Consider the following 54885-nt stretch of genomic DNA (forward strand, 5'->3'; position numbering starts at 1 on the left):
CCCTTCCAGCCGCTGATGCGACCCAGCACCGCGACGACCACCGCGTCCTGCGGCACGCCGAGCGCCGCGCGCGCCGCGGCCCGCTCGGCGCGCTGCGGGTCGATCGCCAGCCCGTCCGGCAGCATCGAGGCTTCCGGGGCGCCCTCGAACTGCACCCAGGTCGCGCGGGACACGCACGGCAGGGCGTCGGCGGTGAGCAGCAGCCGCCGGTAGCCCGGCCACCAGCGCTCGAACCCCGTGTAGATCTCGCGCACGTGCCAGACGTGGGGGACGCCCGCGACGCGCGCCGCGGCCGCCCCGCCGAGGGTGACCGACGTGTTCGTGTGCACGAGCGCCACGTCGCGCGCGCGGGCGAGCCGGCCCAGGCCGCCCGCGTCCGCCGCCCACGCCGCGGCGACCCGTCCGACGCCGGCGGGGGACATGATCGAGCGGCGCAGGACCGCGAGCGGCCGCACGAGCACCTCGACCCCGTCGGCGCGCAGGTCCTCGGCGAGCTCGCCCTCCTCGGGCAGGACCACGAGCGCGCGCCAGCGGTCGGGGTCCAGGCCGGTCGCGATCGCGTGCAGCTGGCGGTCGGCGCCGTAGCGGCCCGCCGAGGAGTGCAGGTAGAGCGCGGTCCGCGTCACGCGGGCGCGCCGTCGAGCACCGGCAGCGCGACCCCCGGTGCCTCGCGTACGCACGTCGGGTGCAGCACGTGGGCGAGCAGCTCCAGCCCGTCGACGAGCCGCGGGCCCGGGCGCGAGAAGTACGCGGCCGCGTCGACGGCGACGATCGTGTCGGCCCCGGTGGCGGCGAGCTGCTCGCGGAACGGCTGCGCCTGCTCGAGCGACTGGTAGGCGTCGTAGCCGCAGGGCATGCAGATGATCACGTCCGGCTGCGCCGCCGTGACCTGCTCCCACGTGACGACCTCGCTGTGCTCCCCGGCGAAGCCGAGCAGGTCGACGCCCCCGGCGAGCTCGATCAGCTGCGGCGTCCAGTGCCCGGCGATGTACACCGGGTCGAACCACTCGATCGCCACGACGGTGCGCCGCGGCGCGTCCTTCACCGCGATCTTCACGGCGTCGACGCGGCGTCGCTGGCGCTCGACGAGGTCCAGGGCGGCCCGCTTGCTGTCGGTCGCCTGCGCGACGGTCCGGATGTCGCCCATCGTCTCGCCGAACGTCTTGGGGTCGAGCGCGAGGACCTTCGGGCAGCTGGGCAGCTCCTTGGCGATGCCCTCGACCTCGTCGAAGCTCACCGCGCAGACGGGGCAGAGCTCCTGCGTGACGATCAGGTCGGGCTCGAGCTCGCGCAGCAGCTCCTCGTCGAGCGTGTAGATCGCCTCGCCCTCCTGGGTGCTCGCGCGGACCGCCGCGTCGATCTCCCCGGGGAGAGCCCGGCGGGCAGGCGGTCGCGCGTGACGGTGGGCAACTCCCGCGCCTGCGGCGGGTGGTCGCACTCGTGGGTCACGGCGACCACCTGGTCGCCGAGCCCGAGCGCGAAGAGCAGCTCGGTCGCGTGGGGCACGAGGCTGACGATCCGCATACCCTCCACACGATATGGCACTGCTGCACGACGACGAGATCGACCGGGCCCTCGCGGACCGTCCCCACTGGCGCCGGGCGGGCGCCGAGCTCGTGCTCGAGCGCACCGTGGCGGACTTCGCCGCCGCGATCGCGTACGTGAACCGCGTCGCCGAGGTCGCCGAGGCGCGCGACCACCATCCCGATCTCGAGGTCCACGGCTGGAACACCGTGCGGCTGCGGGTCTCCACCCACTCCGAGGGCGGGATCACCGCCGCCGATCTCGCGCTCGTCGCCGCGATCGACGAGCTCGGGTGAGCGTGCGCGTCGTCCTCGCCGCGGTCGCCGCGGCCGTCCTCTGCGCCCTCGCGGCGGGTCCGGCGGACGCCAAGCGCGTGCGGGTCTTCGCGGTCGGCCCGAAGATCGACCCGTCGTGGCTGCAGGACCGCGCGACGTTCCGCGCGAAGCTCCTGGGCCTGGCCGACGCGCGCGAGCGGCCGGCGGCCGCGGCCGCCGGGGTCCCGATCCAGGACGGGGCCGACGACGTCGCCTCGCACCTCCTCGGCCCCGCGGACCCGGCGCGCGCGGTCGCGACGGCGCGCGACCTCGTCACGCTGCCGGAGGACCTCGGGCTGCTCGCCGCCTTCACCGGCGTGCGCGGCGTGACCGCCCGTTCGGCGACCGACATCGCCACCTCGATCGTCGGGCTGCTCGCCACCTACGCGCCGCAGGCCGCCTACTACCAGTCGCGGTTCCCGGCGCTGGCGGGTCGGCCGTTCCCGCCGACGCGCCTGCTCGCGACCGCGCTCACCGACACGTTCGCGCACGTCGCGGTCGAGACGTTCGCCGAACTCGCCGACCGCAGCGACGCCTATCTTGTCGCGGGCGTGAACATGGCCCGCGACTGGCGGATCGTCTGCGTCGACCGCGCCACGTACGTGCCGCCGCCCGGCGGCGAGCCGTGCGCGCAGGAGGACCCGGCAGCGGTCGCGCTGCTGCGCGCCCCCGAGGACCTCACGCGCACCTACGCGTACGAGGCGACGACGCCCGAGCCCGTGAACATGGCGCTCGTCTTCGACCCGGACGGCCGGCTGATCTCCCGGCAGGTGAAGGCGTACCTGACGCCGGTCGAGCTGCCCGGCTCCCTCGACCTCGCGCCCGGTCCGGTGAGCGGCCTGCGGGCCGTCGCCACGCCGGTCGGCCGCCTCGGCGTCGTGACGTCGAAGGACGCGTGGATGCCCGACGTCACCGCGAAGCTCGACCAGGACCGCGTCGAGGTCCTCGTCCAGCCCGAGTTCTTCGTCGGCGACACGGTGCGGCGCGACGGTCCCTGGGCGCCCGACACGATCCGTGCCTCCGGCTACAGCGACGTGCTGCGCCACCCGTCGATCGAGACGCTCGTGCTGCCCGAGCTCACCGGCAACCTGTTCGACTTCTCCGCCGACAACCAGCAGGCGATCATGCGCAAGCCCCGGTCGCGGACCGAGCCCGGCGGCGCGCTGCTCGGCCAGGACCGGATGCCCGGACTCGTCGCCGTGTCGCCGTGGGTCGTGCCGGACCCGGCGCGGCCCGGCGAGCCGCTCGTGGAGCGGCGCGCGCGCCTCGGACAGGCAGGCGAGGCGCTGCTGCCCGGCAGCGGCGTGCGCTGCGCCTCCCGGACCGTCCCGGCCCCGTGCGAGAACGGGCACGTCGAGGGCGTCCTGTTCGCGGACGTCCAGGTCGGTGACCCGCCGCGGCTGCGTCCTGTGCCGCGCCGCCCGCGCGCCCGCGGGCGCGTCTTCACCGCGGACCGTCCGCTGGCGCGTGCCGCCACGGCGCAGCGCAACGTCGCGCTGGCCGCCCGCGGCCGTGCCGCCTGGGCAGTCTTCGAGGAGCAGGGCGCCGGACGCGACCAGATCGCGCTGGTGCGCTCCACCACCGAGGGGGCGAGCTGGTCGGCGCGCGTGCGGCCGACCGGTCGGCCGGCCGGGGCGGTGCGCGAGTGGTGGCCCGCCGTCGCCACCGGTCCGGACGGCACGGTCTGGGTGGCCTGGCAGGACGACAGCAGCGGCACCTGGCGGGTCTACGTCAGCCGCTCGGACGACGGCGGACGGCGCTTCGGGCCCCCGTCGCGGTCGGGGCCGACGCGCCCGCGGGGGCGGCGCAGTGGCGTCCGGCGATCGCGGCGACCGGCCCCGGACGGGCGGTCGTCGCCTGGATCGACGAGCGTGGCCGCTTCGCGACCGAGGACCGCGCGCAGGCGCAGCTGTGGACCGCGCGGCTGGAGGGCGGCGCGGTGCTCGACGCCCGCCGGCTCGACGACGCGCCCGCGCCGGTCCCGCTCGCCGCGTCGCTGGACCACGCCTGGGCCCCGACGGTCGCGGCCGCGGGCGACCGCGTGACGGTCGCCTGGCTGGACTTCCGCACCTACGACTGGCGCACCGTGGCGCGCGAGTCCGCCGACGGCGGCGCGACGTTCGGGCCGCTGCGCCCGGTCTCCCGGACGGCGGCCGAGGTGGAGGCGCTCGACGACACGCCCCGGGCCGCGTACCCGGCGGGCGGCGGCCCCGTCGTGATCGCCCACACCCGCTGGGAGAAGGAGCTGCGCGGCGCGACGGTCGCCTCGCGCCAGCACGACGTCGTCGCCGCGGCCGGCGACCGTCTCCCGGTGCAGGTCGACGGGCGCGGGCGCACCCCCGCGAGCGCGTTCGCGCCCGCGATCGCGGCCGTCCCGGGCGGGGACGTGCTCGTCGCCTTCCAGGACCACGCCGACGGGCCGGGTGACGTGCGGATCACGCGGCTCACGCCCGGACGGACCGCGCGGCGGCCCGTGCGCGTCGACGACACCGGCCGCGCGGGGACGAACCAGTGGCGCCCCGCGGTCGCGGTCACCCGCCGCCGGGTGATCGTCGCCTGGGAGGACGAGCGGGACGGCCCGTCGCAGATCTACCTGACCCGGGCGGCCCCGTCGCGCGTGCGCTGAGGCCACCCGGGCTTTGCGGTACCGTTGCCGCGTCGCTCCATGAACGACGATCGCCCTCGAAGTCCGGGCCGACCCCCGGACCGCCTGATCCGCAGGCCCGCGCCAGCGCCCGATGACCGCGCTGCTGCTCGTCGCGGTCCTCCTGCTCGTCCTCGTGAACGGGTTCTTCGTCGCGGCCGAGTTCGCGCTCGTCCGCGTGCGGCCGAACCGGCTCGAGGAGATGGCGCAGGACGGCCGCCGCGGCGCCGCGCTGGCGCTCAAGGTCCACGAGGACCTCAACGAGTACCTGTCGGCCTGCCAGTTCGGGATCACGCTCGCGTCGCTGGGCATCGGGTTCCTCGGCGAGCCCGCGATCGCCGAGCTCGTCGAGCCGCTGTTCGGCGACGCGCTCTCCCACGGCGTCGCGGTCGGCCTGTCGATCGCGATCGCGTACATCATCGTCACCTCCGCGCACATCACCGTCGGCGAGCAGGTGCCCAAGATCTACGCGATCGTCCGTCCGGAGGACATCGCGGTGCGGATCGCGCGGCCGCTGCGCTGGTTCAACATCGGCATGCGCCCGTTCATCGCGGCGCTGAACTCGGCCTCCAACGGGATGCTGCGCGCGGTGAAGATCAACCCGGACGCCGAGCTCGAGGACGGTCCGAGCCCGGAGGAGCTGCGGGTCCTGATCGACAAGTGGGGCGACGTCGGCCGCCTGGACCCGGGGGAGGCGGTGATGCTTTCGGGCGTCTTCCACCTCCACGAGCAGGAGGCCCGTCAGGTCATGACGCCGATCCCCGCGGTCGTCACCGTGGACACGAGCGAGGACGTCGAGACCGCGCTGCGGCGCTGCATCAGCTCCGGCCACACGCGGCTGCTCGTCACCGAGGACGACAACCAGGACCGGGTCAAGGGCATCGTGCACTCCAACTCGCTGGCCCGCCAGCTGATGGCGGAGGGGCCGCAGGCGTCGATCGAGGGGCTCGTCAAGGACGCGCCGATCGTGCCGGAGACCAAGCCCCTGGACGACCTGCAGCGCAGCCGCTCGTCGCTGGCGGTCGTCGTCGACGAGTACGGCCGCGTCGCCGGCATCGTCAGCGTCGAGGACATCGTCGAGGAGGTCGTCGGGGAGATCGACGACGAGACCGACCCGGCGGGCGGCGAGATCCGCCAGCTCGCCAACGGCGACTGGTTCGTGCGCGGGCACGTCGCGGTCACCGATCTCACCGACCACGGGCTCGAGCTCCCGGTCGACACCGACGCCTACAACTCGGTCGGCGGGTTCGTCTTCGCGGAGCTGGGACGGCTGCCCAAGCGCGGCGACACGATCACCGCCAACGGCTTCTCGATCCGGGTCGAGTCGGTGCGCGAGAACCGCATCGAGGCGGTCCGGATCCGTCAGCGGCGCGCACCGGCGGCCCCGGGCCGCGACGACGACTGACGCCGCCCGCGGTGCGCGCCGACCGGCCGCCGCTGCTGCTCCTGCACGGGTTCGCCGACGCCCCGTGCACCTGGGACCTGCTCGCGCCGCGCCTGGCCGCGCACCACACCCTGCTCGCGCCCGCTCTCGCCGGGCACCTCGGCGGGCCGCCGCTGCCGGATCCGCCGTCCGCCGACGCGCTCGTCGACGCCGTCGAGGCGCAGCTCGACGCGGCCGGGCACGGGACGGTCGACGTCGTCGGGTCCTCGCTCGGGGGCTACCTGGCCCTGTGCCTGGCGCAGCGCGGGCGGGCGCGCAGCGTCGTCGCGCTGGCGCCGGCCGGCGGGTGGGGCGCAGGGGAGGGGCCGGGCCCCGCGGCGACCCTCGACCGTCAGGCGCGCCTGCTGGCGCTGGCGCGCGCGGGCGCGGCGCACGCCGACGTGATCGCCGCCACGCCCGAGGGGCGGCGCCGCGCGACGGCCCTGGTCTGCGAGCGCGGGGAGGACCTGCCGGCGCGGCTCGTCGCGGCGCTCGTGCGGGCCCCGGCGGGGTGCACGGGCGGTCCGGCGCTGATCGCCGCCGCGCGCGAGCACGGCTGGCCGCTGCAGGCCGCCGCGGTGCGGTGCCCCGTGCGGGTGGTGTGGGGACGGGAGGACCGGCTGCTGCCGTGGCCGTCGGCGGCACGGCGCTGGCAGCGCGAGCTCGTCGGGGCCGACTGAGTCGAGCTCGACGGGGTCGGTCACTGCCCGCAGCTCGATGTCCCGGTGGAGACCGCGGCGCTCGTGCTCGAGTGGACCCAGCCCGACCTGACGAGCGTCAGTACGCCAGGTTGACGCCGTGTCCGGTCGCCGCCGCAAGTTTCGCGGCCCGGGTCTCGTTGCTGCTGGTGCACCGTGTCCGTGGGACGACGCGAGGCACCCTGCAGGACACTCCCCGCCTCCCGTGGGACGGTGGTCGGGGAGATGAGAGCAGCGGTGGGCCGGGGTGGGTCCACCAAGCATCAGCAGAACGCAGACGGCCCGCCGAAAGGCGGGCCGTCAGTGCTTCTGGGAGGAGGTGCACATCTGCGAGGGATTCGTTCGCAGGAGCAGTATCGGCCCGCATCCTTACCGCGGGCTAAAACCTCCGTGACGGCCGCTCAGGACGGGCGCAGCTCCTTCGCGGCCTGCCGCTCCGGGCTGATCCGCACGACGTCGCGTGCCAGGCCGACCTTCTCCATCCCGGCGATCACCCAGCCGGTGATGTCGATCTCGCGCCGGCCCATGCCGTGCACCGCGGCGCGCGGGAACGCGTGGTGGTTGTGGTGCCACGCCTCGCCCAGCGAGGGCACGGCGAGCCACGCGACGTTCGTGGAGTGGTCGTCGATGTCGAAGCGCCGCTTGCCGTGGAAGTGGCAGATCGAGTTGATCGACCACGTGATGTGGTGCAGCAGGAAGATCCGCACGAAGCCGCCCCACAGCAGGCCGCGCAGGAACCCCTCGAGCGTGAACCCGTGGAGCAGGAAGCCCAGGACGGCGGGGATCAGGAGGCTCGCCAGCGCGATGAGCTCGAAGTTCTTGGAGATGCGGCGCATGCCCCGGTCCTCGACGAGGTCCTTCGCGTACTTGGAGCGCTGGGCGGAGCCCTGGTCGGTCATGATCCAGCCGACGTGCGCGTGGATCAGGCCCTTGAGGCCGGACCCGTGCCCGACGTGCGGGGAGTGCGGGTCGCCCTCGGCGTCGGTGAACGCGTGGTGCTTGCGGTGGTCGGCGACCCAGCTCGTCACCGGGCCCTGGATGCTCATCGACCCGGCGATCGCCAGCGAGTACTCGACCCACTTCGGGGCGGTGAACCCGCGGTGCGTGAGCAGGCGGTGGAAGCCGATCGTCACGCCGAAGCCCGTGATGACGTACATGAACGCGAAGATTGCGAGGTCGATCCCGTCGACCCAGGCGTTCCAGCCGGCGTAGATCGCCACGAGGAACGCGACGAAGGGCAGCACGACGGCCATGAGGTTGGCGATCTGCTGGGAGCGCGGCATCTCGTAGTCGCGGTCGTGGTCGGGCCGGCGGGCGGCCCGGGCGGCGGCGCCCTGGGCGGGCGTCGGGTCCGCGGAGGTGGTCGGAGTCGACATGGTTCCACCGTAAGTCACAGAGCACGACGGGCGCTTGTGGGTATTGGTCGCCGACGGCGCGCAGAACTTGTAGGTTTGTGCCAATGCAGGTCGAGTCCAACCCGCGGGCCGCCGCGGTCCTGCGGCCGGTGCTCCCCGCGATCTCCGCGGAGATCATGGCGGCGCTGCGCGAGGAGGTCCCCGAGTACGACCGGCCGCTGCGCGGGCCCTTCGGCGACGCGGTGCGCCTCGGCGTCGCGCAGGCGCTCGAGCGGTTCGCCGACATCGTCGAGGACCCGGCGCGCTCGCAGCGCATCGGGCGCGAGATCTACGTCGGCCTCGGCCGCGGCGAGCGGGCCTCCGGCCGCTCGCTCGACGCCCTGCTCTCCGCCTACCGCACCGGCGCGCGCATCGCCTGGCGCCGGGCGGTCGAGGCGGGCGTCGCGGGCGGGCTCGACCCGCAGGACCTCTACGCGCTCGGCGAGGCGATCTTCGCCTACATCGACGAGCTCAGCGCCGAGAGCGCCGACGGCTACGCGCAGGAGCAGTCGCGTGAGGCGGGCGAGCGGTCGCGGCGCACCCGCGCCTGCGTCCGCGCGCTCCTGGCCCGCCCTCCGTCCGAGGCGGAGGTCGCCGCGACCGCCGCGGAGCTCGACTGGACGCCGCCCGCGCGCCTGGCGGTCGTCGTCGGTCCCGCGGACGCCGCCGGCGCGCTCGTCGCCCGGCTCCAGCCCGAGGACCTGCTCGCCGTGCTCGACGACGAGGTCGTGGCGGTCGTCGCCGACCCGGGCGCCCCCGGCCTGGAGGAGCGGCTCGCCGCCGCCGTGCGTCCCGGGGACGTCCTCGGGCTCGGCTCCGCGCTCCCGCCCGCCGAGGCGGCCGCGAGCGCCGGGCGCGCCCGTGCCGCACGACGGCTCGGCGAGACCGGCCACACCGACAGCCCCGTCGTCGCCGCGGATGCGCACCTGCCCGCGCTGCTGCTGCGCCGCGACCCGGCGCTCGCCGCCGACCTCGCTGCCCGCGCACTCGCCCCGCTGCAGGAGGAGACCCCGGCCAGCGCGCAGCGGCTGACCGCGACGCTGCGGGCCTGGCTGGACCACCAGGGCCGGGTCGAGACCGTGGCCCGGACGCTCGAGGTGCACCCGCAGACCGTCCGCTACCGCCTCGCGCGGCTACGGGAGCTGCTCGGGGACGCGCTCGACGACCCGGACGGCCGCTTCGCGCTCCAGCTGGCGCTGCGGGCGACCGCCTGACCGGGCCGCTCAGGCCCGCGGCAGCCGGTCCATCCGCCGGATCCAGGCGGCGAGCGCGGGGAACCCGTCGTGCAGCGCCAGCCGCTCGATCAGCACGCGGTGGAACGGCTCGTCGTCGGCCGGGTCGTGCAGCAGCGCGTAGCGCAGGAACGGGAACGCGACGACGTCGGCGATCCCGACCCGGTCGCCGAGCAGGTGGTCGTGGTCCTGCAGGAGGTCCTCGAACCACGGCAGCGAGCCGCGCGGCTCCGCGGTGAGGGCCGTCACCCGCTCGGCGTCGGGTGCGGCGCGGGCGAGCTCGGCCTCCAGCGCGTTGGGCGCGAGCTTCCAGACGCGGTTGAACCACGCCACGAAGATCTCGGCCCGGGCGCGCTCCGCGGGATCGGCCGGCCACAGCGGGGGCTCCGGGGCGAGCATCTCGATCTCGCGCAGGATCTCGGGCGAGTCGGTCACGACGGTGCCGTCGGGCAGCTCCGCCACCGGGACGAGCTCCTGCCCGGAGAGCGCCCGCAACGCTGCGCGGTCGGTGGCGTCGTGGTCGACCCAGGTGACCGCGAGCCCCTTGATCCCCGCGGCGAGCGCGATGCGCTCGACGTTCGTGCTGAACGGGATGCGGTGCACGCGCAGGTCCATGCCGGCAGGGTCCCACGCGGACCGGCCGGGTGACCGCGACGGAGCCGCGGCCCGTGCGGCCCGCGGCTCCGTGACGTGCGGTGGTGTAGTGCGCGGGCTAGCGCGCGTAGTCGTAGAAGCCCTTGCCGGACTTCTTGCCGAGGTGCCCCTCGGCGGCGAGCGCGCGGACGTTCGCCGGGATGTCGGCGCCGATCGTCTCGCCGATCGCGATCGACACGTCGAGGCCGACGAAGTCCAGGAGGGCGAGCGGGCCCATCGGGTGCCCGGCCCCGAGCTTCATGCAGGTGTCCACGTCCTTGGGCTCCATGCCCGACTCCTCGAGGAACGCGGCGGCGCTGAAGAGGTACGGGAACAGCAGGCGGTTCACGACGAAGCCGGGCGTGTCCGGCACGTCGACCGGCGTCTTGCCGAGCGCCTCGCACAGCGCGAACGCGCGGCCGCGGGTCTCGGAGGTCGCCGCGTCCGCGTACGCGAGCTCGACGAGCTTCATCATCGTGACCGGGTTGAAGACGTGCAGCCCGACGAAGCGGTCGGCGACGCCCGCGGCCTGCGCGAGCGTGGCGACCGACAGCGACGAGGTGGTGGACCCGAGCACCGCGTCGGGCGCGATGATCCCGGCCAGCTTGGCGAGGAGCTCCTTCTTGGCGTCGAGCTCCTCCGCGATGGCCTCGACCACGAAGGTGCGGTCGGCCAGCAGCGCGCTGTCGGTGGTGACCGTGACGCGCGAGGCGTCCGCGCCCTCGACGCGGCCGCACAGCTTCTCGATGGTCGCGCGGGCCCGATCGGCCGACGCGTCGCTGCGCGCGACCAGCACGACGTCGCCGAGCACCGAGGCGGTGGCGGCCAGGCCGGTTGCGATGGCGCCGCTGCCGGCGATTCCCAGACGTTCACTCACGAGATTCAGATCCCTTGATCGACGAGTCAGTCAACTGCGGTGCGGAACTGTACGGGACCGCCCGCCGGACCGGCGCGCCGCCCGACCGGGCGCCGCGCGCCTGCCGGTCCTCAGCCGTCCCAGCGGAAGCCCACGGCGGACGGCGCCGGGGGGATCGGGCTCGTGGGGAGGCCCGCCGGGGGCGGGTCCTCGTCGTAGGCGCCGGGCGCCACGTCGTTGGGCGTGTCGGGGTGGAACAGCGACGCCAGGTACTGGATCTGGCCGCGGCCCGGACCGAGCTCGAACTGACCGCCGCCGTACATGCCGATCCCGCGTTCGTCGCAGGTGTCGTAGCAGTGCAGCAGCGGCCGCAGGCCCCCAGGCGCGACGGCTTGACGTTCACCATCCGCGGCGGGAACGGCAGCGCGTCGATGTCCGCGACCGAGTGGATCGGGGCGTCCCAGGTGATCCGGTCGCGGTACGGGGCGAGGACCGGATCGGTCTCGGGCGTGAGCTTCGGGTCCTCGATCCACGCGTCGGGGAACGCCTCGGCGACGCGCCGGTACAGGTCGGGGTCGGCCGCGTTGTCCACGACCGACCCCTCGTAGAGGCCCTTCAGGTCGACCGAGTCGACCGCGCCGGTCGCCACGAGCTCCGCGATCAGGGCGTCGTCCCAGTCGGCGGTCGGATCGAGCTTGAACCGCAGCGTCGGGTACGGGTCGAGGCGGGCGCGCAGCGGCGCGATCGTCGACGGCTGCCCGAGCCGCAGCGACATCACGAACGTCAGCGGGCGCGGCTCGCGGCCCACGACCTCGTGCAGCGCGCGGCCGGCCTGGCGCAGCGCGAGGTCCAGCGCGGCCGACTCGTAGGCCCAGACGCGGTACAGGCGCGAGGCCTCGTGCCGCGGCGGCTCGGGCCACAGGTCGAGCGTCGCGAGGTGGTCGCAGAAGGACTCGAGCGTCCACGTCCCGGCGAGCGGGAGCACCGGCCCGGCGGCCTGCAGCGCGTCCTGGTCCTCCGCCTCGTAGCTGACGTCCTCGCCGACGCCGTCGTGCCCGCCGCCCTGCAGGCGGATCACGGTCGTGACCCGCAGGAACCCGGTCGAGACGTCGCGCTGCAGGCGCTCCAGCGCGTACTCCTCGATCGTGAGCGGCAGGTCCTTGATGCGGTCCCAGGTGGCCATGGGGCGAGCCTACGGGGTCGCGGCGCCCGGCTGGGAGGGCCCCCGCTCCAGCCGCGCGACGAGCTCGTCCAGCCGCAGCTCCTGCAGGCTCTCGCCGACCGCCTCGAGCTCCGCGGCGCAGCGCTCGACGAGCAGCTTGCCCTCGCGGCACAGGTCGAGCGTCTCGCGCAGGCCCGCCTCGCCGCCGTCGAGGCGCCGGATGATCGCCTCCAGGCGCGCCGCGGCGTCCTCGTAGCTCGTCGTCGGGTCCGGCTCGGTCATGCGGTGGGCTCCTCCTCGGAGGACGGGGACGGGGGCTCCTCGACGCGCGTGTCCACCGCGGCGTCGGCGAAGCGCAGCTGCAGGCGCCCGGCGGCGCGGGCGGCGGCCGCGGTGGTGACGATCGCGCCGTCGGCGTCGCGGACGATCGCGTAGCCGCGGCCGACGACCCGCTCGGGATCGTGCGCGGCGAGGGCGAGCGCCAGCGAGTCCAGGCGGGCGCGCCGCGCCGCCTGCTGCGCGCCGGCGGCGCTGGTGCCGCGACCCTCCAGCCGGTCGGCCGACGCGCGCAGCTCGCGGGCGGCGCCGTCGAGCTGCCGGCGCCCGCTGGCCCGCAGCTCGCGCAGCAGCTGGTGCAGGCGCACGCGGTGGCGCAGCACGTGCTCCGCGGGCGCGCGCGCCAGGCGCTGCAGGATCCGGGCACGGCCGAGCACCGCGTGGCGGCCGTGGTGCTCCAGGCGCCGGGCGGCGGCGAGCGCCCGGCCGCGCTCGGCCGCGGCGTCCAGCGGCACCGCCGCCTCCGCCGCGTGGGTCGGGGTCGAGCACGAGACCGCGGCGACGTCGTCCAGCAGGGTGCGGTCGCCGTGGTGCCCGACCGCCGCCACGACCGGCGTGCGCAGCAGCGCGACCGTGCGGCACAGCGTCTCGTCGCTGAACGCCAGCAGGTCGGTGACCGAGCCGCCGCCGCGCGCGACGACGATGACGTCGACCGCCCCCGTCGCCGCCAGGTCCTGGAGCGCGCGGGCGATCCGTGGCGCGGCGTGACGGTCCTGCACGGGCGCGAACGCCCACACCACCTGGCCGGTGTACCCGCGTCGCCGCAGCCCGGCGAGGACGTCGTGGCGCGCCTCGCCGGTCTCCGCCGTGACGACGCCGACCGTGCGCGGCAGCGCCGGGCGCGGCAGCGTCTTCTGGGGCTCGAGCAGGCCCTCGGCGCGCAGCTGCTCGCGCAGCAGCGCGATCTGGGCGAGCAGGTCGCCGTCGCCCGCCACGCGCAGGGTCTGCACGCGGAAGCTGAACGCGCCCGACGAGGTCCGTGAGCCCGGGTAGTAGTCCACGCCGCCGGCGACGACGACGTGCGCGCCGTCGACCAGCGCCCCGGGCGGCAGGCCGAGCCGGTCGTGGTCGTCGCGCCACATCGCGCACGGCAGGGCGCCGTCACCGTCGCGCAGTTCGAAGTACACGGTCCGCGCGCGCACGCGCAGGCCGGTGACCTCCCCGGTCAGCTGGACGCGGGCGAACTCCCGCAGCCGCTCGCGCAGCCGCAGCGCGTAGCGGCCCACGGGGTAGGGGCCGGGGAGCGCGGAGCCCGGGACGCCGGAGGTCGGTGCGGGGTGGGCGTCCACCCGGTCAGCGTAGAGCGCCGGTCAGCGGACGCCGATGACCGCGCTGCGGGAGCGCACCACGGCCTTCGTCGCCGGATCGGTCCACGCCAGCCGCACGCGTGTCGTGCGCGTCAGCCGCACGGCCGCCTCGAGGTAGCCGCGGCGCGGCTCCGTGCGCACGGTCCGCAGGGTCCGGTAGCGCTTCGCGCCGCGGGCCAGGCCCTCGATGCGGACGGTCTCGCGCGTGTTCGGCCGCCCGACGCGCAGCAGTCCCCAGACCTTGGCGTCGCGCCCGGAGCGCACGACGTGCAGCGGGAACCGGTAGGCGGCGTAGGCGGGCTTGCGCCGACCCTGGAGCGTCTGCAGCCCGCTCTGGAAGGTCGCGCCGAACCGCGCCGCCGCCGTCTTCCCGGCGACCGGCCGGTCGTCGATCAGCAGGAACTGCGACAGCGTCTTGACGGCCCGGTTGCGGGCGGTGAGGTACTCGGCCTGGTTGAGGTAGGCGGCCTGCTGGGCGAGCGTCACGCCGAGCGGGTCCGGCGGCGAGGTCTGGTACCCGTACTCGGTCAGGTAGAGCGGGAAGCTCCCCGGGAGCTTCCCCGGGACCGGGGCGCCGTAGCGGGCGAAGATCCGGCCCATCAGCGAGCCGAGCGCCCGCAGGTTCGCGGTCGTGAAGAACTCCGGGTCCAATGGTGGCGCGTCGGGACGCTGCGAGACCTCGTAGGGGTGGTGGGCCAGGCCCGTGACCTTGAACAGCCCTGGGTGCGCGTCGCGGAACGCCTCGACCGGGCCGTCGGTGGGGCACCCGTTGCGGGTCGCGTCGGCGCCGCGCAGCGGCACCGCGTTGTCGTCCAGGCAGTAGACGCGCAGGATGAACCGTCGCGGCTTCATCGCCCGGCTGATGCCGCGGGCGGTGACCTGGCCCTTCGGGGCCATCTCGCCGACGAGGATCGTGTCGCCGCCGTGCCCGCTGACCTGCAGGCCGGACCACATCGCGTCGGCGAGCGCCCGGTAGATCCGTGGCGCGGCCTCGGCGAAGCCACCGGGCGCGGAGCGGTCGGGCACCCACTGCGGGGTCAGCCAGCCGGGCTGGTTCGGCTCGTTCCAGATCGACCAGTAGTCCGCCCGCGGGAGCGCCGGCCCGCCCGCGACCGGGCGGTAGGTGCCGCTGTAGCGGGTGCCGACCGCGGTGACGAAGCGGGCGAACTCCACCGGGTCGGGCTCATAGGTGCCGACGAGGTCCTCGCGCTCGGGGTTGCCCGCCGCCCAGCGCGGCACCGGCGAGGTGATGTTCATGTTCACCGCGATGCCGCGGTTCGCCGCGTTGACGAGCAGCTTGTCGTAGCGCGTCCACGCCTCCGGGTCGTACTGGCCGGGATCGGCGGCGTTGAAGGCGGGCTTCGTCCGCGACGCGTTGGCCGGCGCCACGAGCGCCCAGAACACCGACACGCGGATGCGGTCGACGCCGAGCCGCTTCAGCTTGTCGAGCGTGCGCTTCTGGACGGTCTCCTGCGCGGCGCTGAAGCTCTGGCCCGTCGGGAGCGCCCCGGTCGTCTCGGTGCCGTAGACGAGCAGCGGATCGTCCTGGAACATCGACTCCTGCGTCGTCGACGCGCCCGCGGGGGCGGCCGCGGCGAGCGCGAGGAGGAGCAGGACGGGCAGGAGGAGGAGACGAGGCGTGGGCATGGGGGAGGTCAGCGCGACAGCTCGCGCACGGTGGTCCGATACGTCAACAGCGCAGGCTTGCGGACGATGCGGTCCCCGGACAGGCGGCTGAGGCCCGCGTAGGAGGACCAGCTCGCCCGGCGGGCCTGCGGCGAGAGCCAGGTGTACCAGGACACCCCGCCGATCCCGAGCGCGCGGCGCTGGCGGGCGAGCAGCCGGAACGTGCTGCGCAGGCGGTCCGCCTGGCCGCGCTCGGTGGTGTCCCAGGTGGCGAACCGTCGCGCGTCGGGGGAGTCCCCGGCCGAGGAGGAGAACGCGACCTCCGTGAGCACGATCGGGATCGTGCGCTGCCCGCGCGCCGCGGTGACGCGCCGGGTCGCGCGCACGGTCGCGAGCACGCCGGCGGCGCTACGGGTGTACGGGTGGATCGCGACGACGTCGAAGCTGCCGCGCCCGCCGGCCTCGTAGATCCGGCGCAGCGCCGTCCAGGCGGGCACCGAGCCGTTCGTCAGCCCGCCGGTCGCGATCAGCGCGCGCGGGTCGACCGCCCGCACCGCGGCGCGGGTCGCCTGCAGCAGCGGCACGTAGCCCTTCTGGAAGTCGGGCTCGTTCCAGAACACGTTGAGGTTCATCTCGTTCCAGACCTGCCAGGTCCGGATCGGCCGGCGTCGCTGCGGCGGCACGGTGCTCCACAGCGATCCGGTCGGCCCGTAGCGGCGCGCCAGCGCCGCCACGAACCGCGCGTAGGGCTCCGGGCCGCTCGGCGGGGACGCGTAGCGCCGTGGGTCGGTGAGCAGCGACCCCGGGAACTTCGCCGCCCAGTCCGGGGCGTGCAGGATCACCGGGAGCGGGCGCAGGCCCTGCGCGGCGAGCAGCCGCACGATCCGGTCGCTGCGGGAGAGGTCGGTCGGGACGCCGTCGACGTCGGTGAACCGTGCCCGCTCGGCCTCCGGGACGTCGGCGGCGGTCGCGTACGGCTGCGCCGACGCCCAGTCGATCGCGAACCGGACGGTCTGCGCGCCCGCGGCGCGGATCCGCGGCGCCTCGCGCTCGAGGATCCCCGGCGTCTCGGTGGCGGGGCCGTCGACCATCACGCCGAAGAAGCCCTGGGGCACCTTCGCGGCGGCGCTGGAGGGGAGGACGGCCGCGACCGTCAGGGCGCAGGCCGCGACGAGACGGAGGACCCGGGGCACTCCTGCGAGCATAGCCCCGGCCGGGCCCGCGGCGCGCCGCCCGACCCGGCGGGTGGCGTAGGTTGCGGACGTGGACCGCCGGACCCGCACCGCGCTGCTCGGCCTGCTGCTGCTGGCCGCGGCGCTGCGGTTCCCGACGCTCGGCGCGCAGTCCTACTGGGCCGACGAGGCGGCGACGGTCGACGTGCTGCGTCACCCGCTCGGCGAGCTGCTGGGCGCGGTGCGCGACCAGGAGTCCACGCCGCCGCTCTACTACGTGCTCGCCTGGGTCTGGACGCAGCCGCTGGGGGGACTCGGAGGCCGCGCTGCGCGCGCTCTCGGCCGTCTTCGGGCTGGCGACGGTCCCGGTCGCCGCGGCGATCGGCGCGCGGCTCGGCGGGACACGTGCGGCGCTGGCCGCCGCGGCGCTCGTCGCGACCAGCCCGCTGCTGGTCTGGTTCTCGCAGGAGGCGCGCGCCTACGCCCTGCTCGTGCTGCTGGCGGGGGCCTCGGTGCTGCTGCTGCTGCGCGTGCTGGAGGTCCCGTCGCGCGGGCGGCTGCTCGCGTGGGGCGCCTGCGCGGGCGCGGCGCTCGCCACGCACTTCTTCGCGCTGTTCCTCGTCGCCGGGGAGGTCGTGTGGCTGGCGGTCGCGCTGCGCGCCGACCGCCGGCTGCTGGCGACGGCGCTCGCCCCGCCCGCGGTGCTCGGGCTGGCCCTGCTGCCGTTGGCGCTCGACCAGCGCTCCGCCGGCCGGGCGTCGTTCATCGGCGAGGAGGCGCTGGGCACCCGGCTGGCGCAGGTGCCCAAGCAGCTCCTCGTCGGCTACGACGCGCCGGGGGAGGTGGTCGCCGCGGTCCTCGCGGGCCTGCTCGCGCTCGCGGCGCTCGCGGGCCTGCGCCGGGCCCGGGGACCGGTCCGCGCCCTCGCGGCGGTCGCGGCCGCCTCGGTGCTGGTCCCGCTGCTCCTCGTCGTGGCCGGGGACGACTACCTCGTGACCCGCAACCTGCTCGCCGTCGCGGTGCCACTGCTCGTCCTGCTGGCGGTCGGGACCGCGGGCCTGCCGCCGCGGGCGGGGACGGTGGTGGGGGTGGCGCTCGCGACGGTCGGGGCGGCGACCGCGATCGCCGTCCAGGTCGACGACGGGTCGCAGCGGGAGAACTGGCGCGACGCGACCGCGGCGTTTGGTAACGAGGCGACGGGGCGCGGTCGCGCGATCGTCGTGCTGCCGGGCAGCGGGCGCGTCGCGGTCGAGCACTACCTCCCCGGTTCCCGGCTGCTGCGCCGCCCGGAGGTCGTCGACGGCCTCGTCGTGCTCGGCGTGGCCGGCACCTCGGCGGGGGGCCGGACCGACGCGCCCGCCCCGCCCGGGCAGGTCCCCGGCTTCGCCCCGCCGACGGTGCGCCGCGGGAGCACGTGGTCGGCGGCCGCCTACGCGCCCGCCGACCCGGCGGGTGCGGCGGTGGACCCGGGCGCCCTCGGAGCCCTCGGCCCGGGGGCCGTCGTGCTGCTGCAGCGCCCCTGACTTGACACGTTGTCGAGTGTCGTACGCTGGGAGGCATGAGCGAGTTCGATGTGGTGGTCGTCGGCGGTGGATCCGCCGGCTGCGTGGTCGCGGCGAGGCTGAGCGAGGACCCGGGCACCCGGGTGCTGCTGCTCGAGGCGGGACCGCCCAAGCCGAGCAAGGAGGTCCGGATCCCGGCCGCCTTCCCGAAGCTCTTCAAGACCGACCGCGACTGGAACTACGAGACCGAGCCGCAGCCCGGCCTCGACGGCCGCCGCGTGTTCACGCCGCGCGGGAAGATGCTCGGCGGCTGCTCGGCGATGAACGCGATGATGCAGATCCCCGGCCACCACCAGGACCAGGAGGACTGGGTCCAGGAGGGCGCCGAGGGCTGGGGTCCGCGAGAGCTCGCGCCCTACCGCGAGCGCCACAACCGCGCCCAGCAGCCGCGCGCGCCGCGCTCGCTGAACCCGCTCTCCGCGGCGTTCCTGGAGGCCGCGCAGCAGGACGGCCTGCCGCTGTCCAAGCCGCTCACCGGGGACGAGCCCGACGGCGTCGCGGTGACGCCGCTGGCGCAGAGCCGCGGCATGCGCCGCACCGCCGCGGACGCGTACCTCACGCCGGCCAAGGGGCGCCCCAACCTCGAGATCCGCGCCGACGTGCTCGTCGACCGGGTCCTCTTCGACGGCGACCGCCGGGCGACCGGCGTGACCTACCTCGACGCGACCGGCGCGCCGCAGACCGTCCACGCGGCCCGCGAGGTCGTCCTCTGCGCCGGGGCCCTGAACACGCCGCAGATCCTGCTGCGCTCCGGCGTCGGGCCCGCCGACCACCTCGCCGAGCACGGCATCGACGTCGTCCTCGACAGCCCGCACGTCGGCGAGCACCTCCAGGACCACCTCGTCGCGCTCACGACCGCCCGGACGTCGACCCCGACGTCGCTGTTCGCGGCCGAGAAGCCCGCCGAGCTCGTGAAGTTCCTCACCCGCCGGACCGGCATGCTGACCTCGAACGTCGGCGAGATCGCGGCGTTCGTGCGCAGCGACCCGTCCCTGCCCGCCCCGGACTACGAGCTGATCTTCGCGCCCGTCCTGTTCGAGGGGGAGGGCCTCGTCGACGCGGAGGAGCACGGGGTCAGCGTCGGCGTCGTCCTGCTGCGCCCGGAGAGCCGCGGCCGCGTCCGCCTCGCCTCCCGCGACCCCCGCGTCGCGCCCGTCGTGGACCCGAACTACTTCGGCGACCCGGACGGGCACGACATGGCCGTCATGGTCGCCGGCCTGCGCCGCGCCCGCGCAATCCTCGACCGACCGGCCTTCGCCCAGCACCGCGGCAGCGAGCGGCTGCCCGGCGCGCACCTGCAGACCGACGAGGAGCTGGCGGCCGGCATCCGCACGATCGCCCACACGCTCTACCACCCGGTCGGCACCTGCCGGATCGGGGGCGGCGGTCAGGGCGTCGTCGACACCGAGCTGCGCGTGCAGGGCGTCGACGGCCTGCGGGTCGTCGACGCGTCCGTGTTCCCGTCGCTGCCCCGCGGCCACACGCACGGCACCGTGCAGGCGGTCGCCGAGCGCGCGGCGGACCTGATCCGCGGGCGCGTCGCGGTCGCGGTCTGAGCGCGACGGACCGGCGTACCCGCCCGTCCGGGCGGGTACGGTCGCCGCGATGCGCCCGGTCCGTCCCCGCCTGCTGCCGCCGCTCCTACTCGTCCTCGCGCTCGCCGTGCCCGCCCCGGCGGGCGCCGCGCGGTCGATCACGCCGCTCCCGCCGACCTGGCGGGAGGGGCTGAACGTCACCGCGTTCTGGTGGCAGGACCTCTCCGGGCCGCGCTTTCGCACCTGGCTGGGGCGTGCCCGGTCGAGCGCCCGCGCGCGCGAGGTCACGTTCGTGATCCCGTGGTTCCAGTACTTCTCCGACCGCAACCGCAGCGACCACCTCAACGCGACGGAGATCCATCGCTCGCCCGGGGACGCCCGCACCTGCCGGCGGATCGGCAGCAGCTTCACGCGCTGCAAGACGCCCAGCGACGCGGCGGTCGCCGCGGCGGTCCGCCGCGCCCGGTCGCTCGGGCTGCGCGTGGTGCTGCGCCCGCAGCTGGAGGTCGGCCGCAACGCGCGCACCGCGACCGACCGCGACCTCGTCCAGAAGGGGCCGGGGGAGAAGCGCGCGTGGTTCGACAGCTACAAGCGGTTCCTCAGCACCTACGCGCGGATCGCGCGCGACACGGGCGCCGAGGGCCTGGTGATCGGCACGGGGCTGTCGGGCATGACCGACAGCGAGGACGACCGGGCCGAGTGGCGGGCGATCATCGCCGAGCTGCGCTCCGGGGCGCTGATGGGCGACGGGCGCGGCTACCGGGGGGAGCTGACCTACACGGCGGCGTGGGACTCGATCGTCGAGGACGCCAAGGACCCCGAGCAGCACCTGTTCTTCTGGGACGCCCTCGACCTCGTGTCGATCTCCGCCGAGTTCCCGCTGCTCGCCGAGCCGCCCGACCCGACGATCGGCGCGCTCACCGCCGCGTGGGCGTCGTCGACGACGGGCCTGCCCGCCGGGCCCGCCCAGCTCGTGCGCAACATCCAGGCCGAGTACGACAAGCCGGTCGGCCTGAGCCTCGGGTACCTGTCCCGCACCGGCACGGCGGCGTTCCCGGAGAAGTCGGACTATGACCAGCAGCAGGCCGGGGGCGTCGTGCGCGAGTCCGCGCAGGCCCGCCCGGTGCGGGCGGCGTTCGACGTCTGGACGCCGATCGCCTACGACGGCGGCTGGTTCCGCGGGATCAGCTGGAACGAGTGGCCGGCCTCCGGCCGCGGGGGCGTGAAGGACGGCTCGTTCTCGGTCCAGGGCAAGGCGGCGGAGGTCGAGATCTGCCTGCGCCACGCGGGCGTCTTCACGCCGCGCTGCCGGCGCAGCAGCCTGCGCCGCTAGCGCGTCAGCGCAGGTCCTCGGACACGGAGGCGAGCGGGGCGATCCCCTCCTCGCGCTGCGTGCCGCGCGTCTCGCCGGAGAAGCCGAGCTTGGTCAGCCGGGCGATCTCCTGCTCGCCGAGGATGCGGGCGGGGTGCTCGGCCGGCAGGTCGCGGACGAGCTTGGCGATCCGGTTGCGGATCTGCAGCGCGAAGTGCGGGGTGGAGGCCCCCATGAGCTCGCGCACGTCGTCGATCGTGACGTCCGGGACGGAGCCGCGACGGTCGCTGCGCTCGGGGGACTCTGCTTCGCTCACGGGGCGCTCCGGGGGGTCGTCGTGGTGGTGGTGGGAGTGGTGCGGGTCGGCGGCGCCTTGGTGGTCGCCGTCGGCTGCGTCGTGGTGGCCGTGGGCTCCGGTGCGGCGGCGTTCACCGGCGCGATCTCCAGGAGACCGTCGACGGTCGCCTGGACCCCGGTCTCGACGGCCTGGTCGTCACCCACGATCCAGCCGTGATTGTAGACCCCGCGCACGGGGTCCCGGTCGTAGCCGGGCTGGATGTCGAGCAGGAACTGCTCGAGCGGCTTGGGCAGCGCGTCGCCGCGCGCCAGCAGCAGCAACGGGCCGTAGGTGCCGCTGGCCGAGAGCGCGGCGGCGGCACCCGCGTCGGCGGGGCGCCGGGTGCCCGCGAACACGAGCCCGTGGCCGGGATCGGTGATGCCCCAGCCGAACTCGCCGTCGCGGTAGCGCGCGAAGGCGATCGCGTTGGTGACCGGGTCCTGGTCGCCGATCCGCGTCACCGTGCCGGTCGCGCGCAGCGCCTGGTCACCGCCGGCCCGATGACCTTGGACGGCCCGAGCACGTAGATCTTCGGCTTGCTGTGGGTCTTCAGCGCGGCGAGCGTCTCCGCGGGAACCGTCGTGCGCGTGACGAACAGGATCGGGTCACCGGACTTCGCGGCCCAGGCGGCGGCCGGCATCGCGTACTCGGGCGCGTCGCTGCTGACGACGAGCACGCGGCCGGTGTCCGACCCGCGCACCGCCCGCCCGAACGCGTCGAGCGCGCGCGCGATCGCGGCGGGGTTGCGGCCGCCGACGTCGGTGGTCTTCAGGCGGGCCGGACGGAACACGTCGCCGACCCGGACGACCTGCGCGCCGCCGGCCTGCGCCGAGCCCGTCGGGGCGAGCGCCTGCAGCGCTTCGACCGTCACGTCGGGCCCGTCGCCGTCGGAGAGCAGCAGCGGGGCGCGCACCGGGGGGCCATCAGCGAGGCGGAGGCGAGCGCGACGCGCCAGTCCTTCGCGGGCGCGAGCGCGACGGCGGCGGGCCGCTGGCCGCGCTCGCCGCCGGGGTACACGGCCCGGGCGACCGCGGCGGCGATCGTCGGGGCGTCCCCGCCGCCGACCCGCGTCGTGTTCTTCGTCGCGAACGTCGGGAAGCCGAGGTCGGTGGCCGCGTCCTTCTCGTCGCTCTTCGCGCCGACGGCGGGGGCCGCGGTCGTCGATCCCGTGGCAGGACCGTCGCCCTTGCCGCAACCGGCGGCGGCGAGCGCGAGGACGAGGAGGGCGGCGGGCAGGGCGGGACGGAGCATGCTGGCGCGACCATATCCACGACGCCCGTGGCACGCGCCTGTCGGGGCTGCACGGACGCTGGCAGCACGAAAGGCTGCAATCCGTCGTGCAGTTCGCTACGCTGCCGCGAATTGCCGAACCCTGGACGGAACACCAGGGACGGGGGACCCACGTCGTTGGGGCGAATCCGATCGTGATCGGACGCGCTGGTTCTTTCTGCGCGAGCCCGTCAGCTAACCCCGGAGGCCGTCGAAAGAAAGCAGTCCGTCTGTGCTCCGACTCCGGGCATTCCTTCTCATAGCCGTTCTCGCCGGCCTCGCGCTCGTCGTCCCGTCCGGGGCGTCCGCCGCGAAGAAGGGCAAGGCCGCGCAGGAGGAGCAGGCCCCGACGGTCCAGTCCGACGCGTCGGCGAAGGCCGGTGGCGCGGAGTTCGGCACGGTCGATCCGACGAGCTTCCCGACCGTCCCGGGGGACGTCGCGGTGATCGACGAGGACGGCATCGCGTCCGCGCCCGAGAACGCGCCGGACGCGGTCAAGCAGATCATCTGGGCCGCGAACGGGATCGTCGGCCTGCCGTACCGGTACGGCGGCGGCCACGGCGACTTCGAGGACACCGCCTACGACTGCTCCGGCACGGTCTCCTTCGCGCTCGCCGGCGCCGACCTGCTGCGGCGCCCGCGCGACTCGCGCTCGTTCTTCACCTGGGGCAAGGCGGGCCGCGGCAAGTGGGTGACGGTCTACACGGCGTCCGACCACGCGTACATGACGGTCGCGGGCATCCGCCTCGACACCAGTGCCGCGGACGACCGCGGCGGTCTGAAGGGCCCGCGCTGGCGCCCGCTGCGGAAGTCCAACCGGGGCTTCAAGGCGCGCCGGCCGGTCGGCCTGTAGGCGCTCGGCACACCGGGCGCGTCCAGTACGCTCAGGGGGCACGTTCCACCTGAGCCCGAGGAGACCGTATGGCCGGAATGACCGGACGCATGTCCACCGTCATCAAGGCGAAGATCTCGAAGATGCTGGACAAGGCGGAGGACCCCGCCGAGACGCTGGACTACAGCTACCAGAAGCAGCTGGAGGCCCTCCAGAACGTCAAGAAGGGCATCGCCGACGTCGTCACCTCGAAGAAGCGCCTGCAGATGCAGTCGCAGAAGCTCGAGCAGTCCGTCGTGAAGCTCGACACGCAGGCCCGTCAGGCGCTCTCCGCCGGCAACGAGGAGCTCGCCCGCACCGCGCTGGAGCGCAAGCAGCTCGCGCAGACCGAGCTGCAGTCGCTCGACCAGCAGGTCGCCGAGCTCGAGGCCCAGCAGCAGAAGCTGATCGACTCGGAGAAGAAGCTCCGCGCGAAGATCGAGGCCTTCCGGACGAAGAAGGAGGTCATCAAGGCCCAGTACTCCGCTGCGGAGGCCCAGGTCCGGATCTCCGAGGCTGCGACCGGGGTCGGCGAGGAGATGGCCGACGTCGGGCTCGCGATGCAGCGCGCGGTCGACAAGACCGAGAACATGAAGGCGCGCGCCGACGCGGTCGCCGAGCTCGAGGCGGCCGGCACCTTCGAGGACCTCACCCAGCTGGGGGAGGGTGGCGCCGACGACATCGACCGGCAGCTCGCCGAGCTGACGAGCGGCAGCATGGTGGACGACGAGCTCGCGAAGATGCGGGCCGAGCTCGGGGTCGGCGGGGGCGCCGCTCCCGGCCAGCTCGAGGCCGGCGCCGGCGGCGCCGCGGCCCCGACCGGTGACGTGCCGGCGGCCGAGCCCGCGCAGGAGGAGAAGCCGTGATCGTCCGCATCTCCAACGAGGGGCAGTACCGCATCCCCGACGAGCACCAGGGCCCGCTCAACGAGCTCGACAACGCGGTCGTCGCGGCCGTGGAGGCCGACGACGAGGACCGCTTCCACGAGTCCTTCGAGGAGCTGCTCCAGTTCATCCGCACCAACGGGGTCGCGGTCGGCGACGACGAGATCGAGTCCTCGGACGTGATCGTGCCGCCCGCGGACCTCACGCTCACCGAGGCCGCCGCCGAGTTCACCGGTGACGGCCTGATCCCGGACTGATCGCCCGGGCGCGCGTGTGGGCCTCCCGCTCAGGGGAGGCCGAGCTCGCGCGCCCAGCGCTCCTCCCACGCAGGTGGGGCGTACGCGGTCCCGCGCGCGGCGCCGACGGCCAGGACGGCCGTGGCCGGCGCCGTCGCGGTCGCCGACCGGCGCACGGTCGGATCGGGCAGGAAGACGAGGCTGCCGGCCCGGACGTCGACCGTCCGGTCCCCGGCCGTCACCGTCGCGCTGCCGCGCAGCACGACGTACAGCTCCTCGTGGCCGCTCGCGGTCTCGTCGTGCGGTTCGATCAGCGGGTCGCCGACGGCGGCCGCGGTCTGGACGTTGACGCCGAACGCGCCGACGTCGAGGAGGCGCCGGACGGGCGTCCAGGCGGGCACGCCGTCCCACGGCGTGTCGACGGGCGGCGTCTCGTCGAGGTGCAGGACGCGCATCGCGGCGCTCACGAGGTGCGGCGGTCGGGCCGCGGGCGGACGAGGCGTACGCGCCGGGCGCGCCGGGCGACGTCGGCGTGCCGCGCCGCGGCGAGGTCGTGGGTGAGCGACGAGGGGTGGAGCATGGTGGCCTCCCGACCGACCGGTAGGTCGTAACCGGTCTTGCGATGACAGTGGTGACCAACCTAGGTGGCGAGGTGTAACCTGTCAATTGCCCATGGCGGTGACATTTCCTGATGGCGGCCATCACGACGGCTTCTGCGCCCCGGCGGCGCTGGAGCCCGTGCGCGTGTTCGTCAACACGCTTGACCTCGACGCGGGCACCGACGGGCTGACCGATCCCGACGGGCTCGTCGAGGCGCTGCGCGGCACCGTGGGCCTGGCCGCCGAGGCCGTCCCCACGGCGGCCGACGTGCAGGCGGCCCGCGCCCTGCGCGACGCGCTGCGGGCGCTGCTGGCCTGCAACCACGACGGCGGCACGCCCGACCCGTCCGCGGTCCGCGTCCTCAACGCCACCGCGGCGGACGCCGACCTGGGCGTGCGCTTCGCCCCGGAGGGCTGGTCGGTCGTCGCCTGCGGCGTCCCGGGCGTGCTCGGCGCGTTCGGGCGGCTGCTGGCCGTCGTCGCCGCCGCGCAGGCGGACGGCACCTGGACGCGGCTGAAGATCTGCCCGGCCGACGACTGCGGCTGGGCCTTCTACGACGTCTCGCGCAACCGCTCGCGCCGCTGGTGCTCGATGGAGGTCTGCGGCAACCGCGCGAAGGTCCGCGCCTACCGCGACCGCTGAGCGCTCCTAGAGCGGCACGCCCCACAGGGGGAACCAGCGCTCGAGCTCCGGCTCGATCGGCAGGTCGCCGCCGTAGCGGGCCTTCAGCTGCAGCTCGCGCTCGTTGGACCGGGCCTGCTCGCCGCCCGCCGGCACGAACGGGTACCAGGAGCCCCGCTTGATGTTGTAGATCCAGTACAGGGGCTGGCTGCCGTCCTCGTAGGCGAACACCGCGGCCAGCGTGCGGTCGCCGTAGCCGGCGATCGCCAGCGCGTCGTTGACCGCGTGCACGCCGACGACGAGGTCCTCGACGTCGGGGTCCTCGAGGATCATCCAGCGGTAGCCGAACGAGTCGTCCTGCGAGGAGACGGTCGTGCCGGTCTCCTCGCCGGTCCCGTGCAGGACCTCCTCCATCTCCTGGACGACCCGCGAGAAGTCCGCGGTCCCCAGGGACTGGAAGACGATCCCCGCCCGGCCGCGCGCCCGCAGGCCGTCGACGTCCATCGCGATGTGCGCGGTGGACATCGCGAACAGCCGGTCCTTGGCGGCCGGCTGCGCGACCTTCCGCTTGCCGAGCAGGGCGTCGAAGAAGCCCATGTCAGCGGGTGCCCTGGAGCTGCCCCTCGAGGCGCATCAGCGCGTCGATCCGCTTGTCCATCGGCGGGTGCGTGGAGAACAGGCTGCCGATCGCCGACTTCGTCCCCGGAGGGAAGATGTAGAACGCGGCCATCTCGCTGCTCGCCCGCAGGTCCTTCTGCGGGATCCGGTCCATGCCGCCGCTGATCTTCATCAGCGCCGACGCCAGCGCGCTCGGGCGGCCGGTCAGCACCGCGGCGCCGCGGTCGGCCGCGAACTCGCGGTAGCGCGAGAGGGCCTGCATGAGGAAGAACGAGATCACGTACACGGCCAGCGACACCATGATGACCGCGAGGAAGCCCGGGCCGTCGTCGTCGTCGCTGTGCCCGCCGCCGAACATGAAGCCGAACTGCAGGATCATCGAGGCGACCGAGGCGAAGAAGCTCGCCAGGGTCATGATCATCACGTCGCGGTTGGCGATGTGCGCGAGCTCGTGCGCCATGACGCCCTCGAGCTCCGCCGGCGTGAGGAGGTCCATGATGCCGGTGGTCGCGCAGACGGTCGCGTGCTTCTTGGAGCGGCCCATCGCGAACGCGTTGGGCATGTCCGTGTAGGCCACGGCGACCTTCGGCTTGGGCAGGTCCGCCTGCAGGCAGAGCCGCTCGATCATCGCGTGCAGCTCCGGGGCCTCCTGCGGCGAGACCTCGCGCGCACCCATCGCGCGCAGGCCGATCGCCTCGGAGGCGAACAGCTGCAGGAACACCAGGCCGCCGGCGACGACGGCGATGATGACGCCGGACGCACCGGCGGCGAAGAGGACGCCCATGAACACCACGTAGACGGCGCCCAGCAGGAACATCGTCAGGAGCATCCGGGCCTGCAGGCCCGTGTCCTTGCCGAAGGAGGTCGGTCTCATGGGTGGATGGTGACAGGCCCGGCTTCACGATCGGTAAAGGGGACCGACGCGGGCGCACCGACGCGCCCGCAGGCCGCCGCGCAGGACTGCTTGCAGTGGCTCGGGCTCCGCCGGACCGTTGCTAGCGTGAACCGCCGTGCGTCTGCGCCTGCTGCTCGTCTCCGTCCTCCTGCCGCTCCTGCTGTGGGCGGCCCTGCCCGTGCTCTCCAGCGGCGAGGAGCCGACCGCGCGCAGCGCCCAGGCGATCCAGAAAAAGATCGAGGTCACCCGCGGCAAGATCGGCAAGCGCAAGGGCACCGAGCGGGTCCTGTCGCGCGACATCACGCAGTACACGCAGCGGATCGAGAGCCTGCAGGACCGCATCGACCGCTACAACCGTCGGCAGGCCGTCGTCCAGAGCGACCTCGACACGCAGCGCGCCGCGCTCACCCGCATCCAGGCCGACCTGCGCTCCGAGCGCCGTCGCCTCGTGCGCCTCAAGGCGCGCCTGGCCGAGGCGCGCGTCGTGCTCTCCAACCGGCTCGCCGAGCTCTACAAGGCCGACACGCCCGACCTCGTCACCGTCGTGCTGAACGCCGACGGCTTCGCCGACCTCGTCGAGCGCGGCGACTTCCTCGAGCGCATCCACGAGCAGGACCGCACGATCGTCACGCTCGTCAAGAACGCCAAGAAGGACGCCACCAGCACCGCCGCGCGCCTGGACCGGCTCGAGGGCCGGCAGGCGAAGGTCACCAGCCGCATCCAGCAGCGCCGCGACGAGATCGCCCAGATCAAGCAGGCGATCATCGACACGCGCGTCGGCAAGGAGCGCACCCGCGCCGGCAAGCAGGCCGCGCTGACCAAGGTCCGCGTCGAGCGCAAGGACCTCGAGGGGCACCTCGAGGGCCTCGAGAAGGAGCAGGCGAAGATCGAGCGCGCGCTGCGCGGCCCGGCCGCCACGACGCCCCCCGCGGGCGGCTTCAAGGGCAGCGGCGGCCCGCTGTCGATGCCGACCAACGGCACCTTCACCAGCCCGTTCGGCATGCGCTGGGGCCGCCTGCACGCCGGCATCGACATCGCCGCCCCCGTCGGCACCCCGATCTACGCCGCCGACAGCGGCAAGGTCGTGCTCATGGGCCCGACCGGCGGCTACGGCAACTACACCTGCGTGCAGCACACCGCGTCGATGTCGACGTGCTACGCGCACCAGTCCGCGTTCAAGACCTCGGTCGGCGCCAACGTGCGGCGCGGGCAGGTCATCGGCCTCGTCGGCAACACCGGCAACTCGACCGGCCCGCACCTCCACTTCGAGGTCCGGATCAACGGGTCCCCGGTCAACCCGATGGGCTACCTCTAGCCCTCGCCGCCGGTCCGCGTAGTCTTCGGGGCCGATGCAGCCCGAGATCGATCTCCTCGGCCTCCCGCTGAAGACCTTCGGGCTGATGTTCGCCCTCGGGTTCCTGGCGGCCGGCGCCGTTCTGTCCCGCCGCCTCAAGGAGACGGGGCAGCCGGTCGACTGGGCCTACGAGCTGATCTTCGTGGCGCTCGCGGGCGGCCTGATCGGGTCGCGGCTGGCATGGGTGTTCCAGAACTGGGACGAGGCCTCCGACGACCTCGTCGACGCGCTCTTCGGCGGCTCCGGCCTCGTCTGGTACGGCGGCGCGATCGGCGGCGCGCTGTTCGTCTGCGCGTGGGCGTGGCGACGCGGCGTCCTGAACCTGTCGCTGCTGGACCTCTGCGCCCCGGCGCTCGCGCTCGGCTACGCGATCGGCCGGATCGGCTGCCAGATCTCCGGGGACGGCGACTACGGGCAGCCGACCGACCTGCCCTGGGGGATGCCCTACCCGGACGGCACCGTGCCGACGACCGACGACGTGCATCCGACGCCGATCTACGAGACCGTCGCGATGGGGTTGCTGGCCTGGGCCCTGTGGACGCTGCGCGATCGCGTGCGGCCCGGCGCGATCTTCGCGCTCTACCTGCTGTTCGGCGGTCTCGAGCGGTTCCTCGTCGAGTTCATCCGGCGCAACGACAGCGTGCTGCTGGGCCTGACGACCGCGCAGGTCGAGAGCTTCGTGATGATGGTCGCGGGACTCGTCTGGATCGTCGTGCTGCTGCGCGGCGGCGGCCTGCGCGCCGCGGGCGGTGGGGCGGCCTCCGGAGCCCGACCGAGGCCGGCGACGACCTGATGACCGGCGGGCGGCGGTCACCACGGTGGTGGCGCGGGCGGGTGCTCGTGGCCGGAGCCGGGTCGACGGTCGCCCTGATCGCCGCCGTCGCCGCCGTCGGCCTGTTCGGGACCGCCATGGTCGCGTTCGACTCCTGGCCCGCGGCCGACGGCGAGCGCGACCCGGCAGCGCTGCCGCTCGCCCCCGGGCCCACGACCCCGACGGCGACGACCGCCGTGGCCCGCCCGGCCCCGACCGCGCCCGGCCGCGCCCCCGTCGACGCGCGGCCCCGGACGACGTCCGACCGGGCGGCGACGCCGGACCGCCGGGACGCGAGCGCCGCCCCGTCCGCGCCCGCCGCCGCACCCGTGACCGCCGGACCGCGGCCGACCCCCGACCGCCCGACGCGGGGGCCGGCCCGCAGCGCCCGCCCGCGACCCCGGCGGCGGAGCCGACCCCCGCGATCGGCCCGGTCCTCGGTGGCGCCGGTGTCCAGGCGGGCGGCGTCCTCGCCGACACGACCCGCGCGGCCGGCGCCGCGCTCGGCACCGCGCTCGGCGGCCGGCCCGGCGACGCGACGACCGAGACCTCCGACCGTGCCGCGCGCACGGTCGAGCGGGCGGCCGACGCGGTCGCCCAGGCGCTTCAGCGGCTGCCCTGAGCGCCGTCGGCGACGGCCCGGAACCGCCGCGCCACGAACCGCAGTGCGACGCCCTGCAGCTCCGCGTCGTGCTGGATCGACCGGTGGTGCCCGCCCGGGACGGCGATCAGGCGGCTCCCCGGCGCCCGCGCGTGCAGCTCCCGGGAGTGCTCGACGGGCACGGTCTCGTCGCCCTCGGCATGCAGCAGCAGCAGCCGCTCCCCGAGATCGCCGGCCGCGACGTACGGGTCGTGCTCCGCGAGCAGCTGCAGCAGCGGCTCCTCGTCGGCGGCGAAGGCGAACCGTCCCTCCTGCAGCCCGCGGCGCAGCCCGTCCGACGACGCCGGGCAGATCGCGACCACCGCGTCGGCCCGCGCCCCCGCCGCCGCGGTCAGCGCGAACCAGCCGCCCATGCTCGACCCGCGCAGCGCCAGCGGCAGCGGGGCGGGCGCGGCCGGACACCGCTCGGCCACACGGGCGCGGAGGTGCTGCGCCAGCGCGACCACGTCCTCGACCGCGCGGCCGTCCATGGGCCCGTCGCTCTCGCCGTGCCCGCGCAGGTCCACGCACAGCGCCGCGACGCCGACCTCGCGGCACGCGCGCGCGAAGTCCTGGTGGGACTCCTTCGTCGATCCCGCCCCGTGGAGCACGAGCACCGCGCCCGCCGGGACGCGCGGCTCCGCGGGCAGGAACAGCGTGTAGGCGAGCCCGCGGTGCCGCCCGCGTTCCTGCGGCTCGTCGACCGTCACGATGCGTGTCCCGGGGCGTGGCATCCGGGAAGCGTCGCAGGCTGGCATGATCCGCCGCCCATGGCCGCGGCACAGCAGCTCTCGCACGTCTGGCCCCTCGGCACCACGGTCGACGAGCGCGGTCACCTGATTCTCGGTGGCTGCGACGCCGTGGAGCTGGCCCGCGAGCACGGCACCCCCGCCTACGTCGTCGTCGTCGAGGACGTCCGGGCGCGGGCACGCGCGTTCGTCCAGGCGTTCGCCGCGCGCTGCGACGACTTCGAGGTGACGTTCGCGTCCAAGGCGTTCCCGTGCACCGCCGTCTACCGGCTGCTCGCCGGCGAGGGCATCGGCTGCGACGTCGCCGGGGGCGGCGAGCTCGCGCTCGCGCTGCGCGGCGGGTTCGAGCCCGCGCGGATCACGCTCCACGGCAACGCCAAGAGCGAGGGCGAGCTGCGGTTCGCCCGCGAGGCGGGCGTCGGCACCGTCGTCCTGGACTCCCTGCACGACCTCGAGCGGCTCGAGCGCGTCGTCGCCGCCGACGGCCGCGGCCCGCAGACCGTCCTCGTGCGCGTCACCCCCGACGTGCGCGGCGAGACGCACGCCGGCATCTCGACCGGCCAGGCCGACTCGAAGTTCGGGCTCGGCCTCGCCGCGGCCGCCGACGCGATCGCCCGCGCGCAGGCCAGCCCGCACCTGCAGCTCGACGGGCTGCACCTGCACATCGGCTCGCAGCTGCTCGAGCTCGCGCCGTTCCGGGAGGCGGTCCGCGCGATCGCCGGCCTCGGCGACTTCCGCACCTACAACCTCGGCGGCGGCCTCGGCGTCGCGTACACCGCCGACCAGCGGCCCCCGTCGATCGAGGACTACGTCGAGGCGAAGGTCTCCGCGGTCCGCGAGCTGCTCGGTCCCGGCCGGCGGATCGTCGACGAGCCCGGCCGCGCGCTCGTCGCCAACGCCGGCGTGACGCTCTACACCGTCGAGACGATCAAGCAGAACGTCTCCACCTGGGTCGGCGTCGACGGCGGCATGTCCGACAACCTGCGGCCGATGCTCTACGGCGCCCGCTACGAGGCGGTCCTCGCCGACCGCGCCGCCGCCGAGCCGCAGGCCACCGTGAAGCTCACCGGCAAGCACTGCGAGAGCAGCGACGTCATCGTCGACGGCGCGGCGCTGCCCACCCCGCAGGTGGGGGACGTCGTCGCCACCCCGGTGACCGGGGCCTACGGGCACGCCATGGCCAACAACTACAACGGCGCGCTGCGCCCGCCGATCGTGTTCGTCGAGCGTGGCGAGGCCACCGTCGTCGTCCGCCGCGAGACCTACGAGGACCTCTACGCCCGTGACTGCTGAGCCCTTCAAGATCGGCCTGCTCGGCCACGGCACCGTCGGTGCCGCGTTCGCCGAGCTGCTGCCCGAGCGCGCCGACCAGATCGCCGCGACCACCGGCCTGCGCCCCGAGATCGCCGGGGTGCTCACGACCTCCCGCGGGACCTTCGAGGAGATCCTCGCCGACAGCGACCTCGTCGTCGAGCTGATCGGCGGCCTCGAGCCCGCGCGCGGCTACGTGCTCGCGGCGATGGCGGCGGGCAAGCACGTCGTGACCGCCAACAAGCAGCTGCTCGCCCACCACGGCGAGGAGCTGTGGGCCGCCGCGCGCGAGCACGGCGTGCAGCTGCGCTTCGAGGCCGCGGTCGCCGGTGTCGTGCCGGTCATCCGGGTGCTGCAGGAGTCGCTGGCCGCCGCCCACGTCGACCGCGTGCACGGCATCGTCAACGGCACCACGAACTTCATCCTCACGCAGATGGCGAGCACCGGCGCCTCGTACGCCGACGCGCTCGCCGAGGCGCAGCGCCTGGGCTACGCGGAGGCCGACCCGTCCGACGACGTCAACGGCAAGGACGCGGCGGCGAAGATGGCGATCATCGCGCGGCTGGCGTTCGACACCCCCGTGCACCTCGACGACGTCCGCTACGAGGGCATCGAGCAGATCACGCAGGAGGACATCGCCTACGCGCGCGACCTCGGGCTGTCGCTGAAGCTCATCGGGACCGCCGAGCGCGTGGGGGAGGGCATCTCGGTGCGCGTCCACCCCGCGTTCCTGTACGCGGGCCATCCGCTCGCCTCGATCAACGGCTCGTTCAACGCCGTCACCGTCGAGTCGCCTGCGATCACCGAGATCACGATGTCCGGGCCGGGCGCCGGAGGGCCGCAGACCGCCAGCGCGGTGCTCGGCGACGTCATCAGCGCGATGATCCCGCCCGCCTCGACGCCGGAGACGACCCAGCAGCTGCCGGTCGTCGCCGACGCCGAGTCCGCGTTCTACCTGCACCTCGAGGTCGAGGACCGGCCCGGCGTGCTCGCGCAGATCGCGCAGCTGCTCGGCCTGCAGGGCGCGTCGATCAAGAGCGTCGTGCAGCAGGGCACCGGCTCCGGCGCGCGGCTCGTGATGGTCGTGCACCCGATGCTCGAGTCCAAGTTCTTCGCCGCGGTGGACCTCATCTCGCGGCTCGACTTCCTGCGCGGAACGCCCCGAGCGATCCGCGTCCTCGACGAGGAGTTCGCCGCGTGAGCACCACGTACCCGTCCGGTCCGCCCTGCGCCCAGCGCGGCGGCCACGGCCACCCCGGCCTCATCCACCGCTTCCTCGACCGCCTCCCGTTCGAGGCCGACGACCCGATCGTCACGCTCCAGGAGGGCTCCACGCCGCTCGTGCTCGCCGAGCGCGTCAGCGAGATCGTCGGCGCCGAGGTCTACCTGAAGATCGAGGGCGCGAACCCCACCGGCTCGTTCAAGGACCGCGGCATGTGCTGCGCGGTCACGCAGGCCAAGAAGGAGGGCGCGAAGGCCGTCATCTGCGCCTCCACCGGCAACACGGCCGCGAGCGCCGCGGCCTACGCGTCGCGCGCGGGCCTCAAGCCCGCCGTGATCGTGCCCGAGGGGAAGATCGCGACCGGCAAGCTCGCCCAGGCGCTCATGCACGGCGCGCGCGTGATCGCGCTGCGCGGCAACTTCGACGTCGCGCTGCAGCTCGTGCGCGAGCTCGTCGCCGAGCACCCCATCGCGCTCGTCAACTCGGTCAACCCGTACCGGATCGAGGGGCAGAAGACCGCGGCCTTCGAGCTCGTCGAGGAGCTCGGCTCGCTCGACGCGCTGTGCATCCCGGTCGGCAACGCGGGCAACATCACCGCCTACTGGAAGGGTTTCCAGGAGGCCGGGCACAGCCCGATGATGTTCGGCTTCCAGGCCGCCGGGGCGGCGCCGCTGGTCAACGGCGCCCCGGTCGAGAAGCCCGAGACCGTCGCCAGCGCGATCCGGATCGGCAACCCCGCCCGCTGGGAGGAGGCGATGACCGCGATGACGACCTCCAACGGGCGCATCGCCGCGGTGACCGACGAGCAGATCCTCGACGCGTACCGCTTCCTCGCCGCCAACGAGGGCGTCTTCTGCGAGCCGGCCAGCGCCGCCTCCGTCGCGGGCCTGATGGTCCACGGGGCCGGAGACGCCGGCCGGGTCGCCTGCGTGCTCACCGGGCACGGCCTGAAGGACCCGCAGACCGCGCTGGAGCAGGCCGGGGGGTCGTGCCCTGCGAGCCCGAGCTCGCGGCGGTCGAGTCCGCCGTCCTGGGGTAGCGCTCAGGCGCTCAGGCGCTCACCTCCACGCCCTTCCAGAACGCGACGCGGCCCTCGATCTCCTTGGCCGCGTCCTTCGGCGTCGGGTAGTACCAGGCGGCGTCCGCGTTGGTCTTCCCGTCGACGACGACGTTCAGGTAGCTCGCCGTGCCCTTCCACGGGCAGACGCTCGTGGTGTCGGACTCGGTGAACAGCCCATCCGCGAGCGCGGCCCGCGGGAAGTAGTGGTTGTTCTCGACGACGACGGTGTCGTCGCTCTCGGCGATCACGGCGCCGTTCCAGGTGGCCTTCATCGATCGAGGGTACGGAGGACGGGAACCCGGCGGATCGCGTAGCGTGGCGCGCCATGCAGCGTCGCCGCGTCGTCCGCGTCCCCGCCAGCAGCGCCAACCTCGGTCCGGGGTTCGACACCTTCGCGGCCGCGCTCGCGCTCCACGTCGAGGTGGAGGTCCTGGAGACCGGCCGCTTCGCGGTCGAGACCGACCTGCAGATCGCCCGCGACCGGCGCAACCTCGTCGTGCGCGGCTTCGAGCGGCTCGCCCCGCCGGAAGCCTTCACCTTCCGGATCCGGTCGGAGATCCCGCTCTCCGGCGGCCTGGGCTCGAGCGCCGCCGCGTACCTGGCGGGCCTGATGGCCGCGGACCACCTGTTCGAGCTCGACGCCGACCTGCTCGCCCTGGCCACCGAGCTGGAGGGCCATCCCGACAACGTCGCCGCCGCGCTGCTGGGCGGCTTCGTCATCTGCGCCGACGACGAGGCGACCCGGTTCGACCCGCCGACCGGGCTGGAGGCGGTGCTCGTCGTCCCTGAGACGGCGGTCCGCACGAAGGAGGCGCGCGCCGCGCTGCCGGCCGAGGTGCCGATGGGGGAGGCGGTCTTCAACGTCGCCCACGGCGCGCTGCTCACGCTCGGCCTCGCCCGCGGCGACTGGGACCTCGTCGCCCGGGGGCTGGCCGACCGGCTGCACCAGGACCGCCGCGCCCCGCTGTTCCCGCGCTCGGCCGAGCTGCTCGGTCGCGCCCGTGAGCTGGGCGCGCTCGGGGCGACGATCTCCGGGGCCGGACCGACCGTGCTGTTCTGGAGCCACTACGAGCAGACCGGGCGCCTGTTCGAGACGCTGCGCGCCGAGACGGCGGGCTGGGCCGAGGTGCTGCGGGTGCCGTTCGAGGTGCAGGGCGCCCGCGTCAGCGAGCTTTGACGCGCCAACCGTGAGGTGTGCCGTTGCCCCCGTGGCGACGGCCCGTCCCAGGGGCATGACCACCACCAAGATCCGCTCCACCCTCACCACCATCGCGCTCACCGCCGCCGTCGCCCCGGGCGTCGCGGCCGCCGCCCAGGCCGGTGCCGCCCAGGCGCCCGAGGTCGGCAAGCAGCAGACGATCGCGGCCGGCAAGGCCTCCCCGATCGACATCCTCGGGACGTCCGTCAAGAAGGGCACGACCCTGAAGAAGAACCAGAAGATCGTCTTCCGCACCGTCGAGGTCCAGCCGGGGGACACCGCCCGCTTCACGCTGAGCTGCGGGGCGGGCTACGTCCACCGCGGCCTCGCGCCGAGCGAGGGCGGCCCGATCTTCAACCTCGCCCAGAAGCGCAGCGACTACGTCGGCACGCGCGTGGTGAAGCTCCGCGCCGACGGCAAGGCCGGCCGGGACACGCGCGGCACCATGTACGCGCTGTGCAGCCGGTAGGAGCGGCTGACGACGCATGTCCCGACGCGGTGACACGGAGCTCGTCCGCCGGCTGCAGGCCGGCGACGGCTCCGCGTTCGCCGAGCTCGACCGCCGCCACCGCCGGGCGCTCGTCGCGTACGCCCGGCGGCTGCTGCGCTCCGAGCACGACGCCGAGGACGTCGTCCAGGACGCGCTCGTCAAGGCGCACGCGGTCCTGGCCGACCCGTCACGCCCGGCGGTCCGCGAGATCAAGCCGTGGCTGTACACGCTGGTCCGCAACGGCGCGATCGACGAGACGCGGCGGGCCCGGTACGGCGAAGCCGAGCTCCCGGCCGAGACCACCGACCGCGGCGGCGGTGATCCCGCGATGATCCTCACCCGCAAGGAGACCGTCCGGCGGCTGGTGGAGGACATCGCCGCGCTGCCCGACCAGCAGCGCACCGCGCTGCTGCTGCGCGAGCTCGACGGCCGTGACGCGGCCGCCGTCGGCGAGGAGCTCGGCGTCAGCCCCGCGGCGGCGCAGATGCTCGTCGCCCGGGCCCGCGGGGCACTCGTCCGCGCGCGCGAGGCGCGGGACGCCGACTGCCACGACGTGCGCGAGCAGCTGATGCTCGCCCACGAGCGCGGCACCCGACCCGCCGAGCACGCGCTGCGTCACACGCGCGGCTGCCCGGGCTGCACCGGGTACCGCCGCGACCTGCGGCGCGTCGACCGGCGCCTGCGCGCGCTCACCCCGCCGCTGTGGATCCTCCCCGCCGCCCTCGCCGCGAAGCTCGGCGGCGGGGGCGGCGGCAAGGTCGCGGCCGGGGCCGCCGCCGCGACGCTCGTCGTCGCGGGCGCCGGGATCGTGGTCCTCGACCGCGACGTCGTCCGCGAGGGCGAGGCCACGCCGCTGCGCATCCTCGGGGCCGGCGCGGCGACCGGCCAGCGGATCTCCCTCGGCGAGCGGCTCCCGGCCGGGGTCGCCGTGACCTACGCGAAGGTGCAGCTGCCCGCCGGACCGGTCGAGCGCCCGGGCGAGCGCGTCGTGCGGCTCGGCTGTCCGGGACGCATGCGCGCCGTCGGCCTCGCCGTGCCCGACCGCGAGCTGCCGGTCCGCTACCGCTTCGCCCCCGCGATCGACGGCCGCAGCCGCGGCGTCACGGTGACCTTCGCCGACACCGTCCTGGACGAGGCGCTGCGGACCCGCATCGGCGTCGTCTGCAAGCAGCCCGACGCCCTGGGCTCGACGATCGCCGACCCGCGTCGCGCCGGTCCGGGCGAGGAGGCCGGTCGGCTCTGCGAGCGCCAGACGGTGCTGCGCAGCCCCGGCCGCGAGTTCATCGGCAACGTCGTCGCGGGCGACCGCGTCGTGGTGCTGCGCCGCAGTGCCAGCGGCGCCTGGACGCAGATCGAGACCGAGTTCCGGCTGACCGGCTGGGTGCGGACCGCCGCGCTCTGCCCGTGACCCTCAGGCCGGGTCGGGCAGCAGCGCCTTGAGCCGGCGGCGCTGCGCCGGACGGCCGAGCCGGGCGAGCAGCTCGTCGGTCAGGTGCAGGTAGTCGGCGCCGAGGTCGGGGCGGTGGTCGAGGATCGAGGTCGCGCGCTCCGCGGAGTTCGCGTAGGCGATCGACGACCGGATCGTCGTGTCGAAGAGCTTGTCGCCGACGTGCTCCTTGAGCGAGTCGAACGCCTCGCGCGAGTGCACGGTCCGCATGTCGGCGATGTTGAAGAACACGCCGAGCCACTCGAGATCCGGGTTCAGGCCGTCGCGCGCGAGCTCGATCACCTCGAGCGCCTGCTCGACGCCCTGCAGGGCGAAGTACTGCGCCTCCGAGCTCAGCAGTGCGTAGTCGGCCGCGACGAGGGCGTTCACGGTCAGGAGACCCAGTGCGGGCGGGCAGTCGATCAGCACGACGTCGTGGTCCTCGTCGACCGTCTTGAGCGCCTTGCGGAGCGTCAGCTCACGCCCCATCTTGCCCGCGAGCAGGAGCTCGCTCTCGGCCAGCGACAGGTTCGCGGGGATGACGTGGATCGGCGGGACCGGCGGGTCGGCGGGCTCCCCGTGGTCGGGTGCCGGGTGCACGGCGGCGGGCGCCTTCGCGCGACCGGCGAGCACGTCGCCGATCGTCGGCGTCGCGTCCGGGGGCACGTCGAGGTAGTCGGAGAGGTTGCCCTGCGGGTCGAGATCGACCGCCAGGACCCGCAGGCCGGTGCGCCGGAGGACGTCGGCGATGGTGCGGACCGCCGTCGTCTTCCCGGTACCGCCCTTCTGGGAGAGGATCGCGATCTTCTGGGCCACGGGCGGACCCTATCGCGCCCGGTCAGCCGATCGGCACGGCGGTCCCGGTGACGTCGATGCCCGACCCCCGTTCGGCGGGGACGTCCACGACCAGCAGGCTCGGACGGCCGAGGTCGACGCCCTGGTGCAGCGTGAGCCGCGCCGGGACCGCCACGAGCTCCTCCTCCCGCAGGTAGCCGCCGAGCGCCGCGGCCGCCGCCCCCGTGGCGGGGTCCTCGTGGATGCCGCCGGTCGGGAACGGGTTGCGCACGTCGAACACGAGCCCGTCGGGCCGGCGGCGGTGCACGAGCGCGACGGTCACGAGCCCGAGCTCCTCCAGGAACGCGCGCAGCCGCGGCACGTCGTAGTCCAGCGCCGCCAGGCGCGCCCGCGTGAGCGCCGCGAGCACGAGGTGGCGGGCGCCGGCGTCGGCGATGCGCGGCGGCAGGCGCGGGTCGAGGTCCGTCGGGTCCCACCGCAGCGCCGCCAGCGCCTCGTGCAGCTGCGAGCGGGAGACGAGGTCCACGCGCGGGGGCACGCTCGTCAGCGTCGCGCTCGGCGGCGCGCCTGCGGCGCCCGGCGTCGTGCGCACGACCACGCGGCCCGCGACGGTGTCGAGGTCGAGGCGTCCCGGCCCGTGGCGCTCGGCGTGGGCGACCGCGGTCGCGATCGTCGCGTGCCCGCAGAACGGCACCTCGATCGACACCGAGCCGCCCGAGAAGTATCGAACGCGCAGGGCGCCGTCCTCGCCGGGCACCACGAACGCGGTCTCGGGGTGGCCGAGGTCGGTGGCGATCATGCGCATCGCGGCCTCGTCGAGGCCCCGCGCGTCGAGGACCACGCCGGCCGGGTTGCCTCCCGTTGGCGTGGTCGTGAACGCGGCGTAGCGCAGGATCTCGGTCACCGGGCGAGTCTAGGACCGCCCGGGGACCGGCGGGCGCCACTGCGGGCGCCCGAGCCCGGTCAGGCGCTGCCGGCGCTCGCCGCGGCCGCGCCCGACGCCGCGTGCACGGCGGTGTCGACGAACATCAGCCGGTGGCGGCCGACGACGAGCTCGTCGCCGTGGCGCAGGACGCGCCACTCGACCCGCTCGCCGTTGACGAACACGCCGTTCATGCTGCGGTCGTCGACCACCCGCACGCCCTCGTCCTGGCGGACCAGCAGCGCGTGGCGCCGCGAGACGGTCGGGTCGTCGAAGCGCACGTCGGCGGTCAGGCTGCGCCCGATCTTCACGTGCTCGGCGTCGAGGGTCACCACGCGCACGTCGTCGCCGTCGCGGAACGCCAGGTAGGTCCCGGGGGTGGGGGCGTGCTCGACGGCCGCCGCGACGAGCAGCTCACGCTCGCGCTGGTCGTCGCCGCCGGCGTCCTGCCGCAGCCGTTCGCCGAAGAGCGACGTCCGCGACACCTGGGTGCTGCCGCACTCGGGGCAGGCGGGGACGTCGGCGGAACGGGCCAGCGGGCCCACCGCGCCGCACTTCTCGCACCGGAACGTGCCGTCACCGGCGATCGTGCCTGTCGTGAATGACTCCATTGCGACTCCTCGGACGGGACTGGGGACGGGGCGCTTCTTCGGAGACCGCTCCACCGAGTGCGGTGTCGCGAGCGTAGGCGCCCAACCTTCTGGGGCCCTAAAGCCGCCTGCTTTGCGGTGCATCCGCTTGTGCGAACGCCCCGGTCGGCCGGCCCCCTCGTCCTTCCCGGGGCGGCGCCCGTCGAACCATCCGCGACCTGCGGGCGGATCCGTGCAGGGGAAGGGGACGACCGTCCCGGCGGCGAACCCCACGGCATGTTCCGACCGCTGCTGGGCCTCTCCGAACGGGATCTCGAGCGGCAGCTGCTGCGCAACAGCGTGGGGCGGCTGCGGGCCGACCGCCACGCCTGCGCGGACTGCGGCCGCACGCCGCTCGTCGGCGAGCACGTCCACCTCTACGGGAGCCGTACCGTGTGCCAGCTGTGCCGGCCGCACCGCCGCGCCGAGCCGGAGAGCACGGTCGTCGTGCACCACAGCGAGCGCGGCCAGGCCGTGCGCCTGCGCGCCCGCGCGCTGTAGCGCCGGGGCGTCCGGGTGCCCGCCGCGCGGCGGGCCGGGGGACGGGCGCACTAGACTGCCCGGCGTGGATCCCGTCAGCACCAGCACCGTCGTCTCGCGGCCGATCGAGGAGGTCTACGAGTACCTCCTGGACATCGCCAACCACCAGGAGTTCACCGACCACTACCTCGTGGACTGGCACCTGACGCGCGAGGACTCCTACGGCGTCGGGGCGGGCGCGCGCTTCAAGATCAAGATGCGCGGCAACCGGTTCCCGTGGATGGACGTCACGATCGCCGAGGCGGTCCGGCCGCACCGGATCGTCGAGGTCGGGCGCACGGGCAAGTTCAACCGCATCCGCACGGTCGGGGTGTACGAGCTGACGCCCGGTCCCGGCGGCTCCACCCGGGTCACGTTCACGTCGGAGACCGAGCCGAAGCTGCTGACGGACAAGTTCCTGGAGTCGCTCGGCGTGCGTGGCATGGTGAAGCGCAAGAACGCCAAGGCGCTGCGGCGGCTGCAGTCGATCCTCGAGGACGGCCGCGACCGCGGTCAGCGCACGACGATCAGCGGCGGGGCGCGCAAGCCCGCCTCGAACTTCCGCCTCTAGGCGCGACGGGCCACCGGGCGCCGATCCGCGCGGACCTTCATTAGACTCACGCGCCGTGACTCGTCGACTTTCCGCACTGGCGGCCGCCGCCACCCTGAGCCTCTCCTTCGCCGCCTGCGGCAGCGACAAGAAGGGCGAGACGTCCGAGGGCGAGACCGAGGGCATCCAGGTCACCGTCGGTGACCTGCAGTACCAGGTGCAGATGTCCCGCGTGCTCAACCCGTCCGAGGTCGAGGACAAGGGCCTGCTCCAGGGCGTGCCGATCGCGAAGCAGACGCTCCCCGAGGGCGCCGAGTGGTTCGCGGTCTTCGTCCAGGCCCGCAACAACCGGGACGAGCCGCACGCCTCGGCCGAGAAGTTCGTCATCGAGGACACCCTCGGTGCGGAGTTCGAGCCGATCGAGGTCGACAACCCGATCGCCTACAAGCCCGAGGTCGTGCCCGCCGACGGCATCCTGCCGCCCCCGGACTCGGTCGCCTCGTCGTTCAACACGAACGGCTCGATGCTGCTCTTCCAGATCACCCGCGCGGCGCTGGAGAACCGGCCGCTCGCCTTCGTGATCGAGGATCCCGAGGATCCGGCCAAGCACGCCGAGGTCGACCTCGACATCTGATCGTCGCGCGGACCGCGCGCGTCGCGGTCCCGCACGCGCCGCCCTCCCGGCGGCGCACCCGGCCGGACCTCAGCGGTCCAGCGCCGCCTGGATGACCTGCCGCGCCACGGGCGCGGCGGTGTCCCCGCCGGCTCCGGCGCGCACGAGCATGACGCCGACGGCGACCTCGGGCTCGCCGGCGGGCGCGTAGGCGGAGAACCACGCGTCGGTGTCCGTGGGGTCCGCCTCGTCGCTGCAGGACTCGGGGTTGTTCTCCTCGGTCGGCTCGCAACGCTTCGTCGTCTCGAGCTCGGCCGTCCCGGTCTTGCCGGCGACCTTGACGCCCGGGATCGCGGCGAGCGTCCCGGTGCCCTCGCGGACGACCGCGAGCATCAGCTTCTCGACCGTCCGCGCGACCTCGGTGCGCGTCACCCGCGTCGTCGGCGCGGCGCGCTGACGCTCGTCGTAGAGCAGCGACAGCCGCGGCCGGCGGCCGCGCAGCCCGATCGTCGCGGCGACCGTGCCCATCGTCAGCGCGGTCGCCTGCACGCGCCCCTGCCCGATCGCGGAGGAGCCGACGGCCAGGGCGTCCCCGATCTCACCGGCGGCGGGGATCGTGGGGATCGCGGCGCCCGGGATGTCGGGCTGGCGGTTGAAGCCGAAGCGCTCCGCGATGTCGACGAGCTTCTCGGCCCCGAGCTGGGCGCCCATCGGGGCGAACACCGAGTTGCACGACTCCGCGAACACCTGGGTGAGCGTGCCGCCGCACGCCTCGCCGTTGGCGTTCTCGAGCTCGACGCCCTCGAGCGTCGTGAAGGTCTCGACCGGGTAGCTCGACGACAGGTCGGCGATGCCCTGCTCGAGGCCGCCCGTGACCGTGATGATCTTCATCGTCGACCCGGGTGGCTGCAGGCCGCTGAACGCGATCCCGGCGAAGGCGAGCACCTCGCCGGTACGCGGGGCGATCGCCACGACGCCGCCGAGCCGGTCGGCCAGCGCGGTGACCGCCGCGCGCTCGACGGGGATCGAGATGCTCGTGCGCACAGGGGCCGCCGCGCGCGGCTCGGTCCGTGCGAGGACCGTGTCGCCGGCGCGCAGCGTGCCGCCCGGCGTGCCGGCCAGCTGGATGTCGAGCGCCCGCTCGAGGCCGTTCAGCCCGACCGTCGCGTCGCTCGGCCAGCCGCGCTCACGCAGTTCGTCGCGGCGCTCCGCGGGCGCCTCCCCGACCCGTCCGACGACGTTGATCGCCACGTCGGGCACGTCGGAGGTGCGGTCCGGGCCGGTGGCCAGCGGCGTGTTGTCGCGCGCCAGGATGTCGGCGCGCGGCGGCATGCGCGTCTCACGGCGCAGCTTCGCGCCCGGGGTGAGTCCCGGGAAGGCGTGCTCGCGGCCCCAGGCGATGCGCGCGTCCTCGCCCTCGCCCTCGACCGGCAGGGTCATCGGGCGGGTGATCGTGCCGAAGATGCGGGTGCGCACGACGACCGGCACGACGTAGGACCCGTCCTGCTCGCGGACCTCGCCGGTGCGCAGCGTCACCGCGGTGGCCGTCTCCCGCGCCGTCCGGTAGGCGGCGGAGAACTGCTCGCGGGTGAAGCGGTCCCGCGACGCGGCGCTGAGGTCCCGGTACATCGCGGCGTAGTCCCCGCGCGACCAGGCGGCCGCGAACCGCTCGACGAGCGTGCGCTCCTGTGGCACGTGCGCGGCGCCGACGACGAGGCCGCCGCCGAACGAGGCCGCCCCCGCGACGAACACGACCACCGCGACGGTGCGACGGCGGCGCTGGGCGGCGGAGCCCGCGCGGCGCGCGGGGGCCTGCCGTGCGGGCGCACGGCCGCGGGACTGACCGGACCTTCCCTGCCGATCGTTCATTGCGCGCGGGAGAATAGGCGACGGAGCGGCCCGCACGACGCCGGTCGCTCCGCGCGGGCCGTACGCTTGGCGCGCGCATGACGACGATCGACGTGATCATCCTCGGGCTCACGGTCCTGATGGCCGCCTTCGGCTGGCGGCAGGGGTTCGTCGTCGGCGCGCTGTCGCTGGCGGGCTTCGTCGTCGGGGCGATCATCGGGACGCGCCTCGGCCCGCAGCTCCTGAGCGAGGGCAGCAGCTCCCCCTACGCGCCGATCTTCGGCATGGGCGGCGCGCTGCTCGGTGGCGCGATCCTCTCGACCGGCCTCGAGGGCCTCGGATGGCGGCTGCGCCAGGGCCTGCGACTGCCGGGCCTGGCGGCCGTCGACGGCCTGCTCGGCGCGGCGCTCGCGGCGTGCGTGGCGCTCGGCATCAGCTGGGTGGCGGGCGCCGTCGCGCTGCAGACCCCGGGCGCCCGCGAGCTGCGCGCCGACATCCAGCGCTCGGCGATCCTCAAGGAGCTCAACGCCGTCCTGCCGCCCTCGGGGCCGCTGCTCAACGCGCTCGCGCGGTTCGACCCGTTCCCGCAGCTCGACGGGCCCGCACCGCAGGTCCCCGCGCCCCGCGCCGCGATCGCCCGCGACCCGCAGGTCCGCGCGGCCGCCGCCAGCGTCGTGCGCGTCGTCGGGACCGCGTGCGGCCTCGGGGTCACGGGCTCCGGCTGGGTGGCCTCCGACGGGATCGTCGTAACCAACGCCCACGTCGTCGCCGGTCAGGAGGACACGGCCGTGCAGCGGCGCGGGGAGGGCGAGAAGCTCGACGCCGAGGTGATCGGCTTCAGCGCCCGCGACGACATCGCGATCCTGCGCGTCCCCGGCCTCGGGGCGCCGGCGCTCCCGATCGCCGACGAGGCGCCGCGCGGGCGTGCCGGCGCGGTCCTCGGCTTCCCGGAGAACGGCCCCTACGACGTGCGCGCCGCGCGGCTGGGGGAGACCGAGCGGGTCCTCTCGCCGGACGCCTACGGCCGCGGGCCGATCCGCCGGACGATCACGTCGTTCCGCGGCACCGTGCGGCCCGGCAACTCGGGCGGGCCGCTGGTCGACGCGCGCGGTCGCGTCGCCGCCACGGTCTTCGCCTCGACCCGCGGATCGTCCCCGCGCGGCGGCTTCGCCGTCCCCAACGACATCGTGCGCGACCTGCTGCGCGGGGCCGACGGACCGGTCGGCACCGGTCCCTGCGCGCCGTAGCGTCCGGTCGGCGCCGCCGGAGGGGTCCGGGCCGCGACGCGCTACTGTGCGCCGTCCATGGGCAAGACCCTCGTCATCGCGGAGAAGCCGTCGGTCGGGCAGGACCTCGCCCGCGTGCTCCCCGGGCCGTTCCAGAAGCACACCGGCAGCAGCGGTGAGCGCACGGCCCGCTGGCTCGAGGGTCCCGAGCACATCATCACGTGGGCCGTCGGCCACCTCGTCCAGCTCGCCGAGCCCGACGAGTACGACGACAAGTTCAAGAAGTGGCGGATGGCCGATCTGCCGATCGTGCCCGCGAAGTTCAAGCTCATCGTGCGCGACGAGCGCAGCCAGAAGCAGATGAGCGTCGTCAAGAAGCTCCTGAACTCCGCCGAGGTCGACCTCGTCGTCAACGCGTGCGACGCCGGCCGCGAGGGCGAGCTCATCTTCCGCTACCTCTACGAGCACGCGAAGGCGAAGAAGCCCACCAAGCGCCTGTGGCTCTCGTCGATGACGAACCAGGCGATGAAGGACGCGCTCGCCAACCTCCGCGACGGCGAGGAGATGGAGCAGCTCGCCGACGCCGCCCGGTCGCGCTCGGAGGCGGACTGGATCGTCGGCATGAACGCGACGCGCGCCGCGACGATCCGGCTGCGGTCCTCGTTCGACGGCGCGGTCTCGCTCGGTCGCGTGCAGACCCCGACGCTGGCGATCATCGCCCGGCGCGAGGAGGAGATCCGGGCCTTCGTCCCCGAGAAGTACTGGCTCGTCGACGCGAAGTTCGCCACCGACGACGGGCGCCGCTACGAGGGCCGCTTCCACGAGGGCGCCAAGCCCCGAATCCCGGACGCCGACACCGCGAAGGCGATCGTCGACGCCGTCCGCGACGGCCGCGGCACGATCACGAAGCTCGAGAAGACCAAGCGCACCGAGAAGGCGCCGCTGCTCTACGACTTGACGTCGCTGCAGCGCGACGCGAACACCCGCTTCGGGTTCAGTGCCCGCCGCACGCTGGGCGCCGCGCAGCGCTGCTACGAGGAGCACAAGGTCCTCACCTATCCGCGAACCTCGTCGCGGTACCTGACGAGCGACATGATCGGCGAGCTGAAGGAGATCGCCGAGAAGGTCGGCAGCGGCGCCGAGTACACGACCGCCGCCCGCTACGTCATGGGCCTCGACGTGCTGCCGCTCGGCCGGATCGTCAACGACGAGAAGGTCGGCGACCACCACGCGATCATCCCGACGAACAGCCCGCACAACGTCGCGAAGCTCGACGGCGACGACCTGAAGATCTACGACATGGTCGTCCGCCGCTACCTCGCCGCCTTCCACCCGGAGGCCGAGTTCGAGAACACGCGGATCGAGACCACCGTCGCCGAGCGGGTCTTCCGCACACGCGGCAAGGTCCTCATCGTCCCGGGCTGGCGCCGCGTCTACGGCGAGATGCCCGAGGGCGAGCGCTCCGCCGAGCAGGAGGACGAGGGCCGCGACCAGACGCTGCCGAAGCTCGTCAAGGGCGAGGAGGCGGGCGTCACGCACGTCGAGTCGCTGGAGAAGGAGACCAAGCCGCCGCGGCGCTACACCGACGCCTCGCTGCTCGGTGCGATGGAGACCGCGGGCAAGCTCGTCGACGACGAGGAGGCCCGTGAGGCGATGAAGGAGTCCGGCATCGGCACGCCGGCGACCCGCGCCGCGATCATCGAGCGCCTCATCGACGTCGGCTACGTCGAGCGTGACGCCCGGTCGCTCGTCGCCACCGAGAAGGGCCTGAACGTCATCCGGCTGCTCGGCGACCACCAGCTGACCTCCCCGTCGCTGACCGGCGACTGGGAGCACCGGCTCGAGCGGATCGAGTCCGGCGAGGAGACCCGCAAGGCGTTCATGGCGGACATCGCGAAGTTCGCGGGCGCCACCGTCGGCGAGCTCGACACGAAGCTCAAGGACGTCAAGATCCCGCGGGCGGACCTCGGACCCTGCCCGGTCTGCGGGCAGCACATCATCGAGAACCGCAAGGGCTTCTCGTGCTGGTCGCGCGAGGACCCGGGCTGCGGCTTCGTGATCTGGAAGGGCAAGGCCGGCAAGCAGCTGCCCGCCGCGGTCGCGCGCGAGCTCATCGCCACGGGCCGCACCGCCCGCCCGGTCACCGGCTTCAAGGGCCGCTCCGGCCGCTCGTTCCGCGCGAAGCTCGCGCTGATGCAGAACGAGGAGGGCCGCTGGCGCGTCGAGTTCGACGAGCCCTGGGCCAAGGAGGGCGCCAAGCCCCCGGAGACCGACGAGGCCGAGGTCCAGGCCAACGCCGAGGCTGCGGCGAACGCCGCCGCCGCGGCGCGCCCGGCGGACGACGCCGCCGCCTGATCCGATCCGGGCCGCGCCCGGCCCGGCCGCCGTCAGGTCGTCGGGTCCGGCTGCGACCCTGGGTGGTCGTGCCGCTGCAGCTCGTCACCGGTCCCGCGAACGCGGGCAAGGCCGCCGTCGTCCTCGACGCGTTCGCCGCCTGGGCGCAGGCGGGGCGCGCGCCGCTGCTCGTCGTCCCGACCGTGGCGGACGTCGCGCGCTACCGGCGCGAGCTCGCCGAGCGCGGGCTCGTCTACGACGCGACCGTCCTGCGGTTCGACGGCCTGCTCGGCCTCGCCGCGCAGCGCGCAGGCGTGCGCGGGGAGCCCGTCCGCGGGCTCGCGCGCGAGCGGGTCGCCGCCCTCGCGCTGCGGCGCGCCGACCTCGGGGAGCTCGCGCCGCTGGCCGCCGCCCCCGGCTTCGTGCGCGCCTTCCTGGGGCTGTGCGACGAGCTCGGCGAACGGGGCCTGACCCCGCAGCGGGTGCACGTGGCGTTCGACGCCTGGGCGCGCGAGGAGCCGGGACGCGCCGCCTACGCCCGGGCGCTCGCCACCGCGTACGGGTCCTACCGACGGCTGCTGGGGCGGCTCGGGCGCCGCGACCCCGCCCTGCAGGCCGCCGCGACGCTCGACGCGCTGCGGACCGACCCGCACCGCTGGGGCGCGACACCGGTCGCCCTCTACGGCTTCGACGACCTCACGGCACTGCAGCTCGACGCCGTCGACGCGCTCGCGGTGCGCTGCGGCGCCGAGCTCGTCGTGTCGCTGCCCTACGAGGCCGGCGCCGCGCGCGCCGCGTTCGACGGGCGCCATGCGACCGCCGCGCGCCTCGCGGAGATCGCCGCGGGCGCGACGCTCGCGCTCCCCGCCAACGCCGGCTACTACGCCGACGGGGCGCGTACCGTCCTGCACCGGCTCGAGCGCGGCCTCTTCGAGCCCGACGCCGCGCGCGCCGGGACCGACAGCGGCGTGCTGCTGCTGCGCGGCGGTGGCGCGCGCGAGGAGCTCGAGCTCGTCGCCGCGCACGTGCGGCTGCTGCTCGCGCGCGGGGTGCCCGCCGACGAGGTCGCGGTGGCCGTGCGCCGCCCCGAGGCGGTCGCGGCGCTCGTGGAGCGTGTGTTCGCCGCGGCCGGGGTCCCCGTCTCGCTGCAGCGCGAGGTCCCGGCCGGCCATACCGCCCCCGGGCGTGGGCTGCTCGGCCTGCTGCGCGCCGCGACCGGTGGGGCGGGTGCGAGCAGCGAGGACCTCGTCGCCTGGCTGCGCACGCCCGGGTTCGTGACCTCGGTCGCGCTCGTCGACCGCCTGGAGGCGGAGATCAGGCGCGACGGGCTGCGCGAGGTCGCGGCGGCACGGGCGCGCTGGGAGGCGCTGACGCCGACCTTCCCGCTGACCGAGCTCGACGCGGTCGCCGCCGCCGCCCAGGAGGGGGGCGAGGCGCTCTGCCGGCGCCTCGTCCGGACCCTCGACCGCCAGCGCGCCGCCGGGCCGCCGCGCCAGGCCGGTGCGCCCTGGGCGCCCCCGACCGCGACCGAGACGCTCGACGCGCGGGTCACCGCGCAGCTCGCCGCCGCGCTCGAGGACCTCGCGACGCTCGCCGCCGAGGATCCCGAGCTCGTCCCCGACCCCGACGGGCTGGCCGCGCTGCTCACCGCGGTGGGCGTCCGCGTCGGCGATCCGCCCGGGGACGGCCGGGTGGTCGTCGCCGACCCGCTGCAGCTGCGCGCCCGTCGCGTGCGCGCGCTGTTCCTCTGCGACCTGCAGGAGGGCTCGTTCCCGGCGGCGGCGCGTCCCGACGCGCTGCTCGGCGACGCGGAGCGCCGCGCGCTCAACGCCGCCAGCGGCCTGGGCCTGCGGCTCACCGGGCCGCAGGACGCCGCCGGGCGCGAGCGCCACCTGTTCTACGCGGCGGTGTCGCGGCCCGAGGCGCTGCTCGCGCTCTCCTGGCACGCGGCGGACGACCGCGGCAACCCGGTGGTCCCGTCCCCGTTCCTCGACGACGTCCTGGACCTGCTGCCCGCCGACGCGCCGACCCGGATCGTGACGCGGGCGCTCGGCGCGGCGGGCTTCGACGGCGCGCTGGCCACGACCGACCGCGAGCGCGCGCTGGCGGCGGCCGGCCGGCGGGTGGGGGAGACGCCCGCGCCGATCCCGCCGCTGCGCGACCCCGGGGTGCTCGCGGAGCTGGCGGGCCGGGAGGTCTGGTCGGCGTCGTCGCTGGAGACCTGGCTCGCCTGCCCGGTGCGCTGGTTCGTCGACCGCCTCCTGCAACCCGCGGACCTCCTGCCCGAGCCCGAGCCGCTCGGCCGCGGACGGCTCGCGCACGCGGTGCTCGAGCACGTGTTCACCGCCCTGCGCGACGCGCGTCCCGGCCCGCTGACGCCCGCGCGTCGGGAGGAGGCGCGCCGGCTCGTGCACGAGGCGCTCGAGGTCGAGGGCGCCCGCCACCGGCTGAGCGTGGACCCGCAGCGCGACCGCATCGCCCGGCGCCGCGTCGAGGCGGACCTGCTCGCGCTCGTCGACCACCTCGCCGACGCGAGCTGGCGCTACCGGCCCGCGCACTTCGAGCTCGGCTTCGGCGGCCGGGACGACCCGTGGCCCGCGGTGGAGGTCGCGCCCGGCCTGCGGCTCAGCGGCCGGATCGACCGCGTCGACGTCGACGCCACGGGCACGCGCGCGATGATCGTCGACTACAAGGGCGCCACCGCCTACCCGGCGAAGGAGTGGCTGCCCGACGGGCGCATCCAGGTCGCCCTCTACGCGCGCGTCGTCGAGCAGCTGCTCGACGTCGAGACCGTCGCGGGCGTCTACCAGCCGACCGCGCGCCCCCGGGACGCCCGCGCGCGCGGCGCCGAGCGCGACGACGCCGGGACCGGGGCGCTGCGCGACGCGGACCTGCTCGGAGCCGACGAGTACGCGGCGCTCATCGGCGAGGCGGCGACGCTCGCCGGCTGCGCGCTGCAGGAGATCCGCGCCGGCCGGCTCGAGCCGCGCCCCGCGACCTGCGGCTTCCGCGGGGACGGCTGCCAGTACCCGTCGATCTGCCGCTGCGAGGCATGACCGCCGTCCCCCTGCACGACCCCGAGGGCCGGCCGCTGGGCCGCGGTGGCCTCGCGTTCACCGCCGAGCAGGCGGTCGCCGTGCTGCGTCGCGAGGGGCCGATGCTGCTCGCCGCCAACGCCGGCTCGGGGAAGACCGCCGTCCTGGCGGAGCGCTTCGCCCGCGCGGTCGTGGAGGACGGCCTGGACCCCGGCTCGCTGCTGGCGATCACCTTCACCGACAAGGCGGCCGGCGAGCTGCGCCACCGGATCCGTCTGCGGCTCGCTGAGCTGGGGGCGCAGGAGGCGGCGCGCGCCGCCGACCAGGCGTGGATCTCGACGATCCACGGGTTCTGCACGCGGGTGCTGCGCGCGCACGCCGCCGCGGCCGGCGTGGACCCGGCGTTCGAGGTCCTCGACGAGAGCGTCGCCCGGCGGCTGCGCGCCGACGCGTTCGACGCGGCGCTCGCCGCGGTCCTCGACACCGCCGACCCGGTGATGCTCGCGACGGTCGCGACGTGGGGGGCGGACCGCCTGACCGACGCGGTCCTCGAGGTCCACGACGCGCTGCGCAGCCGCGGGCAGCGCCACCCGCGGCTGCCGGCCGCCGTCCCGCGACGGACCCGCGCCGCGGCCTGCGGCGCGCTGGCCGCCGCCCGGGACGCGCTGGCCGCCGAGCTCGCCGCCGCCCCGGAGAACGCGACCGTCCTGCAGGTCCGTGACGCGCTCGGCCGCTGCGCGGAGGTCCTCGAGCGCGGCGGCGACCTCGGGGACGTGACGGTGCGGGAGCTCGGCGCGCCCCGCCGCGGCAGGGCGCTGCAGACCCCGGCGGCCGACGCCTACCGCGACGCCCTCGCCGCGCTGCTGGAGGTCCACGACGACGAGGAGGGCGTCCGTCACCACGCGCTCCTCGACGCGCTCCTGCGCGACTTCTCCGCGCGCTACGAGGCGGCGAAGACCGCGCGCGCCGGCCTCGACTACGACGACCTCGAGCTCGTCGCCCGCGACCTGCTGCGCGACCAGCCCGCGATCGCCCGTCATCTCGCGCAGCGCTTCGGCCGCGTGATGGTCGACGAGTTCCAGGACACGAACCCGCGCCAGCTCGAGCTGCTCGAGCTGCTGGGCCACGAGGACCTGTTCGTCGTCGGGGACGCGCTGCAGTCGATCTACGGCTTCCGCCACGCGGACGTCCGCGTGTTCCAGGAGGCCCGCGCCCGGCACCGCATCGCGGGCACGGAGGCCCAACTGCGCACGAACTGGCGCACGGCGCCCGAGATCCTCCGCACGCTCGACCACGCGCTCGGCCACGGGCACGACGACTACACCGGCTTCGTCGCCGGCCGGGCCGACGCGGCGCAGGCCGGTCGTCCCGCCACCTCGCTGCTGCTCGTCGACGCCGCGGTCGCGGAGGACCCCTCGCCGCAGGACGAGGATGCGCTCGCCGCGGTCGTCGCCGGGCTGCCCGCGGGCACCTCGGTGCCGACCGCGCTCGAGGCCCGCGCGGTGGCCCGCTGGGTCCGGGCGGGGGTCGACGCGGGCGAGCACGAGCCGCAGGACGTCGTGCTGCTGCTGCGCGCCGCGACCGACATGCCCGTCTACGAGCGCGCGCTGGAGCTCGAGGGCCTCTCGACGCTCGCCTCGGGCGGCCGCGGGTTCTGGCTGCGCCAGCAGGTCCAGGACCTGACCGCCTGGCTCGCGGCGCTGGCGAACCCGCAGGACGGGCACGCGGTCCTCAGCGCGCTCGCCTCCCCGCTCGGGGGGATCGACCCGGACGGCCTGGCGATCTGCTCCTCGGTCGCGCGACGCGGCACCGCCGGGGACGTCTGGCGGCTGCTGGACGAGACCTACCCCGACCCGCCTGCCGTGCCGGGCACGCCGTCCCCGGCGGCGGCGGACCTGCGCCGCCGCGTCGACGGACCCACCGACGTGGCGCTCGCCGCGTTCACCGCACGGTTCCGGGCGGCACGCGAGCGGCTGCCGTGGCTGGGCCTCGACGAGCTGATCGAGCGGGTCGTGCAGGAGACCGGCTACGACGCGCACGTGCTCGCGCTCCCCGGCGGGCCGCGCCGGCTGGCGAACGTCCACAAGCTCATGCGCCTGGCGGCCGAGCACGAGGCGCTCGCCGGCCGCGACCTGCGCTCGTTCATCGACCGCGCCCAGGAGGAGGCCCAGGCCCGCGCGCGCGAGCCCGAGGCCCCGGTCGAGCTGCCGGGGATCCCGGCGGTGCGGCTGATGACCGTGCACGCCGCGAAGGGCCTCGAGTTCCCCGTCGTCGTCGCCTGCGACCTGGCTCGCACCGCGCCCGCGGTCGGGCCGGACGTGCTCGTCGACGGGGACCGGCTCGGGCTGCGGGTCCCGCGACACGGCGGCGACTCGGGCCGCGCGTTCGCGTTCACCGAGCTCGACGCCGAGCGCGCCGCGGCGGCGGAGTCCGAGGAGCGGCGCATCCTCCACGTCGGCCTCACGCGCGCGGAGCGGCGGCTGGTGATGAGCGCCGTGGCCAAGCGCCGCCGCGACGGGGACATCGAGGCCCGCAAGCCCTCGGGCTGGATCGCCGAGGGGGTGCTGGGCAGCCGCGTGCCGCCCGCCGAGCTGCTGGCCGAGGGGCGGCTGCTCGTCGGCCCCGGGGTCGACGACCCCGTGCGGGTCGACGTGCGCTGGATCGACGCCCGCGCCGCCCGCGCGGTCCTGCCGCCGGCGGACGCGGCGCCGCTGACCGCCGGGTCCGCCGCGCAGGGCGCCCCGGACCCGCTCGCGGCGCTCGCCCCGGTGCTCGCGACCGTGACCGGCGCCGCGCCCGGCGCGGGGCCGGCGCCGGTGGCGCACCTGTCCTACTCGTCGCTGCGGCAGTACGCGCGCTGCGGCCTGCGGTTCGACCTCGAGCGGATCGCCGGCCTGCGCGAGCGCGAGCGCCCGTTCCGCGGCCGCACGGCGGCGGGCGGGCTCGACGGGCGGGCGCGCGGCTCGATCGTCCATCGGGTCCTCGAGCTGCACGAGCTCGACGGCCCGCCGCCCGGACCGCAGGCCGTGCACGCCGCCGCGGCCGAGCACGAGGTGGAGCTGCGCGACGCCGAGGCGCACGCGCTCGCCGGCCTGGTGGGTCGTGCCCTCGCGACCCCGCTCCTGGGCCGGCTGCGTGACGCGGTGCGCGTGCGCCGCGAGACGAGCTTCACGATCCCGCTGGTGGCGGGCGACCCGGCGGTCCCGGTGCTGCACGGCGTCGTCGACGTCGTCGCGCAGGAGGCCGCGGGCACCGCGCTCGTCGTCGACTACAAGACCGACCGGGTGGCCTCCGACGCGGACCTCGACGCGCTGGTCGCGGACGGCTACGAGCTGCAGCGCACCGTCTACGCGCTGGCGGCGCTCGAGGCCGGGGCCGCGCGCGTGGACGTCGCGCACCTGTACCTCGACCGGCCCGACGAGCCGGTCCTGGCGAGCTTCGCCGCCGCGGACGCGCCGGGGCTGCGCGAGGACCTGCGCGGGCGGGCCGCGGGCATCCTGCGCCGGGACTTCCGCCCGACCGACACGCCGGGACCGTCGGTGTGCGGCGGCTGTCCCGGCCGGGGCGGGCTGTGCCCCGTCCCGCTGGAGCGGACCCTCGCGTCGGCGCCTGCGCCCGCGCCCGCGCCGGAGGACTCCGGCGCCGCGCCGGCCGCCGCCGTGGGCCCGGCGGCGCCCCGCCCGCGCCGCGCGCGCGGCGCGACGCCCCCACCGGGGCAGGACACGCTGTTCTAGTCGCGGTCCGGGCCGGTGGGCGGCTCGGGCGCCCCGACCATCGGCGGCGGGGGGCCGCCGCGTCCCGCGGCGCGGGACCGCTCGATCGTCGCGTTGAGCTCGGCGCCGAGCAGGAACGCGTTGGCGGACACGTAGAGCCACAGCAGCAGGACGATCGCCGCTCCGAACGCCCCGTACGCGGCGCCGTAGCTCGAGAAGTTGCGGATGTAGACGGCGAACGCGGCGGACGCGACGATCCAGATCGTGACGCCGGCGGCGGAGCCGACGGTGATCCAGCGCCAGCGGCGCTGCTCGACGGCGGGCGCGTACGCGTAGATGATCGAGTAGCCGACCATGGCGGCGGCGATCGCCAGCGGGAACCGCGCGATGCTCCAGATCGCCGCCCCGGTCTCCCCGAGCCCGATCGTGCCGAGCAGGTCGTCGGCGACCCCGCCGCCGAGGAACATCGCGATCACGACGATCGCGAACAGCAGGATGACGACGAGCGCCATCGCGATGTCCTGGGCCTTGCGGCGCACGAACCCGCGGTCCTCGTTGGCCGCCCACACGACGTTCAGCGCGCGTCCGGCGGCGCCGAACGCGCCCGACGCGCCGTTGAGCGCCAGGCCGAAGGAGAGCAGCAGCGCGAAGCCCGCGGCCCCGCCGCTGGTCTCGATCATCCGCGCGAGCGTCGAGCGGACGACCTCCGCGGTGGACGCGTCGGCGCCCCGGTCGATGAGGTAGTCGGCGGCGTCCTGGGCGAGGCCGACCTCGCCGACCAGCGACAGCACCGCGATGCCCGCGAGCAGCGACGGGAACAGCGACATCATCGCGAAGTACGTCAGCGACGCCGCGTGGTCGGTCATGTTGTGGTCGAGGTAGCTGCGGACCGTCCGGACGAGCACGGGCCAGGGGCGCAGGGCCCCGTCGGCGTCGTCGTGCGTGCCGGGCTCGCGCGCGGGGCGCTCGCTGTCGCGGTCGGCGATCGTGCTCACGTCCGTGACGGTACCCGGCGAGGCCCGCGTCGCACCATCGGCGCTCGCGGCGCGATGCCCGGGTGCCGAGCCCGGTTCCGGGCATGCGTGCGTCCATGGACGACCGGGAGGGACCGCCGGGGAGACCCCGCACGAACGGGACTCGCGCCGGCTGCGCGAGCTGCTCGAGGAGACGCGGGTCGCCATGCCCGGCGTGCAGGTGCTGTTCGCGTTCCTGCTGGCGGTGCCGTTCCAGCAGCGCTTCACGGACCTCTCCGAACTCGAGCGCGACGCGTACGTCGTGGCGCTCCTGAGCGCGGCGGCTGCGACCGCCCTGTTCGTGACGCCGTCGGCGTTCCACCGCCTGCGCTTCCGGCGGCGGGACAAGGCGTTCCTCGTCGCGCT

General features: G+C 75.2%; 51 protein-coding genes, 2 pseudogenes and 1 riboswitch (2 of these 54 running past the window's edge). Of the genes and pseudogenes, 29 read left to right on the forward strand and 24 right to left on the reverse strand.

The genetic code is table 11. The features are described from left to right. Both GKE82_RS31015 and GKE82_RS22365 read right to left on the reverse strand, forming a co-directional pair. A pseudogene (locus tag GKE82_RS31015) lies at nucleotides 1-422 on the reverse strand (glycosyltransferase) (its annotated part extends 322 nt beyond the left edge of the window); the annotation flags it as partial. 200 nt (nucleotides 423-622) lie between these two features. Further along, a complete protein-coding gene (locus GKE82_RS22365) occupies nucleotides 623-1438 on the reverse strand; it encodes an ABC transporter substrate-binding protein (protein ID WP_309233767.1) in 816 nt (271 codons plus the stop codon). A 100-nt stretch (nucleotides 1439-1538) separates the two neighbouring features. Here GKE82_RS22365 and GKE82_RS22370 point away from each other — a divergent pair, with 100 nt between their 5' ends. The 5 genes from GKE82_RS22370 (at nucleotide 1539) to GKE82_RS22390 (ending at nucleotide 6585) form a co-directional block, all read left to right on the forward strand. Further along, nucleotides 1539-1820 (forward strand): 4a-hydroxytetrahydrobiopterin dehydratase, encoded by a 282-nt coding sequence (locus GKE82_RS22370; RefSeq protein ID WP_107570199.1) that lies wholly within the window; start codon nucleotides 1539-1541, stop codon nucleotides 1818-1820. Continuing rightward, nucleotides 1817-3883 (forward strand): nitrilase-related carbon-nitrogen hydrolase, encoded by a 2067-nt coding sequence (locus GKE82_RS22375; RefSeq protein ID WP_154734808.1) that lies wholly within the window; start codon nucleotides 1817-1819, stop codon nucleotides 3881-3883. Before GKE82_RS22370 ends, GKE82_RS22375 begins: the two co-directional genes overlap by 4 nt. Next, entirely contained in the window at nucleotides 3778-4464 is a 687-nt protein-coding gene (locus GKE82_RS22380) for a hypothetical protein (RefSeq protein ID WP_154734809.1), read from the forward strand. The genes GKE82_RS22375 and GKE82_RS22380 overlap by 106 nt, the downstream gene beginning before the upstream one ends. A gap of 112 nt (nucleotides 4465-4576) precedes the next feature. Next, the gene (locus GKE82_RS22385) at nucleotides 4577-5887 is read left to right on the forward strand and encodes a hemolysin family protein (protein ID WP_154734810.1); all 1311 of its coding nucleotides are present in this window, start codon (nucleotides 4577-4579) and stop codon (nucleotides 5885-5887) included. A gap of 11 nt (nucleotides 5888-5898) precedes the next feature. Continuing rightward, nucleotides 5899-6585 (forward strand): alpha/beta fold hydrolase, encoded by a 687-nt coding sequence (locus GKE82_RS22390; RefSeq protein WP_309233768.1) that lies wholly within the window; start codon nucleotides 5899-5901, stop codon nucleotides 6583-6585. Nucleotides 6586-7004: 419 nt separating this feature from the next. On the opposite strand, the gene GKE82_RS22395 is transcribed toward GKE82_RS22390, so the two are convergent. Continuing rightward, the gene (locus GKE82_RS22395; RefSeq protein ID WP_230316259.1) at nucleotides 7005-7979 is read right to left on the reverse strand and encodes an acyl-CoA desaturase; all 975 of its coding nucleotides are present in this window, start codon (nucleotides 7977-7979) and stop codon (nucleotides 7005-7007) included. An 83-nt stretch (nucleotides 7980-8062) separates the two neighbouring features. Here GKE82_RS22395 and GKE82_RS22400 point away from each other — a divergent pair, with 83 nt between their 5' ends. Further along, nucleotides 8063-9211, forward strand: a complete 1149-nt coding sequence (locus GKE82_RS22400) for a helix-turn-helix domain-containing protein (RefSeq protein WP_154734811.1) — start codon at nucleotides 8063-8065, stop codon at nucleotides 9209-9211. A gap of 9 nt (nucleotides 9212-9220) precedes the next feature. Here GKE82_RS22400 and GKE82_RS22405 read toward each other — a convergent pair whose 3' ends face one another. From GKE82_RS22405 to GKE82_RS22435, 7 genes are all read right to left on the reverse strand, one after another. Then, complete coding sequence (locus GKE82_RS22405; protein ID WP_154734812.1) at nucleotides 9221-9844, reverse strand: glutathione S-transferase family protein; 624 nt, start codon at nucleotides 9842-9844, stop codon at nucleotides 9221-9223. A gap of 97 nt (nucleotides 9845-9941) precedes the next feature. Further along, a complete protein-coding gene (locus tag GKE82_RS22410; protein ID WP_309233769.1) occupies nucleotides 9942-10739 on the reverse strand; it encodes a 3-hydroxyacyl-CoA dehydrogenase NAD-binding domain-containing protein in 798 nt (265 codons plus the stop codon). Then, the gene (locus GKE82_RS22415) at nucleotides 10732-11901 is read right to left on the reverse strand and encodes a hypothetical protein (protein ID WP_230316260.1); all 1170 of its coding nucleotides are present in this window, start codon (nucleotides 11899-11901) and stop codon (nucleotides 10732-10734) included. Before GKE82_RS22415 ends, GKE82_RS22410 begins: the two co-directional genes overlap by 8 nt. Before the next feature lie 9 nt (nucleotides 11902-11910). Beyond that, nucleotides 11911-12162, reverse strand: a complete 252-nt coding sequence (gene xseB / locus GKE82_RS22420; RefSeq protein ID WP_154734814.1) for an exodeoxyribonuclease VII small subunit — start codon at nucleotides 12160-12162, stop codon at nucleotides 11911-11913. After that, nucleotides 12159-13505, reverse strand: coding sequence for an exodeoxyribonuclease VII large subunit (gene xseA, locus GKE82_RS22425; protein WP_154734815.1), 1347 nt, complete (start codon nucleotides 13503-13505; stop codon nucleotides 12159-12161). Before xseA ends, xseB begins: the two co-directional genes overlap by 4 nt. A 21-nt stretch (nucleotides 13506-13526) precedes the next feature. Next, nucleotides 13527-15170 (reverse strand): hypothetical protein, encoded by a 1644-nt coding sequence (locus GKE82_RS22430; RefSeq protein ID WP_107570190.1) that lies wholly within the window; start codon nucleotides 15168-15170, stop codon nucleotides 13527-13529. Nucleotides 15171-15178: 8 nt separating this feature from the next. Next, on the reverse strand, nucleotides 15179-16342 hold the full coding sequence (locus GKE82_RS22435) for a hypothetical protein (protein ID WP_154734816.1): 1164 nt from the start codon (nucleotides 16340-16342) through the stop codon (nucleotides 15179-15181). Nucleotides 16343-16404: 62 nt separating this feature from the next. Here GKE82_RS22435 and GKE82_RS22440 point away from each other — a divergent pair, with 62 nt between their 5' ends. The 3 genes from GKE82_RS22440 to GKE82_RS22450 are packed head-to-tail and all read left to right on the forward strand — an operon-like array spanning nucleotide 16405 to nucleotide 20751. After that, on the forward strand, nucleotides 16405-17844 hold the full coding sequence (locus GKE82_RS22440; protein ID WP_154734817.1) for a glycosyltransferase family 39 protein: 1440 nt from the start codon (nucleotides 16405-16407) through the stop codon (nucleotides 17842-17844). A gap of 35 nt (nucleotides 17845-17879) precedes the next feature. After that, nucleotides 17880-19439, forward strand: coding sequence for a GMC family oxidoreductase (locus GKE82_RS22445; protein ID WP_154734818.1), 1560 nt, complete (start codon nucleotides 17880-17882; stop codon nucleotides 19437-19439). A gap of 49 nt (nucleotides 19440-19488) precedes the next feature. Continuing rightward, complete coding sequence (locus GKE82_RS22450; protein ID WP_154734819.1) at nucleotides 19489-20751, forward strand: hypothetical protein; 1263 nt, start codon at nucleotides 19489-19491, stop codon at nucleotides 20749-20751. Nucleotides 20752-20755: 4 nt separating this feature from the next. Here GKE82_RS22450 and GKE82_RS22455 read toward each other — a convergent pair whose 3' ends face one another. Genes GKE82_RS22455 through GKE82_RS22470 form a run of 4 tightly spaced genes read right to left on the reverse strand, consistent with a single transcriptional unit; the run spans nucleotide 20756 to nucleotide 22318 of the window. Next, on the reverse strand, nucleotides 20756-21046 hold the full coding sequence (locus tag GKE82_RS22455) for a hypothetical protein (RefSeq protein ID WP_107570185.1): 291 nt from the start codon (nucleotides 21044-21046) through the stop codon (nucleotides 20756-20758). Next, the gene (locus GKE82_RS22460) at nucleotides 21043-21528 is read right to left on the reverse strand and encodes a hypothetical protein (RefSeq protein WP_154734820.1); all 486 of its coding nucleotides are present in this window, start codon (nucleotides 21526-21528) and stop codon (nucleotides 21043-21045) included. The genes GKE82_RS22455 and GKE82_RS22460 overlap by 4 nt, the downstream gene beginning before the upstream one ends. Then, nucleotides 21525-21980 carry a cell wall-binding repeat-containing protein gene (locus tag GKE82_RS22465; RefSeq protein ID WP_154734821.1) on the reverse strand — a complete coding sequence of 152 codons (456 nt, stop codon included), beginning with the start codon at nucleotides 21978-21980 and terminating at the stop codon, nucleotides 21525-21527. The genes GKE82_RS22460 and GKE82_RS22465 overlap by 4 nt, the downstream gene beginning before the upstream one ends. Continuing rightward, the gene (locus GKE82_RS22470; protein WP_154734822.1) at nucleotides 21935-22318 is read right to left on the reverse strand and encodes a hypothetical protein; all 384 of its coding nucleotides are present in this window, start codon (nucleotides 22316-22318) and stop codon (nucleotides 21935-21937) included. Before GKE82_RS22470 ends, GKE82_RS22465 begins: the two co-directional genes overlap by 46 nt. A gap of 102 nt (nucleotides 22319-22420) precedes the next feature. Continuing rightward, a riboswitch (cyclic di-AMP (ydaO/yuaA leader) is annotated at nucleotides 22421-22561 on the forward strand. 7 nt (nucleotides 22562-22568) lie between these two features. Between GKE82_RS22470 and GKE82_RS22475 the strand changes: the two genes are divergently transcribed. From GKE82_RS22475 to GKE82_RS22485, 3 genes are all read left to right on the forward strand, one after another. After that, nucleotides 22569-23189, forward strand: coding sequence for a hypothetical protein (locus GKE82_RS22475; RefSeq protein ID WP_154734823.1), 621 nt, complete (start codon nucleotides 22569-22571; stop codon nucleotides 23187-23189). Between the two features lie 89 nt (nucleotides 23190-23278). Further along, nucleotides 23279-24073 (forward strand): PspA/IM30 family protein, encoded by a 795-nt coding sequence (locus GKE82_RS22480; protein WP_230316261.1) that lies wholly within the window; start codon nucleotides 23279-23281, stop codon nucleotides 24071-24073. Next, nucleotides 24070-24348 (forward strand): hypothetical protein, encoded by a 279-nt coding sequence (locus GKE82_RS22485; protein ID WP_196189380.1) that lies wholly within the window; start codon nucleotides 24070-24072, stop codon nucleotides 24346-24348. The genes GKE82_RS22480 and GKE82_RS22485 overlap by 4 nt, the downstream gene beginning before the upstream one ends. A 29-nt stretch (nucleotides 24349-24377) precedes the next feature. Here the strand turns inward: GKE82_RS22485 and GKE82_RS22490 are convergent, their stop codons facing one another. Further along, the gene (locus GKE82_RS22490) at nucleotides 24378-24794 is read right to left on the reverse strand and encodes a hypothetical protein (RefSeq protein WP_154734825.1); all 417 of its coding nucleotides are present in this window, start codon (nucleotides 24792-24794) and stop codon (nucleotides 24378-24380) included. A 205-nt stretch (nucleotides 24795-24999) separates the two neighbouring features. Here GKE82_RS22490 and GKE82_RS22495 point away from each other — a divergent pair, with 205 nt between their 5' ends. Beyond that, nucleotides 25000-25569 carry a CGNR zinc finger domain-containing protein gene (locus GKE82_RS22495; RefSeq protein WP_154734826.1) on the forward strand — a complete coding sequence of 190 codons (570 nt, stop codon included), beginning with the start codon at nucleotides 25000-25002 and terminating at the stop codon, nucleotides 25567-25569. A gap of 6 nt (nucleotides 25570-25575) precedes the next feature. Here the strand turns inward: GKE82_RS22495 and GKE82_RS22500 are convergent, their stop codons facing one another. Together GKE82_RS22500 and htpX are read right to left on the reverse strand one after the other, a co-directional pair. Then, nucleotides 25576-26145, reverse strand: a complete 570-nt coding sequence (locus GKE82_RS22500; RefSeq protein ID WP_154734827.1) for a hypothetical protein — start codon at nucleotides 26143-26145, stop codon at nucleotides 25576-25578. A 1-nt stretch (nucleotide 26146) separates the two neighbouring features. After that, the gene (gene htpX / locus GKE82_RS22505) at nucleotides 26147-27040 is read right to left on the reverse strand and encodes a zinc metalloprotease HtpX (protein WP_107570177.1); all 894 of its coding nucleotides are present in this window, start codon (nucleotides 27038-27040) and stop codon (nucleotides 26147-26149) included. Between the two features lie 136 nt (nucleotides 27041-27176). Between htpX and GKE82_RS22510 the strand changes: the two genes are divergently transcribed. Both GKE82_RS22510 and GKE82_RS22515 read left to right on the forward strand, forming a co-directional pair. Next, complete coding sequence (locus GKE82_RS22510) at nucleotides 27177-28376, forward strand: murein hydrolase activator EnvC (RefSeq protein WP_107570176.1); 1200 nt, start codon at nucleotides 27177-27179, stop codon at nucleotides 28374-28376. Nucleotides 28377-28410: 34 nt separating this feature from the next. Beyond that, on the forward strand, nucleotides 28411-29208 hold the full coding sequence (locus GKE82_RS22515) for a prolipoprotein diacylglyceryl transferase (RefSeq protein WP_154734828.1): 798 nt from the start codon (nucleotides 28411-28413) through the stop codon (nucleotides 29206-29208). Between the two features lie 624 nt (nucleotides 29209-29832). Here GKE82_RS22515 and GKE82_RS22520 read toward each other — a convergent pair. Beyond that, a complete protein-coding gene (locus GKE82_RS22520) occupies nucleotides 29833-30600 on the reverse strand; it encodes a S9 family peptidase (protein WP_196189381.1) in 768 nt (255 codons plus the stop codon). Nucleotides 30601-30636: 36 nt separating this feature from the next. Here GKE82_RS22520 and lysA point away from each other — a divergent pair, with 36 nt between their 5' ends. From lysA to thrC, 3 genes and pseudogenes are all read left to right on the forward strand, one after another. After that, nucleotides 30637-31908 (forward strand): diaminopimelate decarboxylase, encoded by a 1272-nt coding sequence (gene lysA, locus GKE82_RS22525; RefSeq protein WP_154734830.1) that lies wholly within the window; start codon nucleotides 30637-30639, stop codon nucleotides 31906-31908. Beyond that, nucleotides 31898-33127 (forward strand): homoserine dehydrogenase, encoded by a 1230-nt coding sequence (locus GKE82_RS22530; protein ID WP_309233770.1) that lies wholly within the window; start codon nucleotides 31898-31900, stop codon nucleotides 33125-33127. Before lysA ends, GKE82_RS22530 begins: the two co-directional genes overlap by 11 nt. Further along, a pseudogene (gene thrC / locus GKE82_RS31020) lies at nucleotides 33124-34047 on the forward strand (threonine synthase); the annotation flags it as partial. The gene GKE82_RS22530 and the pseudogene thrC, both read left to right, overlap by 4 nt. A gap of 151 nt (nucleotides 34048-34198) precedes the next feature. Here the strand turns inward: thrC and GKE82_RS22540 are convergent. After that, on the reverse strand, nucleotides 34199-34480 hold the full coding sequence (locus tag GKE82_RS22540; RefSeq protein ID WP_107570169.1) for a DUF427 domain-containing protein: 282 nt from the start codon (nucleotides 34478-34480) through the stop codon (nucleotides 34199-34201). Between the two features lie 53 nt (nucleotides 34481-34533). Between GKE82_RS22540 and thrB the strand changes: the two genes are divergently transcribed. The 3 genes from thrB to GKE82_RS22555 are packed head-to-tail and all read left to right on the forward strand — an operon-like array spanning nucleotide 34534 to nucleotide 37304. Next, nucleotides 34534-35385: a homoserine kinase gene (thrB, locus tag GKE82_RS22545; protein WP_154734831.1), complete on the forward strand. Its 852-nt coding sequence runs from the start codon at nucleotides 34534-34536 to the stop codon at nucleotides 35383-35385. Nucleotides 35386-35440: 55 nt separating this feature from the next. Then, nucleotides 35441-35875, forward strand: coding sequence for a hypothetical protein (locus GKE82_RS22550; protein WP_154734832.1), 435 nt, complete (start codon nucleotides 35441-35443; stop codon nucleotides 35873-35875). Between the two features lie 16 nt (nucleotides 35876-35891). Continuing rightward, nucleotides 35892-37304 carry an RNA polymerase sigma factor gene (locus tag GKE82_RS22555; protein ID WP_154734833.1) on the forward strand — a complete coding sequence of 471 codons (1413 nt, stop codon included), beginning with the start codon at nucleotides 35892-35894 and terminating at the stop codon, nucleotides 37302-37304. Nucleotides 37305-37307: 3 nt separating this feature from the next. Here GKE82_RS22555 and GKE82_RS22560 read toward each other — a convergent pair whose 3' ends face one another. The 3 genes from GKE82_RS22560 to GKE82_RS22570 are packed head-to-tail and all read right to left on the reverse strand — an operon-like array spanning nucleotide 37308 to nucleotide 39650. Then, nucleotides 37308-38138 carry a ParA family protein gene (locus GKE82_RS22560; protein WP_107570165.1) on the reverse strand — a complete coding sequence of 277 codons (831 nt, stop codon included), beginning with the start codon at nucleotides 38136-38138 and terminating at the stop codon, nucleotides 37308-37310. Nucleotides 38139-38160: 22 nt separating this feature from the next. Next, nucleotides 38161-39021, reverse strand: a complete 861-nt coding sequence (locus tag GKE82_RS22565; RefSeq protein ID WP_309233772.1) for a PhzF family phenazine biosynthesis isomerase — start codon at nucleotides 39019-39021, stop codon at nucleotides 38161-38163. Between the two features lie 59 nt (nucleotides 39022-39080). After that, nucleotides 39081-39650 carry an FHA domain-containing protein gene (locus tag GKE82_RS22570; protein ID WP_196189382.1) on the reverse strand — a complete coding sequence of 190 codons (570 nt, stop codon included), beginning with the start codon at nucleotides 39648-39650 and terminating at the stop codon, nucleotides 39081-39083. A 255-nt stretch (nucleotides 39651-39905) separates the two neighbouring features. Between GKE82_RS22570 and GKE82_RS27395 the strand changes: the two genes are divergently transcribed. The 3 genes from GKE82_RS27395 (at nucleotide 39906) to GKE82_RS22580 (ending at nucleotide 41371) form a co-directional block, all read left to right on the forward strand. Beyond that, on the forward strand, nucleotides 39906-40169 hold the full coding sequence (locus GKE82_RS27395; RefSeq protein ID WP_107570162.1) for a hypothetical protein: 264 nt from the start codon (nucleotides 39906-39908) through the stop codon (nucleotides 40167-40169). Between the two features lie 64 nt (nucleotides 40170-40233). After that, nucleotides 40234-40758, forward strand: coding sequence for an SRPBCC family protein (locus GKE82_RS27400; protein ID WP_158276888.1), 525 nt, complete (start codon nucleotides 40234-40236; stop codon nucleotides 40756-40758). A gap of 55 nt (nucleotides 40759-40813) precedes the next feature. Further along, nucleotides 40814-41371 (forward strand): hypothetical protein, encoded by a 558-nt coding sequence (locus GKE82_RS22580; protein ID WP_154734836.1) that lies wholly within the window; start codon nucleotides 40814-40816, stop codon nucleotides 41369-41371. A 69-nt stretch (nucleotides 41372-41440) separates the two neighbouring features. Here the strand turns inward: GKE82_RS22580 and GKE82_RS22585 are convergent, their stop codons facing one another. Next, nucleotides 41441-43219 (reverse strand): penicillin-binding transpeptidase domain-containing protein, encoded by a 1779-nt coding sequence (locus GKE82_RS22585; protein ID WP_154734837.1) that lies wholly within the window; start codon nucleotides 43217-43219, stop codon nucleotides 41441-41443. Between the two features lie 77 nt (nucleotides 43220-43296). Here GKE82_RS22585 and GKE82_RS22590 point away from each other — a divergent pair, with 77 nt between their 5' ends. The 4 genes from GKE82_RS22590 (at nucleotide 43297) to GKE82_RS22605 (ending at nucleotide 53527) form a co-directional block, all read left to right on the forward strand. After that, nucleotides 43297-44445 carry a MarP family serine protease gene (locus GKE82_RS22590; RefSeq protein ID WP_154734838.1) on the forward strand — a complete coding sequence of 383 codons (1149 nt, stop codon included), beginning with the start codon at nucleotides 43297-43299 and terminating at the stop codon, nucleotides 44443-44445. 57 nt (nucleotides 44446-44502) lie between these two features. Beyond that, nucleotides 44503-46779, forward strand: a complete 2277-nt coding sequence (locus tag GKE82_RS22595) for a type IA DNA topoisomerase (RefSeq protein WP_154734839.1) — start codon at nucleotides 44503-44505, stop codon at nucleotides 46777-46779. A gap of 68 nt (nucleotides 46780-46847) precedes the next feature. Further along, nucleotides 46848-49814 carry a PD-(D/E)XK nuclease family protein gene (locus tag GKE82_RS22600; RefSeq protein ID WP_154734840.1) on the forward strand — a complete coding sequence of 989 codons (2967 nt, stop codon included), beginning with the start codon at nucleotides 46848-46850 and terminating at the stop codon, nucleotides 49812-49814. Then, complete coding sequence (locus tag GKE82_RS22605; RefSeq protein WP_154734841.1) at nucleotides 49811-53527, forward strand: exodeoxyribonuclease V subunit beta; 3717 nt, start codon at nucleotides 49811-49813, stop codon at nucleotides 53525-53527. Before GKE82_RS22600 ends, GKE82_RS22605 begins: the two co-directional genes overlap by 4 nt. Here the strand turns inward: GKE82_RS22605 and GKE82_RS22610 are convergent. Next, nucleotides 53524-54501 (reverse strand): YihY/virulence factor BrkB family protein, encoded by a 978-nt coding sequence (locus GKE82_RS22610; RefSeq protein ID WP_196189383.1) that lies wholly within the window; start codon nucleotides 54499-54501, stop codon nucleotides 53524-53526. The two genes, GKE82_RS22605 and GKE82_RS22610, sit on opposite strands and share 4 nt — an antisense overlap. A gap of 4 nt (nucleotides 54502-54505) precedes the next feature. On the opposite strand from GKE82_RS22610, the gene GKE82_RS27405 reads away from it, so the two are divergent. Beyond that, on the forward strand, nucleotides 54506-54885 hold the 5' portion of the coding sequence (locus GKE82_RS27405) for a DUF6328 family protein (protein WP_309233773.1). It continues 190 nt past the right edge of the window; only the first 380 of its 570 coding nucleotides appear in the window; its start codon is at nucleotides 54506-54508; its stop codon lies off the right edge, out of view.

Source organism: Conexibacter sp. W3-3-2 (assembly GCF_009707605.1).
In the GTDB taxonomy this organism is placed as follows: domain Bacteria; phylum Actinomycetota; class Thermoleophilia; order Solirubrobacterales; family Solirubrobacteraceae; genus Paraconexibacter; species Paraconexibacter algicola.

Excerpts from the sequence above, each read along its gene's own strand:
- GKE82_RS22370 (WP_107570199.1), top strand. The coding sequence starts at position 1,539 with ATGGCACTGCTGCACGACGACGAGATCGACCGGGCCCTCGCGGACCGT.
- GKE82_RS22430 (WP_107570190.1), bottom strand. The coding sequence starts at position 15,170 with ATGCCCACGCCTCGTCTCCTCCTCCTGCCCGTCCTGCTCCTCCTCGCG.
- htpX (WP_107570177.1), bottom strand. The coding sequence starts at position 27,040 with ATGAGACCGACCTCCTTCGGCAAGGACACGGGCCTGCAGGCCCGGATG.
- GKE82_RS22555 (WP_154734833.1), top strand. The coding sequence starts at position 35,892 with ATGTCCCGACGCGGTGACACGGAGCTCGTCCGCCGGCTGCAGGCCGGC.
- GKE82_RS22495 (WP_154734826.1), top strand. The coding sequence starts at position 25,000 with ATGGCGGTGACATTTCCTGATGGCGGCCATCACGACGGCTTCTGCGCC.
- GKE82_RS22590 (WP_154734838.1), top strand. The coding sequence starts at position 43,297 with ATGACGACGATCGACGTGATCATCCTCGGGCTCACGGTCCTGATGGCC.
- GKE82_RS22570 (WP_196189382.1), bottom strand. The coding sequence starts at position 39,650 with ATGGAGTCATTCACGACAGGCACGATCGCCGGTGACGGCACGTTCCGG.
- GKE82_RS22605 (WP_154734841.1), top strand. The coding sequence starts at position 49,811 with ATGACCGCCGTCCCCCTGCACGACCCCGAGGGCCGGCCGCTGGGCCGC.
- GKE82_RS22405 (WP_154734812.1), bottom strand. The coding sequence starts at position 9,844 with ATGGACCTGCGCGTGCACCGCATCCCGTTCAGCACGAACGTCGAGCGC.
- GKE82_RS22595 (WP_154734839.1), top strand. The coding sequence starts at position 44,503 with ATGGGCAAGACCCTCGTCATCGCGGAGAAGCCGTCGGTCGGGCAGGAC.
- GKE82_RS22450 (WP_154734819.1), top strand. The coding sequence starts at position 19,489 with ATGCGCCCGGTCCGTCCCCGCCTGCTGCCGCCGCTCCTACTCGTCCTC.
- GKE82_RS22415 (WP_230316260.1), bottom strand. The coding sequence starts at position 11,901 with ATGGCCACCTGGGACCGCATCAAGGACCTGCCGCTCACGATCGAGGAG.
- GKE82_RS22470 (WP_154734822.1), bottom strand. The coding sequence starts at position 22,318 with ATGCTCCGTCCCGCCCTGCCCGCCGCCCTCCTCGTCCTCGCGCTCGCC.
- GKE82_RS27395 (WP_107570162.1), top strand. The coding sequence starts at position 39,906 with ATGTTCCGACCGCTGCTGGGCCTCTCCGAACGGGATCTCGAGCGGCAG.
- lysA (WP_154734830.1), top strand. The coding sequence starts at position 30,637 with ATGGCCGCGGCACAGCAGCTCTCGCACGTCTGGCCCCTCGGCACCACG.
- GKE82_RS22540 (WP_107570169.1), bottom strand. The coding sequence starts at position 34,480 with ATGAAGGCCACCTGGAACGGCGCCGTGATCGCCGAGAGCGACGACACC.
- GKE82_RS22550 (WP_154734832.1), top strand. The coding sequence starts at position 35,441 with ATGACCACCACCAAGATCCGCTCCACCCTCACCACCATCGCGCTCACC.
- thrB (WP_154734831.1), top strand. The coding sequence starts at position 34,534 with ATGCAGCGTCGCCGCGTCGTCCGCGTCCCCGCCAGCAGCGCCAACCTC.
- GKE82_RS22385 (WP_154734810.1), top strand. The coding sequence starts at position 4,577 with ATGACCGCGCTGCTGCTCGTCGCGGTCCTCCTGCTCGTCCTCGTGAAC.
- xseB (WP_154734814.1), bottom strand. The coding sequence starts at position 12,162 with ATGACCGAGCCGGACCCGACGACGAGCTACGAGGACGCCGCGGCGCGC.
- GKE82_RS22480 (WP_230316261.1), top strand. The coding sequence starts at position 23,279 with ATGTCCACCGTCATCAAGGCGAAGATCTCGAAGATGCTGGACAAGGCG.
- GKE82_RS22520 (WP_196189381.1), bottom strand. The coding sequence starts at position 30,600 with ATGCCACGCCCCGGGACACGCATCGTGACGGTCGACGAGCCGCAGGAA.
- GKE82_RS22585 (WP_154734837.1), bottom strand. The coding sequence starts at position 43,219 with ATGAACGATCGGCAGGGAAGGTCCGGTCAGTCCCGCGGCCGTGCGCCC.
- GKE82_RS22500 (WP_154734827.1), bottom strand. The coding sequence starts at position 26,145 with ATGGGCTTCTTCGACGCCCTGCTCGGCAAGCGGAAGGTCGCGCAGCCG.
- GKE82_RS22515 (WP_154734828.1), top strand. The coding sequence starts at position 28,411 with ATGCAGCCCGAGATCGATCTCCTCGGCCTCCCGCTGAAGACCTTCGGG.
- GKE82_RS22400 (WP_154734811.1), top strand. The coding sequence starts at position 8,063 with ATGCAGGTCGAGTCCAACCCGCGGGCCGCCGCGGTCCTGCGGCCGGTG.
- GKE82_RS22395 (WP_230316259.1), bottom strand. The coding sequence starts at position 7,979 with ATGTCGACTCCGACCACCTCCGCGGACCCGACGCCCGCCCAGGGCGCC.
- GKE82_RS22445 (WP_154734818.1), top strand. The coding sequence starts at position 17,880 with ATGAGCGAGTTCGATGTGGTGGTCGTCGGCGGTGGATCCGCCGGCTGC.